Annotated in this window: 58 protein-coding genes (2 of these 58 cut by a window edge); 33 read left to right on the top strand and 25 right to left on the bottom strand. The window is 67.2% G+C overall.

What is annotated here, in order from left to right; genetic code table 11:
• The 10 genes from R9B84_RS00495 to R9B84_RS00450 all read right to left on the bottom strand — a co-directional run.
• On the bottom strand, positions 1–1304 hold the 5' portion of the coding sequence (locus tag R9B84_RS00495) for an ABC transporter permease subunit (RefSeq protein ID WP_423758851.1). It extends 481 nt beyond the left edge of the window; 1304 of the gene's 1785 nt are visible here — the first part of the coding sequence; its start codon is at positions 1302–1304; its stop codon lies off the left edge, out of view.
• A 4-nt stretch (positions 1305–1308) separates the two neighbouring features.
• Positions 1309–2364 (bottom strand): branched-chain amino acid ABC transporter permease, encoded by a 1056-nt coding sequence (locus R9B84_RS00490; protein WP_423758850.1) that lies wholly within the window; start codon positions 2362–2364, stop codon positions 1309–1311.
• A gap of 200 nt (positions 2365–2564) precedes the next feature.
• Positions 2565–3722, bottom strand: coding sequence for an ABC transporter substrate-binding protein (locus R9B84_RS00485; RefSeq protein WP_423758849.1), 1158 nt, complete (start codon positions 3720–3722; stop codon positions 2565–2567).
• Between the two features lie 76 nt (positions 3723–3798).
• Positions 3799–4350 (bottom strand): hypothetical protein, encoded by a 552-nt coding sequence (locus R9B84_RS00480; protein WP_423758848.1) that lies wholly within the window; start codon positions 4348–4350, stop codon positions 3799–3801.
• A 498-nt stretch (positions 4351–4848) separates the two neighbouring features.
• A complete protein-coding gene (locus R9B84_RS00475; RefSeq protein ID WP_423758847.1) occupies positions 4849–5823 on the bottom strand; it encodes a branched-chain amino acid ABC transporter permease in 975 nt (324 codons plus the stop codon).
• Entirely contained in the window at positions 5823–6707 is an 885-nt protein-coding gene (locus R9B84_RS00470) for a branched-chain amino acid ABC transporter permease (protein ID WP_423758846.1), read from the bottom strand. The genes R9B84_RS00475 and R9B84_RS00470 overlap by 1 nt, the downstream gene beginning before the upstream one ends.
• A 128-nt stretch (positions 6708–6835) precedes the next feature.
• Positions 6836–8035: an ABC transporter substrate-binding protein gene (locus tag R9B84_RS00465; RefSeq protein WP_423758845.1), complete on the bottom strand. Its 1200-nt coding sequence runs from the start codon at positions 8033–8035 to the stop codon at positions 6836–6838.
• Positions 8036–8111: 76 nt separating this feature from the next.
• On the bottom strand, positions 8112–8867 hold the full coding sequence (locus tag R9B84_RS00460) for an ABC transporter ATP-binding protein (RefSeq protein ID WP_047899444.1): 756 nt from the start codon (positions 8865–8867) through the stop codon (positions 8112–8114).
• On the bottom strand, positions 8864–9643 hold the full coding sequence (locus R9B84_RS00455; RefSeq protein ID WP_006477266.1) for an ABC transporter ATP-binding protein: 780 nt from the start codon (positions 9641–9643) through the stop codon (positions 8864–8866). Before R9B84_RS00455 ends, R9B84_RS00460 begins: the two co-directional genes overlap by 4 nt.
• 449 nt (positions 9644–10092) lie before the next feature.
• Positions 10093–11778 carry a GMC family oxidoreductase gene (locus R9B84_RS00450; protein WP_423758844.1) on the bottom strand — a complete coding sequence of 562 codons (1686 nt, stop codon included), beginning with the start codon at positions 11776–11778 and terminating at the stop codon, positions 10093–10095.
• Between the two features lie 559 nt (positions 11779–12337).
• Here R9B84_RS00450 and R9B84_RS00445 point away from each other — a divergent pair.
• The gene (locus R9B84_RS00445; protein ID WP_423758843.1) at positions 12338–13237 is read left to right on the top strand and encodes a LysR family transcriptional regulator; all 900 of its coding nucleotides are present in this window, start codon (positions 12338–12340) and stop codon (positions 13235–13237) included.
• A 168-nt stretch (positions 13238–13405) separates the two neighbouring features.
• A complete protein-coding gene (locus R9B84_RS00440; protein WP_047899441.1) occupies positions 13406–13939 on the top strand; it encodes a class IV adenylate cyclase in 534 nt (177 codons plus the stop codon).
• Positions 13940–14024: 85 nt separating this feature from the next.
• Here the strand turns inward: R9B84_RS00440 and R9B84_RS00435 are convergent, their stop codons facing one another.
• On the bottom strand, positions 14025–14510 hold the full coding sequence (locus tag R9B84_RS00435) for an Lrp/AsnC family transcriptional regulator (RefSeq protein WP_006408082.1): 486 nt from the start codon (positions 14508–14510) through the stop codon (positions 14025–14027).
• Positions 14511–14616: 106 nt separating this feature from the next.
• On the opposite strand from R9B84_RS00435, the gene phhA reads away from it, so the two are divergent.
• Together phhA and R9B84_RS00425 are read left to right on the top strand one after the other, a co-directional pair.
• On the top strand, positions 14617–15543 hold the full coding sequence (gene phhA, locus R9B84_RS00430; protein ID WP_423758842.1) for a phenylalanine 4-monooxygenase: 927 nt from the start codon (positions 14617–14619) through the stop codon (positions 15541–15543).
• Positions 15544–15726: 183 nt separating this feature from the next.
• Positions 15727–16035 carry a 4a-hydroxytetrahydrobiopterin dehydratase gene (locus tag R9B84_RS00425; protein WP_423759936.1) on the top strand — a complete coding sequence of 103 codons (309 nt, stop codon included), beginning with the start codon at positions 15727–15729 and terminating at the stop codon, positions 16033–16035.
• A 92-nt stretch (positions 16036–16127) separates the two neighbouring features.
• On the opposite strand, the gene R9B84_RS00420 is transcribed toward R9B84_RS00425, so the two are convergent.
• Positions 16128–16358 carry a DUF3717 domain-containing protein gene (locus R9B84_RS00420; protein WP_034183818.1) on the bottom strand — a complete coding sequence of 77 codons (231 nt, stop codon included), beginning with the start codon at positions 16356–16358 and terminating at the stop codon, positions 16128–16130.
• 122 nt (positions 16359–16480) lie between these two features.
• On the opposite strand from R9B84_RS00420, the gene R9B84_RS00415 reads away from it, so the two are divergent.
• On the top strand, positions 16481–17173 hold the full coding sequence (locus R9B84_RS00415) for a response regulator (protein ID WP_006401494.1): 693 nt from the start codon (positions 16481–16483) through the stop codon (positions 17171–17173).
• A 115-nt stretch (positions 17174–17288) separates the two neighbouring features.
• A complete protein-coding gene (locus R9B84_RS00410; RefSeq protein ID WP_423758841.1) occupies positions 17289–18773 on the top strand; it encodes a sensor histidine kinase in 1485 nt (494 codons plus the stop codon).
• 174 nt (positions 18774–18947) lie between these two features.
• Here R9B84_RS00410 and R9B84_RS00405 read toward each other — a convergent pair whose 3' ends face one another.
• From R9B84_RS00405 to mnmC, 7 genes are all read right to left on the bottom strand, one after another.
• Positions 18948–19478, bottom strand: coding sequence for an SET domain-containing protein (locus R9B84_RS00405; RefSeq protein ID WP_342308313.1), 531 nt, complete (start codon positions 19476–19478; stop codon positions 18948–18950).
• Between the two features lie 178 nt (positions 19479–19656).
• Positions 19657–20769 carry an NADH:flavin oxidoreductase/NADH oxidase gene (locus R9B84_RS00400; protein WP_423758840.1) on the bottom strand — a complete coding sequence of 371 codons (1113 nt, stop codon included), beginning with the start codon at positions 20767–20769 and terminating at the stop codon, positions 19657–19659.
• A 213-nt stretch (positions 20770–20982) separates the two neighbouring features.
• Positions 20983–21693 carry a glutamine amidotransferase gene (locus R9B84_RS00395; RefSeq protein WP_423758839.1) on the bottom strand — a complete coding sequence of 237 codons (711 nt, stop codon included), beginning with the start codon at positions 21691–21693 and terminating at the stop codon, positions 20983–20985.
• 28 nt (positions 21694–21721) lie between these two features.
• Positions 21722–22360 carry a MarR family winged helix-turn-helix transcriptional regulator gene (locus tag R9B84_RS00390; protein ID WP_423758838.1) on the bottom strand — a complete coding sequence of 213 codons (639 nt, stop codon included), beginning with the start codon at positions 22358–22360 and terminating at the stop codon, positions 21722–21724.
• A gap of 507 nt (positions 22361–22867) precedes the next feature.
• Complete coding sequence (locus R9B84_RS00385; protein WP_423758837.1) at positions 22868–23983, bottom strand: YbdK family carboxylate-amine ligase; 1116 nt, start codon at positions 23981–23983, stop codon at positions 22868–22870.
• Between the two features lie 14 nt (positions 23984–23997).
• Positions 23998–25212 carry a cation:proton antiporter gene (locus R9B84_RS00380; RefSeq protein WP_423758836.1) on the bottom strand — a complete coding sequence of 405 codons (1215 nt, stop codon included), beginning with the start codon at positions 25210–25212 and terminating at the stop codon, positions 23998–24000.
• A gap of 673 nt (positions 25213–25885) precedes the next feature.
• A complete protein-coding gene (mnmC, locus tag R9B84_RS00375; RefSeq protein WP_423758835.1) occupies positions 25886–27838 on the bottom strand; it encodes a bifunctional tRNA (5-methylaminomethyl-2-thiouridine)(34)-methyltransferase MnmD/FAD-dependent 5-carboxymethylaminomethyl-2-thiouridine(34) oxidoreductase MnmC in 1953 nt (650 codons plus the stop codon).
• A 388-nt stretch (positions 27839–28226) separates the two neighbouring features.
• Between mnmC and R9B84_RS00370 the strand changes: the two genes are divergently transcribed.
• Positions 28227–28505 (top strand): HU family DNA-binding protein, encoded by a 279-nt coding sequence (locus tag R9B84_RS00370; RefSeq protein ID WP_006401505.1) that lies wholly within the window; start codon positions 28227–28229, stop codon positions 28503–28505.
• A 129-nt stretch (positions 28506–28634) separates the two neighbouring features.
• Here R9B84_RS00370 and R9B84_RS00365 read toward each other — a convergent pair whose 3' ends face one another.
• Both R9B84_RS00365 and R9B84_RS00360 read right to left on the bottom strand, forming a co-directional pair.
• On the bottom strand, positions 28635–29948 hold the full coding sequence (locus R9B84_RS00365) for a GTP-binding protein (RefSeq protein WP_423759935.1): 1314 nt from the start codon (positions 29946–29948) through the stop codon (positions 28635–28637).
• Positions 29949–30094: 146 nt separating this feature from the next.
• The gene (locus R9B84_RS00360) at positions 30095–30544 is read right to left on the bottom strand and encodes a lytic transglycosylase domain-containing protein (protein WP_423759934.1); all 450 of its coding nucleotides are present in this window, start codon (positions 30542–30544) and stop codon (positions 30095–30097) included.
• Between the two features lie 366 nt (positions 30545–30910).
• Here R9B84_RS00360 and gspD point away from each other — a divergent pair, with 366 nt between their 5' ends.
• Genes gspD through gspF form a run of 3 tightly spaced genes read left to right on the top strand, consistent with a single transcriptional unit; the run spans position 30911 to position 35974 of the window.
• Positions 30911–33256, top strand: a complete 2346-nt coding sequence (gene gspD / locus R9B84_RS00355) for a type II secretion system secretin GspD (RefSeq protein ID WP_423758834.1) — start codon at positions 30911–30913, stop codon at positions 33254–33256.
• The gene (gspE, locus tag R9B84_RS00350) at positions 33253–34752 is read left to right on the top strand and encodes a type II secretion system ATPase GspE (protein ID WP_423758833.1); all 1500 of its coding nucleotides are present in this window, start codon (positions 33253–33255) and stop codon (positions 34750–34752) included. The genes gspD and gspE overlap by 4 nt, the downstream gene beginning before the upstream one ends.
• Positions 34753–34756: 4 nt before the next feature.
• Positions 34757–35974 (top strand): type II secretion system inner membrane protein GspF, encoded by a 1218-nt coding sequence (gene gspF / locus R9B84_RS00345; RefSeq protein WP_034183807.1) that lies wholly within the window; start codon positions 34757–34759, stop codon positions 35972–35974.
• Between the two features lie 31 nt (positions 35975–36005).
• On the opposite strand, the gene R9B84_RS00340 is transcribed toward gspF, so the two are convergent.
• Complete coding sequence (locus R9B84_RS00340; protein WP_423758832.1) at positions 36006–36416, bottom strand: hypothetical protein; 411 nt, start codon at positions 36414–36416, stop codon at positions 36006–36008.
• Positions 36417–36591: 175 nt separating this feature from the next.
• Between R9B84_RS00340 and gspG the strand changes: the two genes are divergently transcribed.
• From gspG to gspN, 8 genes are all read left to right on the top strand, one after another.
• Positions 36592–37044: a type II secretion system major pseudopilin GspG gene (gene gspG, locus R9B84_RS00335; protein WP_006759194.1), complete on the top strand. Its 453-nt coding sequence runs from the start codon at positions 36592–36594 to the stop codon at positions 37042–37044.
• 39 nt (positions 37045–37083) lie between these two features.
• A complete protein-coding gene (locus R9B84_RS00330) occupies positions 37084–37653 on the top strand; it encodes a GspH/FimT family pseudopilin (protein ID WP_423758831.1) in 570 nt (189 codons plus the stop codon).
• Positions 37654–37784: 131 nt separating this feature from the next.
• Positions 37785–38138: a type II secretion system minor pseudopilin GspI gene (gene gspI / locus R9B84_RS00325; protein WP_423758830.1), complete on the top strand. Its 354-nt coding sequence runs from the start codon at positions 37785–37787 to the stop codon at positions 38136–38138.
• Between the two features lie 7 nt (positions 38139–38145).
• The gene (locus R9B84_RS00320) at positions 38146–38805 is read left to right on the top strand and encodes a PulJ/GspJ family protein (RefSeq protein WP_047899425.1); all 660 of its coding nucleotides are present in this window, start codon (positions 38146–38148) and stop codon (positions 38803–38805) included.
• A gap of 2 nt (positions 38806–38807) precedes the next feature.
• Complete coding sequence (gene gspK / locus R9B84_RS00315; protein WP_423758829.1) at positions 38808–39938, top strand: type II secretion system minor pseudopilin GspK; 1131 nt, start codon at positions 38808–38810, stop codon at positions 39936–39938.
• 26 nt (positions 39939–39964) lie between these two features.
• The gene (gene gspL / locus R9B84_RS00310; protein WP_423758828.1) at positions 39965–41344 is read left to right on the top strand and encodes a type II secretion system protein GspL; all 1380 of its coding nucleotides are present in this window, start codon (positions 39965–39967) and stop codon (positions 41342–41344) included.
• Positions 41341–41847 (top strand): type II secretion system protein GspM, encoded by a 507-nt coding sequence (gene gspM / locus R9B84_RS00305; protein ID WP_423758827.1) that lies wholly within the window; start codon positions 41341–41343, stop codon positions 41845–41847. Before gspL ends, gspM begins: the two co-directional genes overlap by 4 nt.
• Before the next feature lie 31 nt (positions 41848–41878).
• Entirely contained in the window at positions 41879–42667 is a 789-nt protein-coding gene (gspN, locus tag R9B84_RS00300) for a type II secretion system protein N (RefSeq protein ID WP_423758826.1), read from the top strand.
• Positions 42668–42691: 24 nt separating this feature from the next.
• Here the strand turns inward: gspN and R9B84_RS00295 are convergent, their stop codons facing one another.
• Together R9B84_RS00295 and R9B84_RS00290 are read right to left on the bottom strand one after the other, a co-directional pair.
• Entirely contained in the window at positions 42692–44239 is a 1548-nt protein-coding gene (locus tag R9B84_RS00295; RefSeq protein WP_423758825.1) for an efflux transporter outer membrane subunit, read from the bottom strand.
• Between the two features lie 269 nt (positions 44240–44508).
• On the bottom strand, positions 44509–44793 hold the full coding sequence (locus tag R9B84_RS00290; protein ID WP_423758824.1) for a multidrug ABC transporter ATPase: 285 nt from the start codon (positions 44791–44793) through the stop codon (positions 44509–44511).
• 174 nt (positions 44794–44967) lie between these two features.
• Here R9B84_RS00290 and R9B84_RS00285 point away from each other — a divergent pair, with 174 nt between their 5' ends.
• From R9B84_RS00285 to R9B84_RS00270, 4 genes are all read left to right on the top strand, one after another.
• Positions 44968–45456, top strand: a complete 489-nt coding sequence (locus tag R9B84_RS00285; protein ID WP_423758823.1) for a MarR family winged helix-turn-helix transcriptional regulator — start codon at positions 44968–44970, stop codon at positions 45454–45456.
• Between the two features lie 177 nt (positions 45457–45633).
• Entirely contained in the window at positions 45634–47193 is a 1560-nt protein-coding gene (locus tag R9B84_RS00280; RefSeq protein WP_423758822.1) for a DHA2 family efflux MFS transporter permease subunit, read from the top strand.
• A 114-nt stretch (positions 47194–47307) separates the two neighbouring features.
• Positions 47308–47556 carry a type II toxin-antitoxin system Phd/YefM family antitoxin gene (locus tag R9B84_RS00275; RefSeq protein WP_423759933.1) on the top strand — a complete coding sequence of 83 codons (249 nt, stop codon included), beginning with the start codon at positions 47308–47310 and terminating at the stop codon, positions 47554–47556.
• A complete protein-coding gene (locus R9B84_RS00270; protein ID WP_423758821.1) occupies positions 47553–47939 on the top strand; it encodes a type II toxin-antitoxin system VapC family toxin in 387 nt (128 codons plus the stop codon). The genes R9B84_RS00275 and R9B84_RS00270 overlap by 4 nt, the downstream gene beginning before the upstream one ends.
• 19 nt (positions 47940–47958) lie before the next feature.
• Here the strand turns inward: R9B84_RS00270 and R9B84_RS00265 are convergent, their stop codons facing one another.
• The gene (locus R9B84_RS00265; protein ID WP_423758820.1) at positions 47959–48885 is read right to left on the bottom strand and encodes a LysR substrate-binding domain-containing protein; all 927 of its coding nucleotides are present in this window, start codon (positions 48883–48885) and stop codon (positions 47959–47961) included.
• 139 nt (positions 48886–49024) lie between these two features.
• On the opposite strand from R9B84_RS00265, the gene R9B84_RS00260 reads away from it, so the two are divergent.
• From R9B84_RS00260 to R9B84_RS00210, 11 genes are all read left to right on the top strand, one after another.
• Positions 49025–49501 carry a CidA/LrgA family protein gene (locus tag R9B84_RS00260; protein WP_423758819.1) on the top strand — a complete coding sequence of 159 codons (477 nt, stop codon included), beginning with the start codon at positions 49025–49027 and terminating at the stop codon, positions 49499–49501.
• A gap of 13 nt (positions 49502–49514) precedes the next feature.
• A complete protein-coding gene (locus R9B84_RS00255) occupies positions 49515–50237 on the top strand; it encodes an LrgB family protein (protein WP_423758818.1) in 723 nt (240 codons plus the stop codon).
• Between the two features lie 182 nt (positions 50238–50419).
• Complete coding sequence (fliL, locus tag R9B84_RS00250) at positions 50420–50956, top strand: flagellar basal body-associated protein FliL (protein WP_423758817.1); 537 nt, start codon at positions 50420–50422, stop codon at positions 50954–50956.
• A 22-nt stretch (positions 50957–50978) separates the two neighbouring features.
• Positions 50979–51977: a flagellar motor switch protein FliM gene (fliM, locus tag R9B84_RS00245; RefSeq protein WP_423758816.1), complete on the top strand. Its 999-nt coding sequence runs from the start codon at positions 50979–50981 to the stop codon at positions 51975–51977.
• Positions 51970–52461, top strand: coding sequence for a flagellar motor switch protein FliN (gene fliN / locus R9B84_RS00240; RefSeq protein ID WP_423758815.1), 492 nt, complete (start codon positions 51970–51972; stop codon positions 52459–52461). Before fliM ends, fliN begins: the two co-directional genes overlap by 8 nt.
• On the top strand, positions 52458–53030 hold the full coding sequence (gene fliO, locus R9B84_RS00235; protein ID WP_423758814.1) for a flagellar biosynthetic protein FliO: 573 nt from the start codon (positions 52458–52460) through the stop codon (positions 53028–53030). The genes fliN and fliO overlap by 4 nt, the downstream gene beginning before the upstream one ends.
• Positions 53031–53066: 36 nt before the next feature.
• On the top strand, positions 53067–53828 hold the full coding sequence (gene fliP / locus R9B84_RS00230; RefSeq protein ID WP_423758813.1) for a flagellar type III secretion system pore protein FliP: 762 nt from the start codon (positions 53067–53069) through the stop codon (positions 53826–53828).
• 19 nt (positions 53829–53847) lie between these two features.
• Positions 53848–54120 (top strand): flagellar biosynthesis protein FliQ, encoded by a 273-nt coding sequence (gene fliQ / locus R9B84_RS00225; protein ID WP_006491272.1) that lies wholly within the window; start codon positions 53848–53850, stop codon positions 54118–54120.
• Positions 54121–54143: 23 nt separating this feature from the next.
• Complete coding sequence (gene fliR, locus R9B84_RS00220) at positions 54144–54926, top strand: flagellar biosynthetic protein FliR (protein ID WP_423758812.1); 783 nt, start codon at positions 54144–54146, stop codon at positions 54924–54926.
• Between the two features lie 161 nt (positions 54927–55087).
• A complete protein-coding gene (locus R9B84_RS00215; RefSeq protein ID WP_047899407.1) occupies positions 55088–56092 on the top strand; it encodes an ABC transporter substrate-binding protein in 1005 nt (334 codons plus the stop codon).
• A gap of 114 nt (positions 56093–56206) precedes the next feature.
• Positions 56207–56459, top strand: partial view of an ABC transporter ATP-binding protein gene (locus tag R9B84_RS00210; protein WP_423758811.1) — the start only. The gene runs 545 nt beyond the window's last position; the window shows 253 of its 798 coding nt (coding positions 1–253); it begins with the start codon at positions 56207–56209; the stop codon falls past the right edge of the window.

Genomic DNA, 56459 nt, shown 5'->3' with positions numbered 1-56459 from the left:
GCCGGCAGCATCTTGACGTGCTGGAACGTGCGGCCGATGCCGCGACGGACGATCTGGCGCGACGTGAGCCCGTCGATGCGCTCGCCGCGGAACGTGATCGTGCCGCCCGTCGGCTTCAGCACGCCCGTCACCAGGTTGAACGTGGTCGACTTGCCGGCACCGTTCGGACCGATCAGCCCGATGATCTGCCCCGCTTTCACGTCGAAGCTGACGTCGTTGACGGCCACGAGCCCGCCGAACTGTTTGCGTGCGTTGTCGACCGCGAGCAGCGGTTCGCCGGCCGCAGGCTTCGCGCGCTGCGGCAACGGCTCGGCCTGCTCGGGCACATGTGCGCGCGGCCCGCGCGGGAACAGCCTCGCGACGAACGGCCACACGCCCTGGCGCGCGTACTGCAGCAGCAGCACCATCAGCACGCCGAACACGATGATCTCGAAGTTGCCTTCCGAGCCGAGCAGCTTCGGCAGCAGCGTCTGCAGGTAGTCCTGCAGCACCGTGAGGATCGCTGCGCCGAGCACCGCGCCCCACACGTGCGACACGCCACCGACCACCGCCATGAACAGAAATTCGATCCCGTGATTCAGGCCGAACGGGGTCGGGTTCACCGCGCGCTGCAGGTGCGCGTACAGGAAGCCCGACACGGCCGCGAGCACGGCCGCGTAGACGAAGATCACGACGCGCATCCACGCGGTGTTCACGCCCATCGCCTCGGCCATCACGCCGCCGCCGCGCAGCGCACGGATCGCGCGGCCCGGCCGGCTGTTCAGCAGGTTCTGCACCGACACGATCGCGGCCAGCACGACGGCCCAGATCAGGAAATACAGGCTGCGGCCGCTGTCGAGTGCGATGCCGAACAGGTTCAGCGCCGGAATCCCGTTGATCCCGTCGTACTTGCCGAGCAGTTCGAGGTTGCCGAACAGGTAGAACAGCGCGAGGCCCCACGCGATCGTGCCAAGCGGCAGGAAGTGCCCGGACAGCCGCATCGTGACCGCGCCGAGCACGAGCGCGACGAGCGCCGTCAGCACGACGCCGACGATCAGCGCGAGCCACGGCGACACGCCGTACCGCGTCGTCAGGAACGCGGTCGCATACGCGCCGATGCCGACGAATGCGGCCTGCCCGAAGCTCGTCATCCCGCCGACGCCCGTCAGCAGCACGAGCCCGATCGCGACGATCGCATAGAGGCCGATGTAGTTCAGCAGCGTGATCCAGTACTCCGGCACCTGCAGCGCGCCGGGCAGTACCGGCAGCGCGAACAGCACCACGAGAAACACCCAGAAGGTCTTGTTGCGTAGCACCGTCTTCATCGCGTCACTCCTCTTCCTCTTCCGCGTGCGGTGTCACGAAGCTCCGCCACAGCAGCACCGGAATGATCAGCGTGAACACGATCACCTCCTTGTATGCGCTCGCCCAGAACGACGAATACGATTCGAGCACGCCGACGAGCAGCGAGCCGGCGGCCGCGAGCGGATAGCTGACGAGCCCGCCGATGATCGCGCCGACGAAGCCCTTCAGCCCGATCAGGAAGCCCGAGTCGTAGTAGATCGTCGTCAGCGGGCCGACGAGGATCCCAGACAGCACGCCGAGGCCCGCCGCGAACGTGAACGCGAGCCGCCCTGCTTCGGTCGTGCCGATGCCGACGAGCTGCGCGCCGAGCCGGTTCACCGACGTCGCGCGCAGCGCCTTGCCGGCGATCGTGCGGCCGAAGTACACGTAGAGCGCGCCGATCAGCACGAGCGCGGTGACGACGACCAGGATGCTCTGCACCGACACCGTCATGCTGCCGATCGACAGCGACGCATCCGAGAATCCGTTGGTGCGCGAGCCCTCCGCGCCGAACATCACGAGCCCGAGGCCGACCATCGCGAAATGGACGGCGACCGACACGATCAGCAACAGCAGCGTCGTGCCTTCGGCGATCGGCTGATACACGAGCCGATAGACGAACGGCCCCATCGGCACGACGATCGCGAGCGTCAGCGCGAGCTGCGCGAGCATCGGCATCGGCTGCGCGGCAAAACTGCGCGTGATCGCGAACACCGCGAGCGGCAACAGGATGTAGCGGCTGCCGAGCGTCGCGAGCGTGCGGCCGAGCTGATGGCGCCGTTCGCGATGCCGGATCAGGCCGCCGACTTCGAGCAGGAAGCACGCGACGCCCATCACGAACAGCAGCCAGCAGGTGGCGGGGAATTTCTGCGCCTGCAACGCCGCAAGCGTCAGCGCACCGTAGGCGACGAATTCGCCCTGTGGAATGAAGATCACCCGCGTGACGGAAAACACCAGCACGAGCGCCAGCGACAGCAATGCATAAATGGCGCCGGTCGTGATGCCGTCTTGCGCGAGGATCGCCGCAATCGAGAGATCCATACGTGTCTTGTATCGAGAATGCTGCGGAGAAACGGCGACGGGAACGGCCGGGGCGCACGGACGGCAAGATCAGAGCGTCAGGCGCCACGCGGCGGGCCCCGGTGGTTCCATGCGGCACGGGCGCGGCCCGTCAGGCCCGGCGCCCTGCCGACGGCGGGCACGGCGCCGTTCGCGCCGCGCACGCCGGTTTCACATGATGCTTACTCGGCCTGCAGCTTCCACTTGCCGTCGACGATCTGCACCATCACGCGCGCACGCGTATCGAAGCCGTTGTGATCGGTCGACGTCATGTTGATCACGCCGTGCGACACGGGCAGATCCTTCACGCTTTCGAGCGACGCGCGCAGCGCTTCGCGGAACGCCTCGGTGCCCGGCTGGCCCTTCTTCAGCGCGTCCGGAATCGCGCGCTGCAGCAGCAGCCCCGCATCCCATGCATGTCCGCCGAACGTCGCCAGCGAGCCCGCGCCGTAGGCCTTCTCGTACGCGGCCTTGTAGCCGAGCGCCGCCTTCTTCACCGGGTTCGAATCCGGGAGCTGGTCGGTCACGAGCACCGGGCCGGCCGGCAGGATCTCGCCCTCGCAATCCTTGCCGCACACGCGCAGGAAGTCGTTGTTCGCGACGCCGTGCGTCTGGTACACCTTGCCCTTGTAGCCGCGCTCCTTCAGCGTCTTGGCCGGCAGCGCCGCCGGCGTGCCGGAGCCGGCGATCAGCACTGCGTCGGGATTCGAGCCCAACAGCTTGAGCACCTGCCCCATCACCGACGCGTCGGTGCGGTTGAAGCGCTCGTTCGACACGAGCTTCAGGCCGTTCTTCTCGGCCGCCGCGCTGAACGTCTTGTACCAGCTGTCGCCGTACGCATCGGCGAAGCCGATGAAGCCGACCGTCTTCACGCCGTGCTTCGCCATGTAGCCGGCGATCGCGTCGGCCATCAGCTGGTCGTTCTGCGGCACCTTGAACATCCACGCGCGCTTCGCGTCCATCGGCGCGATGATCTGCGCGCTCGCCGCGAGCGAGATCGTCGGCGTCTTGCCCTGCGACACGGGGTCGAGCATCGCGAGCGAGTTCGGCGTGACGGACGAGCCGATGATCGCGTCGACGTGATCTTCGTCGATCAGCTTGCGCACGTTCTGCACCGCGCGGCTCGTGTCGGATGCATCGTCGAGCACGATGTACTGCACGCTCTTGCCCGCCATTTCCTTCGGCAGCAAGGCGATCGTGTTCTTTTCCGGAATCCCGAGCGACGCAGCCGGCCCGGTGGCCGACAGCGTCACGCCGATCTTCACCTGCGCCGACGCTGTGGCCGCCGCGCACACGAGGCCCGCGGCAAGCACGGCCTCCATCCATCGATTCATCTTCATTTACGTTGTCTCCAAACGCTGCTCGAAAAATCCGCGGGTGCTCGGGCGGCTCCCGTTTCCCAAACAAGTTAATAATTTAACTATCTCGTCTTGCCGCGCCTACGCTCGTTTTCCCGTGAAACGCCGCCGCCGCGGCAGAATCCCGACGGCGCGGCGCATGCGCATACGCATGCACGTGCATCGCGGCCGACACGTTGGTTCGACCGCCACGATGCGCAGCAGCAATGTCGTCAGGATGAAGAAGGCGAAGAAATGCGGGATCGTGCGGGCAATCGATGCGTGCGCAACGATCGCCGGAAGGTGTGCCGGCCTGGCTCGGCCCGGCCACGCGCGCCGGCGGCGAAAGATCGGAAAAGCGGCGGTTCATGCGGAGACGGGTGCGAGCGCAACGACCGGTGAAGGCGCCATGCCGGCAACCCGTGCCGCAACGCGCGTACCGGCCGCAGGACGGCTCGGGAAGGCCGGGAAGTACCGATGCGCACCCAATGACGAACGAGCGGCGCCAGCCGCCCTTCCTGCCCCGATCCATCGTGCTGCGCTGCTCATCCAACCGTGCTCCCTCTTCTGCATTCTGCTTGTAGGAGAACTGCCGACCGATTTTCCCGACCGCGCGGTCGGCGAAAGCCAAGTGTAACGGACGCATTTCGCGCACGCCAACCGGGTAAGCCCGGACGGCCTGCGCGTGACAACGCGCCGTCAGCGACCGGATTGCGGGAAAAGGAAAAACGGGGGACGCGGCGAAGCGCGGAAGAAGCGCGGTGCGAATGCAAGCGCGGAATACGGCAATTGCGCAGGCCGATGCACCATCGGTGAATATCCGTGCACGCAAATGAAAAAGCGCTGTTGGATTCCGTCCAACAGCGCTTTTGGGGTCCGGGCACTTTGTGCCTCGATTGTCTCCTCGTTCTCCACCTGCAAATTCGTTTCGCGGTGCATCAGAACTGAAACGAATCTTAAAGAGGCTTAAGCACCACGGCAACTTAGCATTTACCCCTATGGTGCATCGCCGCACGGAAATGGGGCACCAGTCTGCCGCGCGGCACCGGCTTGAGCCCGCTGCGACGCCCCTCCGGAGTGCGCCGGATGGTGCTTCGCATCAACCTGCCGCGACGCGCGCGGCACGCGCTCAGGATGCCCTGAGCGGCTTGATCCGCGCGACCATCTCGCCGACGATGCCGCGCCGGAACGCGAGCACGCACGCGATGAAGATCAGCCCGGTGACGATCGTCGCCGATTCGCCGAGCGAATGGAACCACGCGACGCCCGTCGTCGACGCGAGCCATTCGCCGATGTCGCCGAGCCGGTCTTCCAGCGCGACGATCAGCGCCGCGCCCAGCAGCGGCCCGAACAGCGTGCCCATCCCGCCGACGAGCGTCATCAGCACGACGAGGCCCGACATCGTCCAGTGCGCATCGGAGAGCGTCTCGAAGCCGAGCACGAGCACCTTCAGCGAGCCGGCAAGCCCCGCGAGCCCGGCCGACAGGATGAACGCGAGCAGCTTGAAGCGGTCGGTGTCGTAGCCGAGCGAGATCGCGCGCGCCTCGTTCTCCTTGATCGCGACGAGCACCTGGCCGAACGGCGAATGGACGACCCGCACGATGAACGCGCACGCGGCGACGACCACCGCCAGCACGACGTAGTACAGCGCGACGTCGTTCGACAGGTCGAGCAGCCCGAACAGGTGGCCGCGCGGCACGCCCTGCAGGCCGTCCTCGCCGTGCGTGAACGGCGCCTGCAGATAGATGAAGTAGACCATCTGCGCGAACGCGAGCGTGATCATCGCGAAGTAGATGCCCTGCCGGCGGATCGCGAACAGCCCGACGACGAGCCCGAGCAGCGTCGCGGCGACGGTGCCGACGAGCACGCCGAGCTCCGGCGTGAAACCGAGCGTCTGGATCGAATAGCCGGTCGCATAACCGGCGGTCGCGAGGAACATCGCATGGCCGAACGACAGCAGCCCCGTATAGCCGATCAGCAGGTTGAACGCGGCCGCGAACAGCGCGAACGTGAGCACCTTCATCACGAACACCGGATACGCGCCGATGAACGGCGCGGCGAGCAGTGCGGCGAGCAGCACGCCGTAGAGCACTTTTCTCTGCATCATTTTTCCTTGCCGAAGAGGCCCGCCGGGCGGAACAGCAGCACGATCGCCATGATTACGAACACGACGGTGGCCGACGCTTCGGGATAGAACACGCGCGTGAAGCCCTCGATCACGCCGAGCAGCAGGCCCGTGACGATCGAGCCGAGGATCGAGCCCATCCCGCCGATCACGACCACCGCGAACACGGTGATGATCATCGGCTGGCCCATCAGCGGCGACACCTGGATCACCGGCGCGGCCAGCACGCCCGCGAACGCGGCGAGCGCGACGCCGAAGCCGTAGGTGAGCGTGATCATCATCGGCACGTTCACGCCGAACGCCTCGACGAGCTTCGGGTTCTCGGTGCCCGCACGCAGATACGCGCCCAGGCGCGTCTTCTCGATCACGAACCACGTCGCGAGGCACACCGCGAGCGACGCGACGACGACCCACGCACGGTAGTTCGGCAGGAACATGAAGCCGAGGTTGGTCGCGCCGGAAAGCTGCGACGGCACGTCGTACGGCTGGCCGGACGATCCGTAGATCGACCGGAACACGCCTTCGACGACCAGCGTGAGGCCGAACGTGAGCAGCAGCCCGTACAGGTGATCGAGCTTGTACAGCCAGCGCAGCATCGAGCGCTCGACCGCGATCCCGAACGCGCCGACGATCAGCGGTGCCAGCACGAGCATCGCCCAGTACGGCAGCCCGAAGTACGACAGGCCCATCCACGCGAGCATCGCGCCCAGCATGAACAGCGCGCCGTGCGCGAAGTTGATCACGTTGAGCAGCCCGAAGATCACCGCGAGCCCGAGGCTCAGGATCGCGTAGAACGAGCCGTTGACGAGCCCGAGCAGCAACTGGCTCAGCATCGCCGGCAACGGAATGCCAAAGATTTCCATCGACTTAGCCGTCAGAATGAGTTTCGTTGCGCGCGCAACCTTTCTGCATTGCGCACGCGGGCGGTGCAGCGGGCACATCGCTGCAGCCGCCACCGTGCGGCGCGCCCGCGCGCGCCGCTACGCCGCGCTTACTTCCACATCGCGCAGCGCGTCTCCTGCTTGGTCCCGAACGCCTGTTCGCCCGGAATCGTCGCGAGCACCTTGTAGTAGTCCCAAGGCTCCTTCGATTCCGACGGCTTCTTCACTTCCATCAGGTACATGTCGTGGATCATGCTGCCGTCCGTGCGGATATAGCCCTTCGCGTAGAAGTCGTTGATCCTGATCTTCTTCAGCTCGGCCATCACCTTGTCGGAGTCGGTCGTGCCGGCCGCCTGGACGGCCTTCAGGTAGGTCGTCACCGACGAGTAGTCGGCCGCCTGCAGGCTCGACGGCATCTTCTTCATCTTGCCGAAGTAGCGCTGCGCCCACTGGCGCGATACCGCATCGCGGTTCCAGTACCAGCTGTCGGTCAGCACGAGGCCCTGCGTCGTCTCGAGGCCGAGGCTGTGCACGTCGTTGATGAACATCAGCAGCCCGGCGAGCTTCATCGTCTTCGTGATGCCGAATTCCTTCGCGGCCTTGATCGCGTTGATCGTGTCGCCGCCCGCGTTCGCGAGGCCGAGGATCTGCGCCTTCGACGATTGCGCCTGCAGCAGGAACGACGAGAAATCCGACGCGGACAGCGGATGCCGCACCGCACCCAGCACCTGTCCGCCGCTCGCCTTCACGACGTCCGACGTATTCTTCTCGAGCGCCTTGCCGAACGCGTAGTCGGCGGTCAGGAAGAACCACGTCTTGCCGCCCTGCTTCACCACCGCCGAGCCGGTGCCTTTCGCGAGCGCCATCGTGTCGTACGCATAGTGCACCGTGTACGGCGTGCACTCCTCGTTCGTCAGCGTGTCCGCGCCCGCACCGATGTTGATGTAGACCTTCTTCTTCTCCGCGGCGAGCTTGGCCATCGCCAGCGCCGTCCCCGAATTCGTGCCGCCGACGAGCAGGTCGAGCCCGCCGCGGTCGATCCATTCGCGCGCCTTCGACGCGGCAATGTCCGCCTTGTTCTGGTGATCCGCGTACACGACCTCGATCGGCTTGCCGAGCACCTTGCCGCCGAAGTCGGCGACCGCCATGCGGATCGCCTCGAGGCCGCCCTGGCCGTCGATGTCCGCGTAAAGCCCCGACATGTCGGTGACAAAACCGATCTTCACGGTATCCGCGGCATGCGCGGCGCCGGCAGTGAACGCGGCGGTCGCGAGCGCGAGACAGGCGTGTGCAAGGGTCTTCATTTTCATTGACGTCTCCTGTTGTTCTGATGCGTTGTGGTTGTTCGAGGCCGCCACGGCTAGCGGCAAAGGAAACGGGGCGGCGTCATACCCCGAGCAGGTCGTGCAGGGTCGGCATCTTGCTTTCCAGTTCGGCCGCGCGGAAATGCTCGACGATGCGGCCGTGCTCCATCACGTAGAAGCGGTCGGCAAGCGGCGCGGCAAAGCGGAAATTCTGTTCGACCATCACGATCGTGTAGCCGCGCGCCTTCAGCGCAACGATCATCCGCGCGAGCGTCTGCACGATCACCGGTGCGAGGCCTTCGGAAATCTCGTCGAGCAGCAGCAGGTTCGCGCCGGTGCGCAGGATCCGCGCGACCGCGAGCATCTGCTGCTCGCCGCCGGACAGCCGCGTGCCCTGGCTCTGCCGGCGCGACGCGAGGTTCGGGAACATCGCGTAGATCTCGTCGAGCGACATCGCGTGCTCGCGCGGCCCGATCGGCGGCGGCAGCATCAGGTTCTCCTCGCACGACAGGCTCGAGAAGATCCCGCGTTCCTCCGGGCAGTAGCCGATGCCGAAATGCGCGATGCGGTGCGTCGCGAGGCCGATCGTCTCGTTGCCCGCGACCTTGATCGACCCGTTGCGGCGCCCCGTGAGGCCCATGATCGCGCGCAGCGTCGTCGTGCGGCCCGCGCCGTTGCGGCCGAGCAGCGTGACGACCTCGCCGCGATGCACCGTCAGGTCGACACCGTGCAATATGTGGGATTCCCCGTACCAGGCCTCCAGGCCCGTGATCTCCAGCGCGGGCGTACCGCTCTCGACGCCGCTCAATTCGCGTTCCTCCCGTTCGCTGTGCTTCATGCGTGCGCCCCCGCGAGCGCCGCATCGGCACTGCCCATGTAGGCCTCGATCACGAGCGGATTCTTCGACACTTCCGCATACGAGCCTTCGGCCAGCACCTCGCCGCGTTGCAGGACGGTGATCGTGTCGGAGATGCCCGCGATCACGTTCATGTTGTGCTCGACCATCAGGATCGTGCGACCGCTCGCGACCTTCTTGATCAGCGCGGTCACGCGGTCGACGTCCTCGTGGCCCATCCCCTGCGTGGGCTCGTCGAGCAGCATCAGTTCGGGTTCCATCGCGAGCGTCGTCGCGATCTCGAGCGCACGCTTGCGGCCGTAGGCCAGCTCGACGGTCGGCACGTGCGCGAAATCGGTGAGGCCGACCTGCGTGAGGAGATCCATCGCGCGGTCGTCGAGCCGCTTCAGCGTGCGTTCGCTGCGCCAGAAATGGAATTCGGTGCCGAGCGCGCGCTGCAGGCCGATGCGCACATTCTGCAGCGCGGTCAGGTGCGGGAACACGGCCGAGATCTGGAACGAACGGATGATGCCGCGCCGTGCCACCTGCGCGGGCCGCTCGTCGGTGATGTCGATCCCGTTGAAGACGATCTGGCCGGCCGTCGGTGTCAGGAACTTGGTGAGGAGGTTGAAGCAGGTGGTCTTGCCCGCGCCGTTCGGCCCGATCAGCGCATGAATCGCGCCGCGACGCACACGCAGGTTGACGCCGTTCACGGCGGTGAAACCCCTGAATTCTTTCGTCAGTCCGCGTGTTTCCAGAATCGTGTCGCCGAGAATCATGTTCCCTTCCGTACGAAGTCAGGCGAAGCACCGGGAAGCGAGGTGCAAGCGACCGCGAACAGGTCAGCGGATCAGCCGGCTGCCCCCGGGCGCCGTGGTACGCCTCGAGGGTGGTCTCCCGCGCCGACGCGTATGCACATTGCGCAACATTGTCGCGCCGTTGGTGCAGTGCAATCATCGGGATTTGCACTTATAGGGCTGGCCGCGATGCCGAATGCGGTTTGCACGGTTTTTCACCACGCTTTTTTGACACGTGCATCATCGACAGTCGACCGTGCGCAACGCACGGCACGCGTGCAATTGAAAAAACCGCGCGACTGCGCGGCTTGCATGGATCTTGCCGTCCGAACCGCCTCAACCGGCACAGCCACTGCAACAGCAGCTTGTTTCGCATATCGAATCAGCGGGCGCCAGTATGACGGCCCGCTGTCGCGCGTGTCAGTGTTCCGTCACGCGGCCGTCACCGTGACCTCCGTTCGCACCGGCGTCGCGTCGCGCGCCGCGCGGCGATCGGCACGGATCATGTCGCTCGCGCGCTCGGCAATCATCAGCGTCGGCGAATTGGTGTTGCCCGACGTAATGAACGGCATCACCGATGCATCGATGATCCGCAATCCGGCGATGCCGCGCACGCGCAGGCGGCTGTCGACCACCGCGCGCTCGTCATCGGCACGCCCCATCCGGCAGGTGCCGACCGGATGGAAGATCGTCGTGCCGACGGCGCCGGCCGCGTCGATCAGTTCTGCCTCGGTCCGATACTGCACGCCCGGCAGGATTTCCTCGGGACGATAGCGCGCAAGCGCCGGCGCGGACGCGATCCGGCGCGTGAGGCGCAGCGCATTCGCGGCGACATGGCGATCCTGGTCGGTCGACAGATAGTTCGGCGCGATCGCGGGCGCGATGGCCGGATCGGCGCTCGTGACATGCACGCTGCCGCGCGACGTCGGCCGCAGATGGCAGACGGACGCCGTGAACGCGTTGAAGCTGTGCAGCGGCTCGCCGAAGCGTTCGAGCGACAGCGGCTGCACGTGGTATTCGAGATCGGGGCGCGTGAGCGCGGGATCGTCTGGATCGGATTTCGCGAATGCGCCGAGCTGCGACGGCGCCATCGACATCGGCCCGCGCTGCAGCAACGCATATTCCGCGCCGATCATCAGCTTGCCCCACCAGTGCGCGGACAGCGTGTTGAGCGTACGCACGCCTTCGACGCGAAACGCCATCCGCAATTGCAGGTGGTCCTGCAGGTTTTCGCCGACGCCCGGCAGATCCTGCACGACGTCGATGCCGAGCGCCTGCAGCCGCCGGCCGCAGCCGACGCCCGACAGTTCGAGCAGTTGCGGCGAATTCACGGCGCCGGACGTCAGCAGCACTTCCGCACGTGCGCGCGCGACATAATCGGTGCCGCCGCCGTGATACTCGACGCCGACCGCGCGCCGCCCTTCGAAGACCACGCGCTGCGCCTGCGCGCCGGTGATCACGGTCAGGTTCGGGCGCGCCATCGCGGGCCGCAGGAACGCCTTCGACGTATTCCAGCGTATGCCGCGCTTCTGGTTCACCTCGAAATAGCCGACCCCGGAATTGTCGCCGCGGTTGAAATCGTCGGTCGCCGGGATGCCCGTCTGCTGCGCGGCCTGCGCGAACGATTCGAGGATCTCCCAGCGCAGCCGCTGCTTCTCGACGCGCCAGTAGCCGCCCGCGCCGTGCGCGTCGCTCGCGCCCGCATGGTGATCCTCGCTGCGCTTGAAGATCGGCAGCACGCTGTCCCACGACCAGCCCGCGTCGCCGGTTTCCTGCGCCCAGCTGTCGTAATCCTCGCGCTGGCCGCGCATGTAGATCATGCCGTTGATCGACGAGCAGCCGCCGAGCACGCGGCCGCGCGGATACGCCAGCGCGCGGCCGTTGAGCGCCGCTTCGGGCTGCGTCTTGTACAGCCAGTCGGTGCGCGGGTTGCCGATGCAATACAGATAGCCGACCGGGATATGGATCCAGTGATAGTCGTCCTTGCCGCCCGCTTCGAGCAGCAGCACGCGGATGTCGGGATCCTCGGTCAGGCGATTCGCGAGCACGCAGCCCGCGGTGCCCGCGCCGACGATTACGTAGTCGAATTCGCCTTCGAGCGTGCGTTGTGTATTCACGGCTTGTCTCCCGTCGACCCGCGTTAGCGCTTTAGCGCTTACGCGGGTCCCATGGCGTGGCTGGATGGAGTTAGCGCTTCAGCGCTTACTCCATCCCCACGGCGGTCGGCCCGCGTTGGCGCTTTAGCGCTTACGCGGGTCCCATGGCGTGGCTGGATGGAGTTGGCGCTTCAGCGCTTATTTCCCCCACGGCGGTCGACCAACGTTAGCGCTTTAGCGCTTACGGTGGCCGCATGCAAAGCTGTCGACCCAAGTTAGCGCTTCAGCGCTTACGCTGGCCCCATGCTTCGCGGTCGACCAGCGTTGGCGCTCCAGCCCTTACGCTGATCCCAAGCAAAGCTTGTTGTTCTACGCCGCGCGCTGCGATGCCGCGCGTCATTTCAAGCATAGTCGTCGCGGGCCGCGCTTTCGGCAGCGCCCGCCTGCCCTGCCGTATTCCCGGCCCGGTGCCGGCCAAAACCCGCCGGGCGACGCGACCGATGAAGCGTACTCCCGCTGCCGGCCGCCGATCCAATGAGTTATGCTGAACTGCGTTATAAGCAGCGCTCATATCACGACGATGGATCTCACCCTGCTCCGCGCGTTCGCGACGGTCGCGCGCGAAGGCAACCTGACGCGCGCCGCCGCGCAACTGCACCTGACACAGCCGGCCGTCAGCCTGCAGATCAAGCATCTGCAGGAAACGCTCGGCGTCGCGCTGTTCACGCGCACGTCGCGCGGGCTCGCGCTCACGCGCGACGGCCAGACGCTGCTGCCGCATGCGGAACGCGCGCTCGCCGCGGCCTCCGACGTGCAGCGCGCCGCGGCTGCGCTGCGGCACGAGGTGCGCGGCCGGCTGCGGATCGGCACGATCCTCGATCCGGGCTTCCTGCGGCTCGGCGGCTTCCTGCGCGCGCTGGTCGAAACCCATCCGCAGATCGAGACGGCGCTGCGGCACGGGATGTCGGGCTGGGTGATCGAACAGGTGCGCGCGCAGGCGCTCGACGTCGGCTACTACATCGGCCGGCCCGGCGAGGACGATCCGCTCGACGGCGCGCTGTTCCACACGGTCACGCTCACGCATTTCCAGTACCGCGTGCTCGCGCCGGCCGGCTGGAAGGAGCGCGTGCAGCGCGCGCACGACTGGCGCGCGCTCGCCGCGCTGCCGTGGATCTGGACGCCGCCTGCGTCCGCGCATCACCGGCTGCTGTCGCGGCGCTTCGCGCAAGCCGGTGCGCAGCCCGTCAAGGTTGCCGAGGTCGACCAGGAGCAATCGATGCTCGACCTCGTCAAATCGGGCATCGGGTTGACGCTCGCGCGCGACTCGACTGCGCTGGCCGAAGCGCACGCGCATGCGCTGACAATTGTCGAGCGCGTGACAGTGCCGACCGAACTAACGTTCGTGACGCTCGCCGAGCGGCGCGAAGAACCGGCGATCGCGGCCGCGTTGCGACTGATCGAAGCCCAGTGGGCGATATGAGCGGTGCTGATGACAGCGCTGCCGCCACGCGCCGCACGCCGGGCGCCGGCGTCGCACGCAACACGCGGCATCTCGCCACGCCTCCCGCCCGCCGTCACGCCACCATCCCCGCCTTTTTGCTAGATTGTGCGTTCGCACACCGCGAGACCCCTCTTGAAGGAGACCCGCATGGCCCGCAACATCGAGATCAAAGCCCGCGCCCGCGAATTCGACCAGCTGCGCGAACGCGCGGCGACGCTCGCGACCGAAGCGCCGCTGTTCTACCGCCAGCAGGATTTCTTCTATGACGTGCCGCGCGGCCGGCTGAAGCTGCGCCGCTTCGAAGACGGCACGCCGGCCGAACTGATCTTCTACCAGCGCGACGACCGCGACGGCCCGAAGGCGTCGTACTACACGCGCAGCCCCGTGACGAATCCCGACGCGATGCACGCGCTGCTCGCGACCGCGCTGACCACGCGCGGGATCGTGACGAAGGAACGGCACGTGTACCTCGCCGGCCGCACGCGCATCCATCTCGACCGCGTCGACGGCCTCGGCGATTTCATCGAACTGGAAGTCGTGCTCGGGCCCGACGACGACGAAGCCGGCGGCGAAGCCGAAGCGCACGACGTGTTCACGAAGCTCGGCGTATCGCAGGACGATCTCGTCGCGGTCGCATACGTCGACCTGCTGAACGCCGATACGCAGCACGAAGCAGTCTGATCCGGCCCCGCCGGCGGCGGTACGGCACGCGCCGCCTGGGGCCGGTTCCCGCTAATAACGGGCTTGCGCTGGCCCTGCCGCCGCGTCACGCGGCGCCGGGCGCCAGGTGCGCGAGCGGCAGCGCGCCGTTGCGCTTGAAGGTCGTCAGCACGATGTTCGAGCGCACGCTGTCGACGCCCGGCACGCGCATCAGCTTCTTCATCACGAACTGCGACAGCGCGTTCAGGTCGGGCGCGACGATCCGCAGCAGGTAGTCGGCATCGCCCACCACCGCATGGCATTCGAGCACTTCGGGCAGCACGTCGATCTGCTGCTGGAACTGCTCGATGATCGAATCGCCGTGGTGCTTGAGCTTCAGGCTCGTGAACGCGGTGACGCCGAGCCCGAGCTTTTCGGGCCGCAGCATCACGCGATAGCCTTCGATCACGCCGGCCGCCTCGAGCCGCTGCAACCGCCGGCCGATCTGCGACGGCGACAGCGGCACCTCCTCGCCGAGCTGCTGATGCGTCGCGCGTCCGAAGCGCTGCAGCACGTCCAGCAGCGCGAGATCGAAGTGATCGAGTTCCAGCATGAGCATTCTCCGCATTGATTCGTGATTTGATGCGAGATTATCGCATCAACAGGCAAATCAACGCCAACTTTGCGCCCATTCCGCGCGCAGGCCGCTCTACACTTGCATGGTTCCCAACCACAGCGTGCAGAGCCTGATCATGTCCACCGTCGTCACCGCGAAACTGCAGGAGCAGTTCGACGCGGGCCTCGAAACCCGCGCAGATTTCACCATCGACCAGCCGCTCGAACGCTATGGCCAGGTCGACCATGCGGTGTGGAAGCAGCTCTATGCGCGCCAGTCGGCGCTGCTGCGCGGGCGCGCCTGCGACGCGTTCGTCGCGGGGCTCGGCAAGATCGACCTGCCCGCCGACCGCGTGCCGTCGTTCGCCGACGTGAATCGCCAGTTGAAGCCCGCGACGGGCTGGGAGATCGTCGCGGTGCCGGGCCTCGTGCCCGATCGCGTGTTCTTCGAGCATCTCGCGAACCGGCGTTTTCCGGTCACCTGGTGGATGCGCCGCCCCGACCAGCTCGACTACCTGCAGGAACCCGACTGCTTCCACGACCTGTTCGGCCATGTGCCGCTGCTGATCGACCCGGTGTTCGCCGACTACATGCAGGCGTACGGCCGCACCGCGCTCGCGGTCGCCGACGACGAAGCGGCGCTGGCGCGGCTCGCTCGCCTCTACTGGTATACAGTCGAATTCGGGCTGATCCGTGACCCGCGCGGCACGAACGGGCTGTCGATCTACGGCGCCGGGATCGTGTCGAGCAAGGGCGAAAGCCTGTACAGCCTCGAAAGCGCGGCGCCGAACCGGCTCGGCTTCGATCTCGAACGCGTGATGCGCACGAAGTACCGGATCGACACGTTCCAGAAGACCTACTTCGTGATCGACGATTTCGCGCAGTTGTTCGCGCTCGCCGACGTCGACGGCCGCGCGCTGGCCGACCGGCTCGCGGCGCTGGCCGAATTCGCGGCCGGCGCGGTGCTCGATACCGATCGCGTGCTGCATCGCGGCACGGGCGAAGGCTGGCCCGACGACGCCGACGCGTGACGCGCCAACATGCGCCGGATGGCCGGCCGCCCGTTGCCCGACCCCGGATGGCCGTCCCCGGATGCCCGTCCCCGGATGCCCGTCCCCGGATGGCCGTCCCACAACTATGAAACAATGACCGGTGCCGGCTTCGTCGCGCGGCGCAGCCGCGCGCGGGCGCCGTTACCGAACGAGAGGTGCAAGATGATCCACAAGCTCACATCAGAAGAACGCAAGACCCGGCTCGAAGGCCTGCCGCTCTGGACAGCCATGCCGGGCCGCGACGCGATCCAGCGCAGCCTGCGCTTCGCCGATTTCAATGAAGCCTTCGGTTTCATGACGCGCGTCGCGATCAAGGCGCAGGAAATGAACCACCATCCGGAATGGTTCAACGTGTACAGCCGCGTCGACGTCACGCTGTCGACCCACGACGCCGACGGCCTGACCGAACGCGACATCGAACTCGCGCTGTTCATCGACCGCGCCGGCGCACACGCGAAACCTGCCGCCTGAGACCTTCCTCTACCGCCGCGCATCTTTCGATGCGCGGCGCGTCAACTTTTCATTTCGATGAACGTTTTCTAGGATGTAGTCAGCGAAAGCCTTCAGCTTTCCAAGCCATCCTTAAGGCGCACGTAAGTCTCGTAGGCTTTCCGTGCCTTGGGGTCCAAACCTTCCAGTTGCAGCGCGCTTTCGCGCTGTACAATCAGCAGCGCATACGGCTTGGAGAGCGCGCTGGCCTCTTCGCAGAGTTTGAGTTCGTCGCCGCTCGACGGCGAGCGGGCGCGCCAGAAATTGATCGCGGCTTCAAGGTCGTTGATCGAAATATCGGACATGATTGGATTTAATCGTTCGCTGGCCGCCATGCTTGATGTCACGCGATGCGGCGCCCCTGTGGAAACGGCTTCGTGCTGTCCGCGTGCCTGAACCGCCAACCCATTGTACTTGAGCGAACTTCATGCGACTCCTTCTGATCGAAGACGACCGCCCCATCGCACGCGGAATCCAGAGCAGCCTCGAGCAGGCTGGCTTCACCGTCGACATGGTGCATGACGGCATTTTTGCCGAACAGGCGCTGGCACAAAACCGCCACGAACTCGTGATCCTCGACCTCGGCCTCCCGGGCATCGACGGGATGACGCTGCTCACGCGTTTCCGCCAGACCAACCGCCACACGCCCGTCATCGTGCTGACCGCACGCGACGAGCTGAACGACCGGATCCAGGGCCTGAACTCGGGCGCCGACGACTACATGCTCAAGCCGTTCGAGCCGGCCGAGCTCGAAGCGCGCATCCGCGCGGTGATGCGCCGCAGCGGCCCGCACAGCGACATGCCGCGTCCGGAAGTGTCGCTCGGCGGCGTCCGCCTGTCGGGCGTCGACCGCCGCATCTTCAACGACGACAAGCCGCTCGAACTGTCGCCGCGCGAGTTCGCGGTGCTCGAGATGCTGCTGCTGCGTCACGGCCGCGTCGTCAGCAAGGCCCAGTTGCAGGACCACCTCACGCACTTCGGCGGCGATCTCGGCGACACCGCGATCGAAGTCTATGTGCACCGCGTGCGCAAGAAACTCGAGCAGTGCCGTGTCGAAATCGTCACGGTGCGCGGTTTCGGCTACCTGCTGCAGGAAATCCGCCAGACGGCGAGCGTCTGAGCGGCGCCCGCCGGCCGGCCGCGTGCCGCCGGCGGATGCGCCCTGCTCCGCGTCGCCGCCCGGCGCACGACCGCGCCGCTCCCCGTGAGCGGCGCTTATCCATTTGCCCGTCGAAATGTCTCCTGATCCGGCTGTGACCACCAGCCTGCGCCGCTCGCTACTCCGGCGCCTCGCCGCACCGCTGTCGATGCTCGCGCTGATGAGCGGCCTGATTGCCTACTGGCTCGCGTGGCAATACACGCAGCACGTGATCGACCGCTCGCTCGCCGATCTCGCGACCGCCATCTCGAAACAGATCCAGATCGCCGGCCCCGACGCGCCGTTCACGGTGCCGCCGCTCGCGCAGGCGATGTTCTCCGATCCCGCGGAAGCGCTGATCTACCGGATCAGCGACGGCGAACAGGAACTCGCCGGCGATCCGAAGCTGCCGCTGCAGGGCATCAACGTACGCCGCATGCATTACGCGTACGTGTTCGAGGCCGAGTACGACAACCGCGCGGTGCGCGTCGCGCAGGTGCGCGTCGACGACGTCGAAGGCGGCAAGCCGATGGTCGTCGAGGTCGCGCAGCCGGTGCGGCACCGCTACCGGATCGCGGCCGAATTCCTCGTCGCGATCATGATGCCGCTGCTGTTGCTGCTCCTCGCGGGCTGGGGCATCGTGTGGCGCGTCGTGAACCAGCAGCTCGGCCCGCTCACGCATCTCGCCGATTCGCTGAACCGGCAGACCCACACGTCGCTGGAACCGGTCGACGAAACCGAGGTGCCACTGGAGATCCGGCCGCTGACGAGTGCGATGAACGCGCTGCTCGGCCGCCTGAAGACCGCGCTCGACGCGCAGCGCAAGTTCATCGCCGATGCCGCGCACCAGTTGCGCACGCCGCTCACGGCCGTGAAGCTGCATGCGGAGCAGGCTGCCGTCGCGCGCGACCCGCACCAGACCTTCGCCGCGGTGCGCGAGCTGCGCGCGGCCGCCGACCGCGCGGTGCGGCTGTCGAACCAGTTGCTGTCGCTCGCGCGTGCGGAACCGGGCGAACAGGCCGCGCGGTTCGTCGACGTCGACCTCGCGGCCATGGCGTTCGAGACGGGTGCCGAATGGGTGCCGCGCGCGCTCGCGTCGCATGTCGACCTCGGCTTCCAGCGCAGCGACGACCCCGGCGACGACGAGAAGCTGATCGTGCGCGGCAACCCCGTGCTGCTGCGCGAGGTGATCGCGAACCTGCTCGACAATGCGCTGAAATACGTGCCGCTCGCGCGGCCGAACGGTGCGCGAATCACGGTGAACGTCGCGCGCAGCGCGCTCGAAGACGGCCTGCCGGCCGCCGAGATCGTCGTCGAGGACAACGGCCCGGGCGTGCCCGCGAACCAGCAGGCCGACTTGTTCAAGCGCTTCTTCCGCGGCGACGCGCAAAGCGGCAACGGTGTCGAAACGGGCGCCGGGCTCGGCCTGGCGATCGTGCACGACATCATCGCGATGCATGGCGGTACGGTGTCGTACGAGGATGCGCCGGAAGGCGGTTCACGCTTCGTGGTGCGGGTGCCGCTCGCCCAGCGCACGGAGAAGCCGGCCAGCGAAACGCCGGCCGCCGCGTCGGCGCATTGAGCGATTCCCCTGGCGATTCGCGTCGGGCGACCGTTGACCGGGCCACCCGACGGATAAGGAAACGGGAAGGACTGCCGCACAACGCGGCAGCCGTCAGCGGAAGCAGGAGCGGCAGCGGAAGCAGGAGCAGGAGCGGCAGCGGCAGCGGCAGCGCACGATGCGCCGCCGCCTGCATCACTTCCGGTTTTTCTTGTCCTTCGCCCCGGACTCGGACTTGCCGTCCTTCTTGTCCTTCTTCTTTTTCTTCTTCTCGCCGTCATCCGACGTCGCGAGCAGCGTGCCGCGGCACGAAGCCGCGCCGCAATGGCACGCGTATTCGCGCTTGAGCTTCTTCGTCAGCTTCGCGTCGATCACGAGGCCGTAGTCGTAGAACAGCTCCTCTTCCGGCCCGATGTCGCGCAGCGCGTGGATGAACACGCGGCCTTTGACTTCCTCGGCTTCGCAATTCGGCGCGCACGAATGGTTGATCCAGCGCGCGCTGTTGCCGTCGATCTTGCCGTCGATCACGCCGCCTTCGTCCAGTGCGAAGTAAAACGTATGGTTCGGCTCGCTCGGATCGTGCGGATGGCGACGCAGCGCTTCCTTCCACGAAATTCGCTCGCCCTTGTATTCCACTACGCGTTCGCCGGCCTTGATCGGCTCCACCGCGAACACGCCCTTGCCGTGTACTCCCGAGCGGCGTACCGCGATCCTGCGTGAACTCATCGAACGAATCCTTGTGAAGACGAATGAATGGAAGACAGCCGCGATCGCGGCCCGGCGCGCGCCAAACGAAAACGCGGCACCGGTTGGTGCCGCGTCGGGGCATGCGGCGAATCACCCGCATCCTACACGTTCGATATTGCTTCGTTCAACATCGCGCGCAATATTGCGCGCTCGACGCTCAACGCTGGCCGAATGCGATGTCGCCGAACAACGCCTTGTGCTCGCGCGGCTGCGAGCGCCAGTACTGCGGCGGCGCCGTCACCTGCGCACCGAGCTCGGCCGCCGCGTGCCACGGCCAGCGCGGGTCGTACAGCATCGCGCGCGCCATCGCGACGAAATCGGCATCGTCGGCCTCGATGAGCCGGTTCGCATGCGCGGGATCGTTGATCAGGCCGACCGCCACCGTCGGCATGCCGACCGCGCGCTTCACGGCCTGCGCGAACGGCACCTGGTAACCGGGCGACAGCGGAATCTTCTGCAGCGGCGACACGCCGCCGGACGACACGTCGATCCAGTCGCAGCCACGGCGCTTCAGTTCGTGCGCGAATGCGATCGTGTCGTCGAGCTCCCAGCCGCCTTCGACCCAGTCGGTCGCGGACACGCGCACGCCGACCGGCCGGTCTTCCGGAAACGCCGCTCGCACGATCTCGAAGATCTCGAGCGGAAAACGCATCCGGTTTTCGCGCGAGCCGCCGTATTCGTCGGTGCGGCGGTTCGCGAGCGGCGACAGGAACTGGTGCAGCAGGTAGCCGTGCGCCGCGTGCACTTCGATCGCGTCGATGCCAAGCCGCGCGGCACGCTTCGCAGCGGCCGCGAACGCTTCGCGGATCCGGTTCAGGCCCGCGGCATCGAGCGCGAGCGGCGGCGTCTCGCCTTCCTTGTGCGGCACGGCAGACGGCCCATGCGGCAGCCAGCCGCCGTCGGCGACGGACACGAGCTGGCCGCCGTTCCACGGCACCTCGCTCGATGCCTTGCGTCCCGCATGCGACAACTGCATCGCGACGCGGATCGGCGAATGCTTGCGGATCGCGGCCAGCACGGGCTTCAGCGCAGCTTCGGTCACGTCGTCCCAGAGGCCGAGGTCAGCATGCGTGATGCGCCCGTCGGGTTCCACGGCGGTCGCCTCGATGCAGAGCAGGCCCGCGCCCGACAGCGCGAGATGGCCGAGGTGAATCATGTGCCAGTCGGTCGCTTCACCGCGTTCGGCCGAGTACTGGCACATCGGCGAGATCACGATCCGGTTCGGAAGGGTCACGCCGCGCAGCGTGAACGGGGAAAATAGCGCAGTCATGGAGGCCGCTCGCCTGGAAAGGGAAAGAGCGGACGAGCGTAGCACGCAGGCTTGAAGCGCGCAGATAACGCGATCGGCAGTAAGGAGATGGTCAGGTGCGGCCGGCAGCAGGTTGCCGGCGCGGCGGTAAACGCGTCGCATGCAGCGATGCGCCGGCCTGCAACGGATGCCGGCCGGGCCAAGGATTCGCGGCGAGCGGCGCCGCCCGCGGCGTCAGAGCCCGACGCCGTCGAGCCACTCCGCGAACATGCGCCGTGCGGCCGCTTCGAGCGCGGGGCCGTGCTGCGCGGTATCGTCACGCAACTGGCGCGCGTCGACGCCGGGCGTCGCTGCGATTTCGCCGGCGTTCCCGATCAGCCACGGTTCGAAGCGGTCGGTGCGGATTTCCGGATGGCATTGCAGCGCCAGCACGTGCTGCCCCCATGCGAATGCCTGGTGGCGGCACGCCGGCGTCGACGCGAGATGGATCGCGCCGCCCGGCAGGTCGAACGTATCGCCGTGCCAGTGCAGCATCGACGTCGCCGCGCCATCGAGATGGCGCAACGCCGACGCGCGGCCGGCATCGGTGAGCGTCAACGGCGCCCAGCCGAGTTCGTGCTGCGCGGCCGGATAGACGCGCGCGCCGAGCGCACGGGCGATGAACTGCGCGCCGAGGCAGATGCCGACGATCGGCAGCCCCGCGTCGATGCGCTGGCGCACGAGCGCCGCAAGCGGCGCGATCGTCGGATACTGCGCATCGTCGTACACGCTGAGCGGCCCGCCGAGCACGACCAACAGCGACGGCTCGAGCACATTGAGCACCTCGACCCGCGACGACCCGACATCGACGTAGCGCACCCGCCGGCCCCGTTCGCCGAGCACCTGCTCGAAGCTCCCGAGATCCTCGAAATGCACGTGGCGGATCGCCACGACTTCAGCGTTCATCATCGGCCTCCCGGTCGATCGACGGACGTCAGCCTGCGAAAATCTTCCAGGTCTTCTTCTGCGTGGCCGCGTCGGCTTCTTCCTGCACCGAGCAGTCGAGACGCAGGTCGCTGTCGGACATCGAGATATCGAGCGCCGCGCAGTAATGCACGGTCTTCTTCGACAGCTTGCCCGGCCGGAAGTGGGCGCACGTCACGCACATGCGCTGCGGCGGCGTCGCACCGGCCACCTGCAGCTCGCGCAGCGTCTTCAACAGTGCGCGATACAGTGCGCCCTGCTCGTCCGCGCCGAGCTTGCCGACCGCTTTCGTCAGGAATTCAGGCCATTGCAGCGCCTTCTTCGCGGCCGTACGGCCACGCGCCGACAGGCGCACGGCCAGTGCACGGCCGTCGTCCAGCGCGCGGCGCTTCTCGACGAGCCCCTTCGTCTCGAGCGTGCTGACCGCATCGCTCGTGGTCGCCGCGGTGAGCTGCGTCTCGCGCGCAATCTCGCCGAGCCGCATCGGGCCCTTGCGCTGCAGCAGCAGCACGAGGATCTCGCCCTGCGTCGGCGTGAGGCCCGCGCCTTCCGCCCAATCCCATGCCTGGCTTCGCATGGCCGTACTCAACCGCAGCAGGCTGTGGGTGACACGTCCCGAAGCCTGGTTCCCGTAAACGCCTTCGCTCATAGTCTTTTCGCTTTGCCGCCGCCCGGATTGCCGAGCGGCCGTAGTGTGGAGATCGAATGTCCATCTCAAAACAGACGCGCTCTTCCGAGTGCGTCAGCACGGCCGTCGCGAGGCACACGCGGCGGTCGCATTCGCGGCGACCGGTGAGACACGCGTCGTTCCGGTGTCCGCAAAGCCGACATTCTAAGCGAGAGCGGAAAATCGCACAGCTAAGTTATCCCCTGCATTCTGTGGAAAATCGCTGGATAACTGAAATTTTTCGTTGTGCCTGCAATGCCGCACGCCCGCGGAACGGGGCGCACCAGCATTTTCCGGTTCGGATCGGCCATCGGGCGAACGGCAATGATCCACCGGGTTATCCCACCCGCAGACCGTTGACTTTGCAGCGGAATATCGGGTTATCCACAGATTTTAAGGACGACTGGCAACGATTTCGGCCCGATACGGCGCCCACCGTCGTTCAGCGAATCGCGACGCGGTCGAGCCTGTTATCTGCAAAACATTTTTTCATTCACGCCAACGTAAGCACTGCTGCCTGACCGTCTCGTTCAGCGATTTTTCCTGTTTGAAAACGGTTCTCAACCACGATGCGTCGTTCACGCGCGCCTTGGCAAGCGCGCCGATCTCGTCGAGCGCCGCGCGCGAACCGAGCGCGGCCGCATGCGGCGCGATCTTGTCGAGCGTGTCGAGGATGTCCTCGGCGATCGTGCGGCGCTCACCCGTCTGAGGATTCACGCAGGTGCCCTCGAGCCCGAAGCGGCACGCTTCGAAACGGTTGAACGTGTAGACGAGGTAGTCGTCCTCCGACAGCTTCAGCGGCCGGTCGGTCAGCAGGTAGCGCGCGAGCGTCTGGATGTAGCAGGCGATCGCCGCCGCGCGGTCGACCGACAGCGGCGTATCCATCACGCGCACCTCGATCGTCCCGTAGCCGGGCTTCGGGCGGATGTCCCAGTAGAAGTCCTTCATCGAGTTGACCACGCCCGTGTTCACCATCTTCATGAAGTACTCCTCGAAGCTGTCCCAGGTCAGCACGAACGGCGCGCGGCCCGACAGCGGGAACGCGAACACCGAATTCAGGCGTGCCGAATGGAAGCCCGTATCGACGTTCTGCACGAACGGCGACGATGCGGACAGCGCGATGAAGTGCGGAATGAAGCGCGACATCGAATGCAGCAGGAACAGCGCGCTGTCGGGATCGGGACAGCCGATATGCACGTGCTGGCCGAACACGGTGAACTGTTTGGCCAGGTAACCGTACAGCTCGGAGATGTACTGGAAGCGCGGCGCATCGTAGATCTGCCGGTCGCTCCATTGCTGGAACGCGTGCGTGCCGCCGCCGGCGAGCCCGACGTTGAGTTGGTCGGCCGCCTTCACGAGCACGTCGCGGATCGCATGCAGCTCGCCGACCGCCTGCTCGTGCGAATGGCAGATGCCGGTCGACAGCTCGATCATGCTCTCGGTGATTTCCGGCGTGATGTTGCCCGGAAAGGTCTCGCCCTGGATCAGGCGCATCAGGTCGGATGCAGCCTTGGTCAGGTCGTAGTTATGCGTGTTGACGACCTGGATCTCCAGTTCGACGCCGAACGTGAACGGTTCGGAATTGACGAAGGTTTCGAGTGCCATGGCAGGTTCCGGAATCAGTTGCTGTCGCTGCGTTCGCCGACCGCCGACAGGCAGCGGTAGACGACGAACGGGCTGACGAGCTGCAGGACCACGATCGTGCACATCACGATCGCACGGAGGTGCGGGTCGAAATTCGGATAGAGCTGGTAGGTATCGTCGACGAGCAGGTACGACAGCGCGGACATCGGCGTCAGCGCGATGCCGAGCGCGACGCCCTGCTTCATCCCGATGCCGCTCGGCTTCGCGAACGCGACGACGCCGGCCAGCTTCGCGACGAGCCGCGTGACGATCAGCACGATCGCGAGCAGCCCGCCGAGCGCGAGGTCGCCCCACGTGAACGACGTGAGCGTCAGCACGAACAGGACCACCGTCAGCAGCCAGCCGGCCGTGCCGAAGTGCTCGGGCCACAGCTGCGGACGCGCTTCGAGGTTCTTCACAATGATGCCCGCGAGCAGCAGCGTGAGCAGCGTCGAGAGCTTCAGCGCCTGGGCCACCGCAATCGCGAGCATCACGAGCCCGAACAGCGCGACGAACGAATGCTCGTCGCGCATCGTCGACGTCATGTGACGGAACAGGAAATTGCACGAACGCGCGACGAGATACGCGACGATGAACGACCCGGCGATCAGGTAGAGCGGCTGCAGGATCGTCGCGAAAACGTTGCCGTACGCTTCCTGGTGGAGCCAGCTCGTCACGAGCTTGGTCAGCACGATCGCATACACGCTGTTGAGCGCGGTCAGCGTGATGAGGCGCTGCGACACCTGCCCTTCCGCGCGCAGTTCGGTCTTGAGCTGGATCACCATCGACGGCGACGTCGCGATCGCGATCGCAGACAGCACCAGCGCGACCATTCCCGATACGCCGAGCGCGAGCATCACGAACAGCACGAGCACGAACGTCAGCGTGGCCTCCGCGAGGCTCGACGCGATGAGCCACGGATTGCGCCGGATCCAGCGCAGGTCGAGGCGGCTGCCGAGCTCGAACAGCAGCAGGCCGAGCGCGACGTCGATCAGCAGCCGCGACGTTTCGTCGGTGCTTGCGTCGATCACGCCGAATCCGAACGAACCGGCGACGAGACCGATCACCGCATAGCCGGTGATGCGCGGCAGGCGCCATGCGCGATAGCACAGTTCGCCACACAGGCCGGCCGCGAACAGCGCGAGCCCGGCCCAGAACACGGCATCCGGCGCGAGCGGCCAGTTGGGCAGGAATGAGAACGCCGACTTCATCGTGGTGACTTCTCCTTTGGAAGCAACCGCCAGCGACGCGGGGTCAAGCGTCAGAAATGGATGCGCGCCGGCTGGGTATCGCCCCGAATGTGATTGTTGTGGTCGACGACGGCGGGACATGGGGTCCGCCTGCTCCGCCATCCGGCGGAAAGTCGCACAGGTTGCCGATCTGGATTGTCGGCCTGGTGTGTGAACGGACTGCGCAGTCTCGAAGATTCAGATTCGAAATCGAGCCGACCGTTCCATTGAAGCACGTCCGGCGCCTGGCCGAACGAACGCGAAGGAAACCGATTGTGCCACAGCTTTTTCGGTCTGGAACCCATTGAATTCGACTCGCGGCGCTGTGCGGCACCGCAGGTCTTTGGTTTCAAAGGTTTACTTGTATATATACGTAGTAGAAGTTAACAAAGGACGCACAGTTCTGTGGATAACTTCGGTTTACGCTGACAGATCAACGGGTTGGCGAAACCATAACCCGTTGCACAGGCTGTTCGTGCACAGAGGTTTGAGATGAGCAACTTTTGGGGTGTCTCACAGCTGTGCCGAGTTGCCCAGTTTACGTCCACTGTGATTACACACGAAGTGCGTGCGGATTCCGCGCGGTTATCCACAGCACCGGGTGGATAACCTTGCGCGGGGAAATCGGGAAACTGTGAGCGATCGGTGCGGCCGGTCAGCCGGCGGAGCCGACGCGGCGCGCGCGCAGTGCGCGGATCAGGAAGCGTGCGGGATCGACGGCTTCGGCGAGTTCGCGCTCGAGCGGCCACGGCTCGCCTTCGAGTTGCGATGCGATCAGTTCGGCGCCGAGCGCGGCCCACACGAGGCCGCGCGAGCCAAAGCCGAATGCGCCGTAGAGGCCGGGCATGCGCGGCAGGTCGCGCGCCTTTGCACCGCTCAGCGCGCGGGCGTTCGCGACGGCCTGTGCTTCGTCCGCGAGCGGGCCGATCAGCGGTAGACGATCGCCGACGACCCAGCGGAATGCAACGCGGCCGCGCAGCGTGGCGGGGTCCGGCACGTCGCCGATCAGGCCCGGCAGCAGGTGCCGCACGCGGTCGAGGTTTTCGACGTGGCCGGCCGTGCGCATCGCGGGATCGACGTCGTCGGGTTCGAACGTTGCACCGATCAGCAGCGTGCCGTCGTCGAGCGGCACCGCGTAACCGTCGCCGATCGTCGGGCACGGCAGCGGTGCCGTACTGCCCGGCGGCAGCAGCGTGAGCTGGCCGCGCACCGGTTGCAGCACGACATGCTGCAGGCCCGCGAGACGCACGGCGTCGCCCGCGTTCGCAAGCACGACGACGGGCGCTTCGGCGAGCGTGCCGCCTGCCGCATCGAGCGCATGCCATGCGTCGCCCCGCCGCTCCAGCCGCGCGACGCCGGTGGACGCGAGCAAGCGCACGCGTTCGCCGGCTGCCGCGCATTGCGCCGCGCACAGCCCGGCCGGCCAGACGGCGCCGCCGTGCGGAAACAGCAGGCCGCCATGCGCGACCGGCAGGTTCAGATGTGCGCGCGCGGCCTCGGGATCGAGCAGTGACACATAGTCGGACGGCGCGCCGAACGCATCGAATGCGTCGCGCATCCGCGCGAAGTCGTCGGCCGATTCGGCGAGATGGATCATCCCGTGCGTGCTGCGCGCGAACGCATGACCCGTGCGTTCGAGTGCGCGCCAGCGCGCGATCGCGTGCAGGAAGCCGCCGCGCGTGAGCCGGCTTGCGACGTTGTCGTCGCGTGTCATCAGCGGATGGAATACCCCGGCCGGATTGCCCGACGCTTCGCTTGCGATCCGTTCGTGCCGCTCGATCAGCGTGACGTCCCAGCCGCGCGCGGCCAGGCGCTCGACGACCGCGCAGCCGGCCAGGCCCGCGCCGATCACGATCGCACGGCGCGCCGCAACGGGCAGTGCGCGCGGCGGCTCGTGCCGGCGCGCGCGCCAGCGCGGCGCATATTCGCCGACGAGCCAATCGTCGACTTCGCGATACGTGAAACCCGATTCGCCGAGTGCGTGTTTCACGGCAGCGGAATTCGCATGCGTCGCAAACGTTGCGCGTTCGCCAGCGATTTTCGCGAGCGCACGGACCACGTCGGTCGAGCGCAGATCCGCGTCGTTCGACGACGTGAAGCTATCGAGATAGAACGCATCGGCGCGCGCGACGAGCTTCGTCAACATGTCGATCGCGTCTCCGAACGCGAGCGTGAGCACCACACGCCCTTCGTCGAATTCGAGCCGGTGCAGGCCCGGAACGAGCATCGGCCACGCGTCGACCAGTGCATCCACGTCGGCCGATATGGTTGTGTTGGCAACTATATGCAAGATCGCACGGCGCAGGTCGTCGCGCGAGAACGGATGCGGCTCGACCGCGACGAAATGCAGCCGCTCGCAGCGCGCGGGATCGTCGCGCCACGCGGCCCATGTCGCGAGGAAGCGGCTGCCCGTGTCGAATCTCGTCGCGACGATCGTGAACGTGCGGCGGCCCTGCCAGCGCGCCGGCAGCTCGTTGCCGGAGACGAACACGCGATGCGCGTGTGCAAGCGCGCCTGATGCGACGCGATGGAGGTCGCCGTACTCGGGCGAAACGAGCGTGCCGTCGTCGCGAAGCGCGAGCGTGGCGGGAACAAGTCGGTCGGGCATGCGAAACAAAAAACGTGGCAGCCAAGCCTGGCAAGGGATTGCGCGGGGCCGTCCGAGCGGCCGTTGGAAAATGCCAACGGCGCGGCGCACGGGCGGACCGCGCTGCGTATCCTGTCCGGTCGGCGCTGGTCAAAAAACAGGCAATCGATGATTCATTCGGCGAAACACCGATGAAAATCTTTGAAACCCTTGTCGTTATTGGGTTTGCGCTGCGCTATCATAGCAACGCCGTACCGCGGGGTGGCCGCCGGCAAGCCGGTGGGCGCGTCGCGCGGGCCAGGATTCGGCGCTGTGCCGTCGGAGTCTGACTCTCGACGGCACGGTTCGCGCACGTATAATCGGCGCGTTCGCGCTGTTCGTGTCAACCTAACCTGATAAAGGAACCTTAATGAACAAACAGGAACTGATCGACGCCGTCGCCGCCCAAACGGGCGCCAGCAAGGCTCAAACCGGCGAAACGCTGGACACGCTGCTCGAAGTCATCAAGAAGGCCGTGTCGAAGGGTGATGCGGTTCAGCTGATCGGCTTCGGCAGCTTCGGTTCGGGCAAGCGCGCAGCACGTACGGGCCGCAACCCGAAGACCGGCGAAACCATCAAGATCCCGGCAGCCAAGACGGTCAAGTTCACGGCTGGCAAGGCGTTCAAGGACGCCGTCAACAAGCGTTAAACCAGCGCCTGTTCCAGGAAAAACCCGCCTCTCGGCGGGTTTTTTGTTGGGCGCGCGCGGCATTTTCGCCACAGTCCGCGCCGCTCTTGCAAGATTTAACGGTTGTTCTTACAAGCCGTTACCGAGCCGTCAGGCATGCACGATTTGCGTGTCGCCGTGATCGTCGTCGTCGTGCGAATCGACATCCCACGCCGGGAACGGATCGTCGAATGCGCTCCATCCCGCTGCGCCGACGGCGAATTCCGCATCGGTCAGCAGGCATGCGTCGAGTTTCTCGCGCCATGCATCGGCGTCGAGCGCGATGCCGATCAGCACGAGTTCCTGCCGGCGATCGCCGACCGTGCGATCGTCGAGATCGCCGTGCCATTCGGCGCGGATTTCAGCGAGCAGCTCGTCGTCGTCCGGCCATTCCGCGCGATCCTGCGCGGCCCACCAGAGACCCGCCGGACCATGCCGGCATACGCCGCCTGCCTGCGACAGCGAGCCCGCGATGTCGTTGCGCGTCGCGAGCCAGAAGAAGCCCTTGCTGCGCAGCACGCCCTGCCACTCCTGGTGCAGCAGCGCCCAGAGTCGTGCCGGATGAAACGGCCGTCGCGCACGGTAAACAAAATTGCCGATCCCGAATTCGTCGGCTTCGCCGTGCACGTGCGCATGATGTTCGTCATGGCAGTCGGGGTCGTCGCAATGCGTGTGATCGTGATCGAGCGACGCGAGCCAGCCCGGCGCATTCGCGGCCTCGTCGAAATCGAAGCGGCCCGTGTTCAGCACTTCGTCGAGCGGCACGTGGCCGAACGTCGACACGACCTGGTGCGCGCGCGGATTGAGCCGCGCGAGGATGTGCTGCAGGCGCGCGAGTTCGTCGGCGCCGACGAGGTCGGCCTTGTTGATCACCAGCACGTCGCAGAATTCGATCTGCTCGATCAGCAGTTCGACGAGCGTGCGGTCGTCTTCTTCCGACGCGGCGATGCCGCGCGTCGCGAGTGCGTCGTCGGAACCGTAGTCGCGCAGGAAGTTGTACGCGTCGACCACGGTCACGAGCGTGTCGAGCCGGGCGATTTTCGACAGCGACTCACCGTCGTCGTCGACGAACGTGAAGGTTTCGGCGATCGGCATCGGCTCCGCGATACCGGTCGATTCGATCATGATCGCGTCGAAGCGGCCTTCGGACGCGAGGTTGCGAATCTCGACGAGCAGGTCGTCGCGCAGCGTGCAGCAGATGCAGCCGTTCGACATTTCGACGAGGCGTTCCTCGACTTGCGACAGCGCCTGCGCGTCGCGCACGAGCGACGCGTCGATGTTGACCGCCGCGAGATCGTTGACGATCACGGCGACTTTCAGGCCCGCGCGGTTCGCGAGGATGTGATTGAGCAGCGTGGTCTTGCCGGCGCCGAGGAAGCCGGACAGCACGGTGACGGGCAACGGCTGGTTCATTGCGGTACACACCAACGGAAAAGATGAAAAAGCGGCCGCGGCGCCCTTCCGGGGCGCGATCGGCCCGCGGACGGGCGAACCTGCGGCGTGAGCCCGCATTGTGCATCAAACGCGCGCCGGCCGGCCGGCACCGCGTCAGGCTGCGATGCGACGCGGCGTCATGGCGCGGGCGGCAGCAGCTTCCACTGCGTCAGGATGCCGGCGATCTGACGCGCGTACTTGTCGCGCAGCGACGGCGTTTCGGAATGATAGGCGCCGACGGCCTGCCACGTGTTGCCGTAGCGGTTCATCTTCTGTTTCAGATGCCACGCGGCGATATAGACGTTCTTGCACGGTTCCATCAGCGTGCCGCGGTCGATCCCGTAGCGCGACAGCGTCGTCAGGTGGATCGAATTGATCTGCATCAGGCCGTAGTCGATCGAGCCGTTCGTGTTCTTGTTCAGCGCGCCGGGCCGGTTGCGCGATTCCTGCCACGCGATCGCGCGCAGGATCAGCGGATTGACCTGCTGATATTTAGCGGCCTCGTCGAAACAATCCGCGCGTGCGTTTGCGCTGGCGAACCACACGCCTGCGGCAATCAACGCGATCGAAGCGAACCGTCTGTTCATGGTGCGAAAACGAAAAGGAATTGCGCAATGGTCGGGAAAACCCGTGCCTGTTATTCGTGCGACGAGAAACACGTCGCCTTTATCATACCGACAGCCCGTCAGGTTGCGACATGCGGAAATACGACAGCCGGGTTATACCGCATTTCCGTGTCGGTTCATCGCGAAACGGGGACGATGGCCGGCATGCCGATATAGCACCGAATCTTACATATTGCATACGACTCGCCGGATACATGTCGTATGTGAGACAGTCTTCGGATCAATGTGATATTTCGGACATGAAAAACTGCTAATGTCGCCTCTTTCGGACTTGGATCCCAGCACTACCGCCGGAAGTGGCCTGAGCCGGCATAGACCCATTCATCCATGACAAGAAATCGCTTCGTTATGCGGCGCATTGCCACGACCCTCGTCGTCGCCGGCATCATCGTCTCGCAGGCCGCCTACGCTCAGGTCACGCTCAACTTCGTGAATGCGGATATCGACCAGGTCGCGAAAGCGATTGGCGCCGCAACCGGCAAGACCATCATCGTCGACCCCCGTGTGAAGGGGCAGCTCAACCTCGTTGCCGAACGTCCGGTGCCGGAAGACCAGGCGCTGAAGACGCTGCAGTCGGCGCTGCGCATGCAGGGCTTCGCGCTCGTGCAGGATCACGGCGTGCTGAAGGTCGTGCCCGAGGCCGACGCAAAGCTGCAGGGCGTGCCGACCTATGTCGGCAATGCGCCGCAGGCGCGCGGCGACCAGGTGATCACGCAGGTGTTCGAGCTGCACAATGAATCGGCGAACAACCTGCTGCCCGTGCTGCGGCCGCTGATCTCGCCGAACAACACGGTGACGGCCTACCCGGCGAACAACACGATCGTCGTGACCGACTACGCGGACAACGTGCGCCGCATCGCGCAAATCATCTCGGGCGTCGACAGCGCCGCGGGCGCGCAGGTGCAGGTCGTTCCGCTGCGCAACGCGAACGCAATCGACCTCGCCGCGCAACTGCAGAAAATGCTCGACCCGGGCGCGATCGGCAACAGCGACGCAACGCTGAAGGTGTCGGCCACGGCCGACCCGCGCACCAACTCGCTGATGCTGCGTGCGTCGAGCGCCTCGCGCCTCGCGGCCGCAAAGCGCCTCGTGCAGCAGCTCGACGCGCCGAGCGCGGTGCCCGGCAACATGCACGTCGTGCCGCTGCGCAACGCCGATGCGGTGAAGCTCGCGAAGACGCTGCGCGGGATGCTCGGCAAGAGCGGTAGCGACAGCGGCTCGTCGGCGTCGTCCAACGACGCGAACAGCTTCAACCAGAGCGGCGGCTCGTCGTCGAGCGGCAACTTCTCGACCGGCACGTCCGGCACCCCGCCGCTGCCGTCGGGCGGCCTCGGCGGTTCGTCGTCGTCGTCGTCGGGGTATGGCGGCTCGTCGGGCAGCGGCGGCGGTCTCGGCAGCGCCGGCCTGCTCGGCGGCGACAAGGACAAGGGCGACGACAACCAGCCGGGCGGGATGATCCAGGCCGATGCGGCGACCAACTCGCTGATCATCACCGCGTCCGATCCGGTCTACCGGAACCTTCGCTCGGTGATCGACCAGCTCGACGCGCGGCGTGCGCAGGTCTATATCGAAGCGCTGATCGTCGAGCTGAACTCGACGTCGCAGGGCAACCTCGGCATCCAGTGGCAGGTGGCGAGCGGCCAGTTTCTCGGCGGCACGAACCTGAACCCCGGGCTGGGCCTGGGCAACAGCATCATCAACCTGACGGCCGGCGGTGTGGCCAACGCCGCCGGCGGGATCACCGGCGGCGGGCTTGCCTCCAATCTCGGGCAGCTGTCCCAAGGGCTCAACATCGGCTGGCTGCACAACATGTTCGGCGTGCAGGGGCTCGGCGCACTGCTGCAGTATTTCGCGGGCGTGAGCGACGCGAACGTGCTGTCGACGCCGAACCTGATCACGCTCGACAACGAGGAAGCGAAGATCGTCGTCGGCCAGAACGTGCCGATCGCGACCGGTTCGTATTCGAACCTGACGAGCGGCACGACGAGCAATGCGTTCAATACCTACGACCGGCGCGACGTCGGCCTGACGCTGCACGTGAAGCCGCAGATCACCGACGGCGGGATCCTGAAGCTGCAGCTCTATACCGAGGATTCGGCGGTCGTCGCCGGCACCACGAGCGCGCAGACCGGCCCGACCTTCACGAAGCGCTCGATCCAGTCGACGATCCTGGCCGACAACGGCGAGATCATCGTGCTCGGCGGCTTGATGCAGGACAACTACCAGGTAACGAACAGCAAGGTGCCGCTGCTCGGCGACATTCCGTGGATCGGCCAGCTGTTCCGTTCGGAATCGAAGGTGCGCGCGAAAACCAACCTGATGGTATTCCTGCGTCCGGTGATCATCTCCGATCGCAGTACCGCGCAGGAAGTCACGGCCAACCGGTACGACTACATCCAGGGCGTGACGGGTGCGTACAAGTCGGACAACAACGTGATTCGCGACAAGGACGACCCGATCGTCCCGCCGATGCCGCTCGGCCCGAGCCAGGGTGGCACACCGGCCGGGAACCTGTTCGATCTCGACAAGATGCGCCGCCAGCAGGTGCAGCGTCAGGTCGTGCCGGTTCCGGCCCAGCCGCTGCCGGAGCGGACGCCCGCGCAGCCGCAGAGCGTGCCGCAGCAGGCGGTGCCGCAACAGCCGCTGACCGCCACGCCGGGAGCATCGCAGTGACCGACGTGCTCGCGTCTTCCGCCCACGACGGCGCGCCGGGCGAACGGCAGCCGCCGTCGCCGCTCGCCGCGCGCCTGTTGCCGTACGGCTTCGCGAAGAGCGGCCAGGTGCTGATCGCGCATCAGCTCGACGACACGCTCGAGGTGTGGATCAGCGAACGCACGAGCGACGCCGCGCTCGCGGAGATCGCGCGCAACTTCGGCTCGATTTCCGTGCACCGCGTGCCGGCCGACGAGCTCGCGCAGGCGATCAACCAGGCGTACGCGCGCCAGGACGGCAGCGCCGCGCAGGTGGTCGGCGAGGTCGAAGGCGAAGTCGACCTGTCGCGGCTGATGCAGGACATCCCCGAAGTCGAGGATCTGCTCGAATCGGAAGACGACGCGCCGATCATCCGGATGATCAATGCGCTGCTCACGCAAGCGGCGCGCGAACAGGCGTCGGACATTCACATCGAGCCGTTCGAGAATGCGTCCGTCGTGCGTTTTCGCGTCGACGGTACGCTGCGCGACGTCGTGCGCCCGAAGAAGGCGCTGCACGGCGCGCTGATCTCGCGGATCAAGATCATGGCGCAGCTCGACATCGCGGAGAAACGCCTGCCGCAGGACGGCCGCATCACGCTGCGCGTCGGCGGCCGGCCGGTCGACGTGCGTGTGTCGACGTTGCCGACCGGGCACGGCGAGCGCGCGGTGCTGCGTCTGCTCGAAAAGGATGCGAAGCGCCTGAACCTCGAAGCGCTCGGGATGGGCCGCGACACGCTCGTCCAGTTCGACAAGCTGATCGCGCGACCGCACGGCATCGTGCTCGTCACGGGCCCGACGGGCTCGGGCAAGACGACGACGCTGTATGCGTCGATGTCGCGGCTCGAAACCGCGACGACCAACATCATGACCGTCGAGGACCCGATCGAATACGACCTTGGCGGCATCGGCCAGACGCAGGTGAACGAGCGGATCGGGATGACCTTTGCCCGTGCGCTGCGCTCGATCCTGCGCCAGGATCCGGACGTGATCATGATCGGCGAAATCCGCGACCTCGAAACCGCGCAGATCGCGGTGCAGGCGTCGCTGACGGGCCACCTCGTGCTCGCGACGCTGCACACGAACGATGCGGCATCGGCCGTCACGCGCCTGACCGACATGGGCGTGGAGCCGTACCTGCTCGCGTCGTCGCTGCTCGGCGTGCTCGCGCAGCGCCTGGTGCGGCAGCTCTGCCCCGTCTGCAAGGAAGAGCGGCAAGAGGACGGCCGTACCGTGTGGCATCCGGTCGGCTGCGACAAGTGCGGGCATTCGGGGTACGCGGGCCGGCGCGGCGTATACGAGCTGCTGCTGGTCGACGACTCGATCCGCTCGCTGATCCATCGCAACGCTGCCGATGCCGAGATTCTGGCCACCGGCCGCGCGGAAGGGATGCGCACGCTGCGCGACGACGCCGAGCGCTGGCTGGCGGCCGGCGCGACGTCGCTCGAGGAAGTGCTGCGCGTGACGGGAGGCGCATAGCGCGATGCCGGCATTCCGTTTCGAAGCGATCGACGCGGCGGGACACGCGCAGAAAGGCGTCATCGATGCCGACAGCGCGCGTGCCGCACGCGGCCAGTTGCGCACGCAGGGGCTCACGCCGCTCGTCGTCGAGCCGGCCGCCAGCGCGACGCGCGGCGCGCGTACGCAGCGGCTCGCGTTCGGCCGCAAGCTGTCGCAGCGCGAACAGGCGATCCTCACGCGCCAGCTCGCGAGCCTGCTGATCGCGGGGCTGCCGCTCGACGAGGCGCTCGGCGTGCTGACCGAGCAGGCCGAGCGCGACTACATCCGCGAACTGATGGCCGCGATCCGCGCCGAGGTGCTCGGCGGCCATTCGCTCGCGAATGCGCTGGGTCAGCATCCGCGCGATTTTCCGGAAATCTACCGCGCGCTCGTCGCGGCGGGCGAGCACACGGGCAAGCTCGGCATCGTGCTGTCGCGCCTGGCGGACTACATCGAGCAGAGCAACGCGCTGAAGCAGAAGATCCTGCTGGCCTTCACGTATCCGGGGATCGTCACGCTGATCGCGTTCGGCATCGTCACGTTCCTGCTGAGCTACGTGGTGCCGCAGGTCGTCAACGTGTTTGCGAGTACGAAACAGCAGTTGCCGATCCTCACGGTCGTGATGATGGCGCTGTCGGAATTCGTGCGGCACTGGTGGTGGGCGATCCTGATCGCGGTCGCGCTGATCGTGTGGTTCGTGAAGGCGACGCTGTCGCGCGACGGGCCGCGGCTCGCGTTCGACCGCTGGGTGCTGACCGCGCCGCTCGCGGGCAAGCTCGTGCGCGGCTACAACACGGTGCGCTTCGCGAGCACGCTCGGCATCCTCACCGCGGCCGGCGTGCCGATCCTGCGCGCATTGCAGGCGGCCGGCGAGACGCTGTCGAACCGCGCGATGCGCGCGAACATCGACGACGCGATCGTGCGCGTGCGCGAAGGCTCCGCGCTGTCGCGCGCGCTGAACAACGTGAAGACGTTTCCGCCGGTGCTCGTGCACCTGATCCGTTCCGGCGAAGCGACGGGCGACGTGACGACGATGCTGGATCGCGCGGCCGAAGGCGAAGCGCGCGAGCTCGAACGCCGCACGATGTTCCTGACGAGCCTGCTCGAGCCGCTGCTGATCCTGGCGATGGGCGGCATCGTGCTCGTGATCGTGCTGGCCGTGATGCTGCCGATCATCGAGCTGAACAACATGGTGCAGTGACGGCCTGACCGGTTGGTGAGGCCGTCGCCGTTCAGCGCATGTAGATCGCGGGGGACGGCGTGTTCGCCGGGAGCTGGATTTCGGCGCGGGCGCCGTTGCGGTCGACGACGATCGAGCGGGCGCGGACTTCGGCGAGCTTCGCGCCGGGCGTGACGTCCGCGCCGAGCGACACGGCGCGCGGCGGTTCGCCGCCAATGCCGACGATCGCGGCGGCGCCACGATCGAGCGCGAGGATGCCGAACAGGTGGATGTCCTGCACGGGATTCTTGTCGAGCTGACCGCCGAAGAGCGCCGCGGCGTCCTCGGTGCGGATCGGCAGCCGCGCGGCGGCGGCGGGCAGCGGCGCTTCGCGGGCCGACAGCGTGACGACCCAGTAGGTGGCCGTCGCGCACAAACCCGCGAAGAGGGCTAGGGAAAGGATCCGGATCGAGAGCGCGTTCATGCGCGCTATTGTACGGATGTATATGAAATTTGCGTTGGGTGAAAGCCCTCGGCGATGCGCGCCTTACAATGCGTGCTCCGCGCCCGCGGGTCCGGAAGGTTTCCGTCAGGTCATCGTCCGGTGTGCCGGGTGCGTCACTCAATCGACGACATTTTTTGGAAAGAGGTAGTCAGTCATGCAAACGTGGATCACTCGCCGCAACGCGGCCGTGCGTCGTCAGCGCGGTTTCACGCTGATCGAAATCATGGTGGTGGTCGCGATCCTCGGGATCCTGGCGGCGCTGATCGTGCCGAAGATCATGAGCCGCCCGGACGAGGCGCGCCGCATCGCCGCGAAGCAGGACATCGGCACGATCATGCAGGCGCTCAAGCTGTACCGTCTCGACAACGGTCGTTATCCGAGCCAGGAGCAGGGCCTGAACGCGCTGATCCAGAAGCCGTCCACCGATCCGATCCCGAACAACTGGAAGGACGGCGGTTACCTCGAGCGCCTGCCGAACGATCCGTGGGGTAACGGGTACAAGTACCTGAACCCGGGCGTGCACGGCGAGATCGACGTATTCAGCTACGGTGCCGACGGCAAGGAAGGCGGCGAGAGCAACGACTCCGACATCGGTTCGTGGCAATAAGCCGGCGCTGATCGTCCCGACGCCTCGTTCCCGCTCTTCATGCTCGCCATTCGCACGACTTCCCGCTGCGGCCGCGATTGCCGTGCGCATCGCGGCGCGGCGCCGTCCGTATCGGCGCGCGCCGATGGCGGGCCGCTGAAGCACCGCGTGCGGCACGCCCGTGCACGCGGCTTCACGCTGCTCGAAATGCTGGTCGTGCTCGTGATTGCAGGGCTGCTCGTGTCGCTCGCGTCGCTGTCGCTGACGCGCAATCCGCGCACTGACCTGCGCGAGGAAGCGCAGCGCATCGCGCTGCTGTTCGAGACGGCCGGCGATGAAGCACAGGTGCGCGCGCGCCCGATCGCGTGGCAGCCGACCGCGCACGGTTTCCGTTTCGACGTGAGCTCGCCCGACGGCTGGCGCACGCTGCGCGACGACCTGCTGCGCCCGCGCGACTGGGACGGCGGCGTCACGGGCGCCGACATCGACTACCCGGGTTCCGACACGCGCGTGAACCGCGTCGTGTTCGGCACCGAGAGCATCGACACGCCGGTGCGCGTGACGCTGCATTCGGCCGTCGGCAGCGCGACGATCGTCGGCACCGGCAATGGCCGCTACGAGGTGCAATGACGATGCGTCGTCGCCTGCCCTTCCCCGTTTCTTCGTCGCAGCCCACTCCCCCGACGGGGTTTCCTGCGGGGCGTGGCGGTTCCTGCGCAAACCGGGCTGCATCCGGTTTCCCCGGGGCGCGCGGCTTCACGATGATCGAGGTGCTGGTCGCGCTCGCGATCATCGCGGTCGCGCTCGCCGCGTCGATCCGCGCGGTCGGCACGATGGCGACCAATGCATCCGAACTCCATCGCCGGCTGCTGGCCGGCTGGAGCGCCGACAACGCGCTTGCGCAGTTGCGCCTCACGCATGCGTGGCCGCAGATCGGCGACCAGAGTTTCGACTGTTCGCAAGGCAACGTGCAGCTCGTCTGCACACAGAGCGTGAGCGCCACGCCGAATCCCGTGTTCCGGCGCGTCCGGGTTTCGGTGAGCATGCCCGGGCGCTCCGGCGTGCTCGCGCAGATGGTGACGGTGGTCGCGAATGAAACCAGCCGTCCGCTCTGACGCGCCGATGCGACGCCCGCACGCGCGCCCCGCCCGGGGCTTCACGCTGATCGAGCTGATGATCGCGATCGCGATCCTCGCGGTGGTCGCCATCCTCGCGTGGCGCGGGCTCGACCAGATCATGCGCGGCCGCGACAAGGTCGCGTCCGCGATGGAAGACGAGCGCGTCTTCGCGCAGATGTTCGACCAGATGCGCATCGACGCGCGGCTTGCCGCGACCGACGACGAGGCCGGCCAGCCGGCGATCGGCGTCGCCGGCAATACGCTGCAGATCGTTCGCGAATTCGACGTGCCGGGCGCCGCGCCGCGGCTGCAGGTGGTCCGCTATCGGATCGCCGGCGGGCGCGTGGTGCGCTATGCATCGGCGCCGATCGACGACGCGAACCGGCTGCAACGCGTGCTGAAGGACAGCAGCGTCGAAGGCTGGAGCTGGGTCGCGCTGATGGGCGGTGTCGGCGCGATCGACGCGAAGCTGTACGTGCCGCGCGTGGGCTGGACCACCAACCTGCAGACGGCCGACGAAGCGCTCGCGCAGAACAACGATGCGCTCAAGGTGCCGCAGCTCGGCAACGCGCCGCCGCAGCGCGCGGTGACGGGGCTCCAGGTCAGCATCGGCGCGACGTCGCTGCGCGTGCCGGTCACGCGCGTGTTCCTCGTCGGGGAATGACGATGCGCGTGCGCCCTTACCGTCCGCTTTCCCCCCACCACGCTGCAGCACGCGCGCATGCACGCGGCCGCCAGCGCGGTGCCGCGATCATCACCGCGCTGCTCGTCGTCGCGCTGTCGGCGATCCTCGTCTCGGGGATGCTGTGGCGCCAGCAGGTGCAGATCCGCCGCATCGAAAACCAGCGCGTGATCGCGCAGGCGCAGTGGGTCGCGCGCGGCGCGCTCGACTGGACGCGGATGATCCTGCGCTCCGAAGGCGACACGGCGCCCGGCATCACCTATCTCGGCGGAATCTGGGGCGTGCCGATCGCGAAGACGAAGCTGTCGGACTTCCTCGGCCGGATCGGCGCGCCCAACGACAACGGCGGCGAAGACACCTATATCTCCGGCTCGATCGAGGACGCGCAGGCGAAGTTCAACCTGCGTAACCTCGTGGCGTCGCCGGCGCCCGGCGTGCTGCAGCTGAACGTCACGCAGCTGCAGGCGTTCCAGCGCCTGCTGACGACGCTCGGCTACGACGGCGCGTTCGCGAAGCGCATCGCGCTGCAGGTGCGCGCGGGCCTCATGCATTCGGCGACGCGCTTCCAGATGCCGACGCTGCCGGGCGGTGGCGGCACGGCGCCGGCCACCGCGCCGGTGACCACCGACCAGCAGGGCGGCAGCGGCTTCACCGACGATCCCGGCATGTCCGGTGGCGACCGCGGGCCCGCGCCGTTGATGATGACGGGCGTCGACAGCCTGCTCGACGTCGACGGCGTGACGCCCGAGATGGTCGCGCGGCTGCGCCCGTTCGTCACCGTGCTGCCGACCACGACGCCGGTGAACATGAACACCGCGCCGGCCGAAGTGATCGCGGCGCTGATGCCGGGGATGAGCGTGTCGTCCGCTCAGGCGCTCGTGTCGCGCCGCGAGACCGTGTTTTTCCGCAACGTCGGCGACGTGCAGCTCGCACTGCGCGGTGCCGGCGCACCGAACGTGACGATCGACTCGAACCTCGTCGACGTCAATTCGAGCTATTTCATCGTGCACGGCCGGATCCAGCACGATCGCGCGGAGGTCGATCGCACCTCGCTCGTGTATCGTGATCCGACCACGCATTCGACGCGGGTCGTGCGTATCCGCGACCAGCTATAACGACGCCATTCGGGAGAGGAGCTCTTGTGAGCACGTTGATTGTTTCTTTGCCGCCGCGCGAGCCTGCCGTGCCGTTGCAGGAATGGCAGTGGCCCGAGCTGCCGTTCATGCTTGTCGACAAGGCCGGCCAGGTGCAGCGCGCGGGCCGCGCCGCGCTCGCGCTGCTGCCGCGCGCGAATGCGACGGTGCTGATCGTCGCCGCGCGCGACGTGCTGCTGCTGGCCGCGAAGGTGCCGCCGCTCAAGGGGCCGAAGCTGCGCCAGGCGCTGCCCAACATCGTCGAGGATCAGTTGATCCAGGATCCGCTCGGCTGCCACATCGCGCTCGATCCGGCCGCGCTGCCCGACGGGCGCCGCGTGCTGGCCGTCGTCGATCGCGCATGGTTCCGCGTGATCTGCGACGCGTTCGCGGCGGCCGGCCACCGGCACCTGAGCGCGGTGCCCGCGACCCGCTGCCTGCCGGCGCCGCGTGCGTCGGCCGAAACGGCATCGGCCGCGCCGGCCGACGGTGAAGCGGACAACGCTGCCGATGCCGCGCTTGTCGCGGACGCCGTCGAGCCGTCCGCCCGTCCGGCAACGGTCGCCGCGGTGCTCGGGCTCGCGACGGCGGTCGAACCGGTGCTCGTCGAAGCCGGCGCACAGCCGGTCGCGGCCGGTGCGCCGCGTCTCGAACTCGCGGTCGCACGCGGCGCGCTCGGCGAAGGTTTCGCGGCGCCCGCGTCGCGCGCAGCCGGTACGCTGGCCGCGCTCGCGGGCGGCGGCGACGTCGAACTGTACGAACTCGGCGAGCCGGGCGCGGAGCCGCGGCTCGCGTCGGTCAGCCGCACCGATGGCCCGCTGCTGCCGGGCGCCGCGCCGCTGTCGTTCGACACCTTCGCGCGGCGCGCGCTGACCGAGCGTTTCGATCTGTGCCAGTTCGAATTCGAGTCGCAGCCGTGGCGCTTCGACCGCGCGACGGTGAAGCGCCTGCGCGTGCCGCTCGCACTCGTCGCGGCGACGCTCGGCGTCGCGGTGATCGGGATGAACCTGCATTGGTGGAAGCTGTCGCGCGAACGCGATGCGCTGTCCGCGCAGATCACCGAGACGCTGCTGTCCGCATTCCCGAAGACGACGACGGTGCTCGATCCGCCCGCGCAGATGCAGCGCCAGCTCGACCAGTTGCGCCTGGCGGCCGGCGAGCTGTCGCCGAACGATTTCCTCGCGCTGTCGAGCGGGCTGACGCGCTCGATGGGGGCGCTGCCGCTGAACGGCATCGCGTCGCTCGACTATCACGACCGGCGGCTCGACGTCGGCTTCAAGCCGGAGGTCAAGGTCGATCCCGATTTCACGCAGCGCCTCGCGCGCAACGGACTGTCCGGCGAAGTCGACAGCAACACGGGTAAATGGACCATCCGGAGCCGCTCATGAAGATGGAACAACTGAACCAGACGCTGACCCAGTTCTGGGGTGAGCGCTCGCAGCGCGAGAAGATGCTGCTCGGCTGGGGCGGCACCGTGCTGGCAGTCGCGATCGCGTATTCGGTGCTGTGGTCGCCCGCGCAGGAAGGCCGCGCACGGATCCAGCGCGCGCTGCCGACGATGCGACGCGAACTCGCGCAGATGACTGCGCAGGCGAACGAGGCGAAGTCGCTGGCGGCTGCCGCGCAGGGCGTCGCGCCGACCGGCCTGGCGCTGAAGGACGCGCTGACCGCGTCGCTGTCCGATCACGGGCTGCAGGGCGCGCAGGTGCAGATTGTCGGCAACGGCGTGCAGGTCCAGATGAAGAACGTGTCGTTTCCGGCGTGGACGCAGTGGCTCGACGATGCGCGCCGGCAGTTCAAGGTGCAGGTCGGCGAGGCGCATGCGACCGCGTTGAAGGAAGATGGCCAGGTCGACCTGACGGCCGTGATGCAACCGTCGACGCAGAAATGACGCAGTGGATGACGCAAGTGGCGGTCGGCCGATGAGGCCGTGGACGAAGCGGCTCGCCACCGCATTGCCGTGGGTACTGGCGGGCGGACTGGCGACGGCGGTGACGCTCGTCGCGCTCGCGCCGGCCGCGTGGATCGCGCCGCAGTTCGCGCGCGCGACCGGCGGGCACGTGAATCTCGTCGATCCGGACGGATCGCTGTGGCATGGCTCGGGCACGCTGATGCTCGCGCCGGGCGCCGACCAGAGCGCGGCGACGCTGCTGCCGGGCCGGGTCGAATGGACCACGCGCTTCTGGCCGCTGCTGACCGGGCGCGTGCAGATGCGCATGCGCCAGACCGAGGCGATGCCCGATGCCGTCACGCTCGATGCGACGTGGCGCGGCGCGGTGCTGTCGGCGGGCACGATGGCCGTGCCCGCGTCGCTGCTCGCGGGGCTCGGCACGCCGTTCAACACGCTGGACCTGCAGGGCGACGTGCGGGTCGGCTGGACCGACTGGCGCCTGTTCGGCAACAACGCGTTCGGCCAGTTGACGGTGACGATCGACTCGATGAGTTCGCGCGTATCGCGCGTGAAGCCGCTCGGTTCGTACCGCGCGGTGTTGCAGGCGAAGGGGGCGGGCGCCGATCTCGACCTGTCGACGACGCAGGGTCCGCTGTTCCTCGACGGGCACGGCAACTTCGGCGCCGGCCAGGGATCGTTCCGCGGCAGCGCGCATGCGGCGCCCGAGCAGCAGGCGAACCTCGCGGGGCTGCTGAACCTGCTCGGCCACCCGATCGGGAACAACGAGGTGTCGCTGATCTTCGGCGACGCGCAGCGCTGACGCGCGCGTCGCCCTCTTCTCTTCTTACTTCTGCGCGAGCGGCGCGGTTGCCGCAGGCGCGGCCGCACCTGACGCCGGCACCGGCGCGGGCGCAGCCATGTCGCCGGTCTCGCGCGCCATGTTCGACGCATCCCAGCCGCCGCCGAGTGCCTTCACGAGCCCGACCGACGACGCCATCCGTTGCCCGGCGATCGTCGTGAGCTTCTGCTGCGCGGTGAACGCGGTGGTCTGCGCGGTCAGCACGTTCAGGTACGCGACCGTGCCGGCCTTGTACTGGTTCGTGACGATCGCGAGCGCGTGCTCGGCGCTGTCGACGGCTTGCCGCTGCACGTCGATTTCCTGCGCGAGGATGCGCTGCGACGCGAGGTTGTCCTCGACGTCCTGGAACGCGGTGAGTACCGCGAGGCGATAGGCGGCGACGTCCTGGTCGTAGGTCGCGCGCGCGGCATCGGTCTGCGCGGCGCGCAGCCCCGCGTCGAACAGCGTGGCCGCAAGCTGCGGGCCGACCGTCCAGAAACGCGCCGGCAGCGTGAACAGCTGCGACCACACCGAACTCTGGAAACCGCCGGTGGCCGACAGCGTGAGCGTCGGGAAGAACGCGGCAATCGCGACGCCGATCTGCTCGTTCGCGGATGCCGCGCGGCGCTCGGCGGCCGCGATGTCGGGCCGGCGCTCGAGCAGCGCGGACGGCACGTCGACCGGCGTGATCGGTGGCTCGGCCGCGAGCGGGTTCGGCGGCAGCGAGAAGGTCGACGCCGGTTCGCCGATCAGCGTCGCGATCGCGTGCTCGAACTGCGCGCGCGCGACGCCGTTGTCGATCGACGCCGCCTGCGCGCTCTGCAGTTGCGTCTGCGCCTGGATCACGTCCGCGCGTGCGGCGACGCCCTGCGCGTACTGGTTCTGCGTGAGTTTCAGCGACTGCGCGTACGACTTCACGGTGTCGTCGAGCAGCTTCTGCAGCGCATCGGACGTGCGCAGCTGGAAATAGGTTTGCGCGAGCAGCGCCTGCTGCGACAGCCGCGCGTTCGCGAGATCGGCCGCGGCGGCCGCTTCGCCGGCGCGCTGTGCGCTGACGGTGCGGCTCACCTTGCCCCACAGGTCGGGCTCCCAGCTTGCGTCGAGGCCGACGCTGTAGCTGTTGCCGATCGATCCGGACGAGCCGCTGCCGAAACTCGACGACGAACTCGACGTGCGCGGCGTACGGGCGCGCGAGCCCGACGCGGTCAGCCCGACGGTCGGGAAATACGCGGCGCGCGCCTCGGTGACGAGCGCGCGCGCCTGCCGGTACGCGGCCGCCGATTGCGCGATGGTCTGGTTCGACGCATTGAGCTTGCCGATCAGCGCATCGAGCTGCGGATCGTTGTAGACCGCCCACCACGGGCCGCGGTCGGCACGGTCGGCAGGCTGCGCGACCTTCCAGCCGGCCGGCGCTTCCTTGAAGGCGGCGGGGATCGACGTGTCGGGCCGGTGATAGTCGGGCCCGACGGCGCAGCCGGCGAGCAGCACGGCCGTCGCAACGGCGACGGCGGCGCTCAGCGGGCGAAGGGCGCGCGGGAGGGGGGCGTACGGCATCGTGGTTTTCCTGTCTGGGCGCGACGGCCGGCGAGCGGCGTCGCGCGATGCGGTCGTTGTGCCGCTGGCGGACAAATGGTAACTGACGGCGGAGAAGCTGCGCAGACCTAAGGGTACGGTGCGCGGCGGCCGGAATGTGTTACCGGCGCGACCGGCCGGTTTACCGGCCATTACGGATCGCTTGCGGCGAGACAGGCGCGCGACGGCGGCCGCGGGAGACGCGGCCGGCGATCAGTCCGGACAGTCAGGAGGACGGGAGCAGCGCGGCGTCAGTGGCAGCGCACGGGCACCGGGACGGGTTCGGCGGCGGGCCGCCATGACGACGGCTCCGTCGCGACCGGCTGGCTCGTGCGGCCTGCGCCGCCCTTCGCGTTGCGCTGCCGGCGATGATCGAACCAAGCGAACCCGAGCGCCGCGAGCGAGCCGCCCGGCACGACCAGCATCGTCACGTACAGCGCGATCTTCCAGCCGCGGTGCGGCCCGGAAAACACATGATGAGCGGTATCGGTCAGGTTGCGGCGCAGCGCGCCGGCGGCATTTTTCAGGAACAGCATCGCGAACATCCTCGGGTGCCCGGCAGCGCGGGCGAATCGGTCAGAACATCGTCTCCGGCAGTGCAACATGCACGTCGTAACTGGTTGCCTCAAATAATATTGACTAAGCAATCATTTTTCAAGATACTGGGCGCGTTTTAACCTGAAACGCACTATTGCTGCGCGCGCAGTCGTATGACCGGCGACCTCTACGATCCCGAGAACATCGCGCTGGAAACGAGCCTCGGCTATTACCTGTCGAAGGCGAAGCAGGCGCTCGTCGAGCGGATGGACCGCGCGCTCGAGCCGCTCGACCTCACCGCGCAGCAGATCGGCGTGATCCTGCTGCTGTCGCGAGGTTATGCGCGCACGCCGTTCGAGCTGTCTCGCAAGATGTCGTACGACAGCGGTTCGATGACGCGCATGCTCGACCGGCTCGAACGCAAGGGGCTGGTCGCGCGCTCGCGCAGCGAGCAGGACCGCCGGATGATCGAGCTGACGCTGACCGAACGCGGCGCCGACGCGGCCCGCGCGCTGCCGTCGCTGATCGCGACCGCGCTCAACGCGCAGCTCGACGGTTTCTCGGCCGACGAACTCGCGACGCTCACCGGCCTGCTGCAGCGCTTCATCGCCAACGGGCCCGGCACGGCCGGTTGCCCGAAGCCCGACGAACCCGACTGCTGATGTGCGCGGAGGCCTCATGTCTAGGTTAAGCGTTCGTTTATTTCTCTGTCTGGGCAGAAGATGACAGTGCACGCGCTCCGTTTCTTTCCTGATCCGTTCCACCCGGCCGGGCCGCGCGGCGTCGCGCACCCGTGCGTTGTGCCGGCGCGTCGCGCGCGCCGCGTCTAGGAGATTCCGATGTCCGCCACTACGGCATCCGCCGCCCCTGCCGCCGCACCCGCGCCGCTGACCGGCGGCGCGCTCGCGCTGCTCACCGTCGGGCTCGCGCTCGGCACCTTCATGGAAGTGCTCGACACGTCGATCGCGAACGTCGCGGTGCCGACCATCTCGGGCAGCCTCGGCGTCGCGACGAGCGAAGGCACGTGGGTGATCTCGTCGTACTCGGTCGCGTCCGCCATTGCGGTGCCGCTGACCGGCTGGCTCGCGCGGCGGGTTGGCGAGGTGCGGCTGTTCACGCTGTCGGTGCTCGCGTTCACGATCGCGTCGGCGCTGTGCGGCTTCGCCACCAACTTCGAGACGCTGATCGCGTTCCGGCTGCTGCAGGGCCTCGTGTCGGGGCCGATGGTGCCGCTGTCGCAGACGATCCTGATGCGCAGCTACCCGCCCGCGAAGCGCGGGCTCGCGCTCGGGTTATGGGCGATGACGGTGATCGTCGCGCCGATCTTCGGCCCGCTGCTGGGCGGCTGGATCAGCGACAACTACACGTGGCCGTGGATCTTCTACATCAACCTGCCGATCGGCATCTTTTCGGCGGCCTGCGCGTACTTCCTGCTGCGCGGCCGCGAGACGAAGACGTCGAAGCAGCGGATCGACGCGGTCGGCCTCGCGCTGCTCGTGATTGGCGTGTCGTGCCTGCAGATGGTGCTCGACCTCGGCAAGGACCGTGACTGGTTCAACTCGTCGTTCATCGTCGCGCTCGCGCTGATCGCGGTCGTGTCGCTTGCGTTCATGCTCGTGTGGGAGGCGACCGAGAAGGAGCCGGTGGTCGACCTGTCGCTGTTCAAGGATCGCAACTTCGCGCTCGGTGCGATGATCATCTCGTTCGGCTTCATGGCGTTCTTCGGCTCGGTCGTGATCTTCCCGCTGTGGCTGCAGACGGTGATGGGCTACACGGCCGGCAAGGCCGGCCTCGCGACCGCGCCGGTCGGGCTGCTCGCGCTCGTGCTGTCGCCGCTGATCGGCCGCAACATGCACCGGCTGGACCTGCGGATGGTCGCGAGCTTCGCATTCATCGTGTTCGCGGGCGTGTCGCTGTGGAACGCGACGTTTACGCTCGACGTGCCGTTCAACCATGTGATCCTGCCGCGGCTCGTGCAGGGGATCGGCGTCGCGTGCTTCTTCGTGCCGATGACGACCATCACGCTGTCGAGCATCTCCGACGAGCGGCTCGCGAGCGCATCCGGGCTGTCGAACTTCCTGCGCACGCTGTCGGGCGCGATCGGCACCGCGGCCAGCTCGACGTTCTGGGAAAACGACGCGATCTACCACCATGCGCGGCTCTCGGAATCGGTCAGCGTCTACGCGCAGAACACGACCGACTACCAGGGCGCGCTCGCGCAGCTCGGCATCGTCGGGCAGACAGCCAATGCGCAGCTCAACCAGCTCGTCACGCAGCAGGGCTTCATGATGGCGACCAACGACTTCTTCCACCTGTCGGCGGTGATGTTCATCGCGCTCGCGGCGCTCGTGTGGATCACGAAGCCGAGGAAGGGCGCGGGGCCGGCGATGGGGCATTGATGGCGACATGGCGCAGCGGGGCGTGTCCTAGGTCTTCCGGCTGATTGCGCAGATCTCTCCTCCCAATTAAACTAAGTCAAATTGGTCATTAAACTTAGTTCAATTGGGGATGCCATGCAGACCTACAACATGCACGACGCGAAGACGAATCTGTCGCGTCTGATCGACGAAGCCGTCCATGCCGGCGAACCGTTCGTGATCGCAAAAGCCGGCAAGCCGCTTGTCAAGGTAGTGCCGATCGATACGCGGGAACCGGCTCCGCCGAGCCGGATCGGTTTCATGAAGGGACAGATTCGCGTTCCGGACGATTTCGACTCGATGGGCGGGGACGCCATCCGGAAACTGTTCGAGGGCGACGCGTGAAGTTGTTGCTCGATACCCATTTGATCCTTTGGGCCGCCGCCGACGCGGCGGAACTGCCGAGCCGCGCCCGTGCGCTCATCGAAGATTCCGCCCATACGCTGCTCTTCAGCGTGGCGAGTCTTTGGGAGATCGTCATCAAGCGTGGGCTGGACCGCGACGATTTCCAGGTCGATCCGCATGTACTTCGCCGCAGTCTGCTCGACGCCGGCTATGTGGAACTTCCGATCACGAGCGCACACGTCCTCGCCGTCGAGCAGCTACCACCGGTGCACCGCGACCCGTTCGATCGCTTGCTGATCGCGCAGGCGATTTCCGAGGGCGTCACCCTGCTCACGCACGATCACACCGTTGCCCGGTATTCGGGCTCTGTCCAGCACGTCTGATCATCCCCACGTCCGGCCGTCACTCCCTCGCCCGCAACCCGCCGAACGCCAGATCGTCGACGGGCGCGCCCGGCAGTGTCGCCCGTGCCACTTCCAGCCACGCGCGCGCCGCGTGCGACAGATACCCCTTCTTCAGCCAGCCCAGCGCGATCGCCCACGTGATCTCCGGCTCGACGATCGGCCGGCACGTGAACTGCCCGACGTCGAGCCGCCTGCAGTACGGCTCGGGCAGCAGCGCGATGCCGACCCCCGCATGCACGAGCGCGGCCATGAAATCCCAGTGGCCGCTGCGGCTCACGATCGACGGCGTGAAGCCGACCTGCCGGCACGCATCGAGCACCGCGTCGTGCAGCGCGAGGCTTTCCGCATAGAACACGAACGACTCTCGCGCGAGATCCGCGAGCGGCACGGCCGCATGATCCTCCCAGCGCGACTCGCGCGGCGCGACGAGCCACAGCGGCGCGCGCACCATCGGCAGTCGCTCGAACACGGCCGGGTCGACCGGCTCCAGCAGCCCGCCCAGCTCCAGCTCGCCCGACATCAGCGCCGCCTCGATCATCCGTGCGCCCTGCTCGAACAGCTTCAGCTCGATGTTCGGATAACGCTGCTTGTACGCGGCGATGATCGGCGTGAACAGCGAGCCGCCGAGCGGCGGAACCCCGATTGTCAACTCGCCGCGCCCGAGCGTGCCGAGATCGTTCAGCTCCGACTGCAGCTGCGCCTGCGCGGCAAGCACGTCCTGGCCGCGCTGGAACACGATCCGCCCCGCGTCGGTCAGCACCATCTGCCGGCCGTCGCGCAGCAGCAGCGGCGAACCGATCTCGTCCTCGAGCGCCTTCACCATCTTGCTGATGGTCGGCTGGGTCACGAACAGCTTGTCGGCCGCCGCGGTGAAGCTCTGCTGGCGGACCACCTCGACGAAGTACCGCAGCGCGCGCAATTCCATCGATCACTCCCCAGGTTGGTGCAGCGAACACAAGTGAATTCCTAATTGGAATGATAAGGATAGAGACAAGTCATTTTATTTATGGTTAGGGGAAACCCTATACTCGCACCATCGACGAAATATCCGTATGGAGCCCGCCATGACCAAGCCGACCGCCACCGCCGCCGCCCGCCCTGCCGCTTCGGGCAGCATGACGCGCACGGGCCGGATCGTGCTGCAGGCCGCCGCGCTCGGCGCGCTGTGGATGGCCGTCGACTGGGCCGTGCGGACGATCGGGCTGCCGATTCCGTCCGGCGTGGTTGGTCTCGCGGTGCTCCTCGTGCTGCTGTTCTCGGGCCGTGTCGCGCCTGCGTGGGTCAAGGACGGCGCGAACTGGCTGCTGTCCGACATGCTGCTGTTCTTCGTGCCGGCCGCCGTCGCGGCCGTCCAGTACGGCGGGCTGTTCCGCGAGGACGGCTGGCGCATCGCGCTGGTCATGCTCGCGGGCACCGCGTTCGTGATGGTCGCGGTGGCCGTCGCGGTCGACCTCGCCGCGAAGCTCGAACGCCGGCTCGCCGCTCAGCGTGTGTTCGCCGAACGCCGCCGCGCGCGCCTGAGCGCCGCGGCCGCCCACTGAGCCGGAGCCGCGCATGCCTGCCTTGCTGTCGAACCTGCCCGCCGACCGGGTGAACACTGCGATCTCGTTCGGCTGCTTCGTGCTGACGGTCGTGCTGTATTTCGTGTCGAAGCGGCTCTACGCGTACAGGAAGACGCTGCTGTTCTCGCCGCTCGTGTTCGTGCCGGGCGTGCTGGTGCTGCTCGTCCTGCTGACCGGCATCCCGTATTCGGTCTACTTCCGCGACACGCGCTGGCTGATGTGGCTGCTCGGCCCGGCGACGATCGCGTTCGCGGTGCCGATCTATGACTATCGCGACCTGATCCGCCGGCACTGGCTGTCGCTGTCGGTCGGCGTCGCGGTCGGGATCGGCGCGGGCGTGTGCGGGTCGCTGCTGCTCGCGAAGCTGCTGCACCTGTCGCCCGAGCTGCAGCGCTCGCTGATGACGCGCTCGGTGTCGACGCCGTTCGCGCTCGCCGTGTCGGACAAGATCCACGCGCCGAAGGACCTCACGGCCCTGTTCGTGATCGCGACCGGCATCTGCGGGATGCTGCTCGGCGAGATCGTGCTCGCGCTCGTGCCGATGCGCACGCGGCTCGCACGCGGCGCGCTGTTCGGCGCGGCCGCCCACGGCGTGGGCACCGCGAAGGCGCGCGAGATCGGCAGCGAGGAAGGCGTCGTGTCGAGCCTGACGATGATGATCGCCGGCGTCGCGATGGTGCTGATCGCGCCGCTGCTGACGCTGCTGCCGATCTGACGGCCCGCGCCGGGCGGCCGACGCCCGCCGGGCATGCCGGGCCGCCCCGGCCGCGCCCGGAATGACCGTCCTCCGCCTCTACTGCCACCCTGCGGCGAGCCGACGCCCGGCCGACAATCGGCTGAGATAGCCGCAAATCCCCCCTCTTTTCCGCCCATCGGGCTCGGCCCGGATGCCGAACAATGCATGCTACGAGACATCACGCACGCATTCACATGGCCTCCACGACCGCAAACCCGACCGCCGACAAGCCGGCTTCGTCCGGCAAGTTCAAGCGCATCGCGCTCATCGCCGTCATCGCGCTGGGCGCGGCCGCCGCCGCTGCCGGCGGCATGTACGTGTTCCTGAGCAAGGAAGGCGTTGGCCATGCGAGCGCGCCTGCCGAGCCGGCGCCGCTTGCTGCGCCGGTGTTCTTCCCGCTCGACCCGCTCACCGTGAACCTGCAGTCGGAGGACGGCGCGCAGCATTACCTGCGCGTCGGCCTGTCGCTGAAGCTCACCGACCCGAAGGCGCAGGAGCAACTGACCGCGCGGATGCCGGAGATCCGCAGCCGGATCCTGCTCGCGCTGTCGAACAAGCATCCCGAGGATCTCGCGACGCCGGACGGCAAACGTTCGCTCTCGAAGGAACTGCGGGAACTGATCGAGCAGCCGACGCAGCCGGGCAACCAGCGCGCGAAGGTCGACGACGTGTTGTTTACCGAATTCGTCGTCCAGTAACGCGGCCGCGAAAGGAGCGCGCATGGGCCACCAGGAGTTCATGTCCCAGGAGGAGGTCGATGCCCTCCTCAAGGGCGTCACGGGCGAAACCGATGCAGTCGACGAGCAGCGCGACACATCGGGCGTCCGCCCCTACAACATCGCGACGCAGGAGCGGATCGTCCGCGGCCGGATGCCCGGCCTCGAGATCATCAACGACCGCTTCGCGCGGCTGCTGCGGATCGGCATCTTCAACTTCATGCGGCGCACGGCAGAAATCTCCGTGAGCCAGGTGAAGGTGCAGAAGTACAGCGAATTCACCCGCAACCTGCCGATCCCGACGAACCTGAACCTCGTGCACGTGAAGCCGCTGCGCGGCACGTCGCTGTTCGTGTTCGACCCGAACCTCGTGTTCTTCGTCGTCGACAACCTGTTCGGCGGCGACGGGCGCTTCCACACGCGCGTCGAGGGCCGCGATTTCACGGCCACCGAGCAGCGCATCATCGGCAAGCTGCTGAACCTCGTGTTCGAGCACTACACGACCGCATGGAAGAGCGTGCGGCCGCTGCAGTTCGAATTCGTGCGCTCGGAGATGCACACGCAGTTCGCGAACGTCGCGACGCCGAACGAGATCGTGATCGTCACGCAGTTCTCGATCGAGTTCGGGCCGACGGGCGGCACGCTGCACATCTGCATGCCGTACTCGATGGTCGAGCCGATCCGCGACGTGCTCGCGTCGCCGATCCAGGGCGAGGCGCTCGAAGTCGACCGCCGCTGGGTGCGCGTGCTGTCGCAGCAGGTGCAGTCGGCCGAGGTCGAGCTGAGCGCGAATCTCGCCGAGATTCCGTCGACGTTCGAGAAGATCCTGAACCTGCGCGCGGGCGACGTGCTGCCGCTCGAGATCGACGACACGATCACCGCGAAGGTCGACGGCGTGCCGGTGATGGAGTGCGGCTACGGAATTTTCAATGGTCAATATGCGTTGCGCGTGCAGAAGATGATCGGCGCGGGCGATTCGATGAAGGAAGGTGGATATGAGTGAGCTGAACCAGACGCCCGAGGACGACGTGCAGGCGATCGCCGATGCGGCCCTCGCGGCCTCGGCCGCCGCCGCGCAGGCGGCACCGGCCGCGGCGGAAGAGGATTCCGGCATGGACGACTGGGCCGCCGCGCTCGCCGAGCAGAACGATCAGCCGGTGCAGCCGGGCGCGACCGGCGCCGGCGTGTTCCAGCCGCTGTCGAAGGCCGCGGCGAACTCGACGCACAACGACATCGAGATGATCCTCGACATCCCGGTGAAGATGACCGTGGAGCTCGGCCGCACGAAGATCGCGATCCGCAACCTGCTGCAGCTCGCGCAGGGCTCGGTGGTCGAGCTGGACGGCATGGCCGGCGAGCCGATGGACGTGCTCGTGAACGGCTGCCTGATCGCGCAGGGCGAGGTCGTGGTCGTCAACGACAAGTTCGGCATCCGCCTGACCGACATCATCACGCCGGCAGAACGCATCCGGAAGCTGAACCGGTGAGCGTCGTGCAGCCCGGCCGCCGCGTGTGCAGCGCTATCGCGGCGGTGCTTGCCGTCGCGGCAACGTTCGCCTGCGCACCGGCCGGTGCCGCCGACATGAACGCGGTGAACCACGCCGGTTCGATCGCGTCGAGCGTGACGGTCGGCTCGGCCGCGCCGTCGCTCGGCATCGGCGCGGTGCTGCAGACGCTCGTCGGGCTCGCGGTCGTGATCGGTCTCGTGTTCGCTTGCGCGTGGCTCGCGCGCCGCTTCGGCTTCCAGCCCGCGCGGCGCGGTGGCCCGCTGAAGATCGTGTCGAGCGTCGGGCTCGGCGCGAAGGAAAGCGCGACGATCGTCGAGATCGGCGACACCTGGCTCGTGCTCGGCGTCGCGCCGGGCAACGTGCGGCTGCTGCATACGCTGCCGGCCGGCCCGGCGGCGGCCACCGCCACCGCGGCATCGGGTTCGGCCGACGCGCCTGCCGGCGCCGCCCCGTCCGAAGTCGGCCTGCCCGGCACGTTCGGCTCGCGGTTTCGCGACGCGCTCGCGGGCGAAGCCGCGAAGCGGCTCGGTCGCGGCAAGGACCGCTGACATGGCGCCGTGCCCTCTTTCCGTTCCCGCATTCCGATGAAACACGAATTCCTGCGTCGCGCGGCGCGCGTCGCGCCCGTGCTGATCCTCTGCGTCGCCCCCGCGCTCGCGTACGCGCAGGCGAATGGCCTGCCCGCGTTCAACGCGAGCCCGGGCCCGCATGGCGGCACCACCTATTCGCTGAGCGTGCAGACGATGCTGCTGCTCACGATGCTGTCGTTCCTGCCGGCGATGGTGCTGATGATGACGAGCTTCACGCGCATCATCATCGTGCTGTCGCTGCTGCGCCAGGCGCTCGGCACCGCGACGACGCCGCCGAACCAGGTGCTCGTCGGCCTCGCGATGTTCCTCACCTTCTTCGTAATGTCGCCGGTGCTCGACCGGGCGTACAACGACGGCTACAAGCCGTTCTCCGACGGCACGATGCCGATGGAGCAGGCCGTGCAGCGCGGCATCGCGCCGTTCAAGACCTTCATGCTGAAGCAGACCCGCGAGACCGATCTCGCACTGTTCGCGAAGATCTCGAAGGCCGCGCCGATGCAGGGCCCCGAGGACGTGCCGCTGTCGCTGCTCGTGCCCGCGTTCGTCACGAGCGAGCTGAAGACGGGTTTCCAGATCGGCTTCACGGTGTTCATCCCGTTCCTGATCATCGACATGGTCGTCGCGAGCGTGCTGATGTCGATGGGGATGATGATGGTGTCGCCGTCCACCGTGTCGCTGCCGTTCAAGCTGATGCTGTTCGTGCTGGTCGACGGCTGGCAACTGCTGATCGGCTCGCTCGCGCAGAGCTTTACGTAAGCAGCGGAGGAATCGCGCGATGACGCCCGAACAAGTGATGACCCTCGCGCACCAGGCGATGATGGTCGGCCTGCTGCTCGCCGCCCCGCTGCTGCTGGTCGCGCTCGCGGTCGGCCTGGTCGTGAGCCTGTTCCAGGCCGCGACGCAGATCAACGAGGCGACGCTGTCGTTCATCCCGAAGCTGCTCGCGGTCGCCGCGACGCTCGTGATCGCCGGCCCGTGGATGCTGACGACGATGCTCGACTACCTGCGGCAGACGCTGCTGCACGTCGCGACGCTCGGCGTCGGCTGAGCCGCGCGCACCACCCGGCGGCGATGTTCTCGGTTACCTACGCGCAACTCAACGGCTGGCTCACCGCTTTCCTGTGGCCGTTCGTGCGGATGCTCGCGCTCGTCGCGACGGCGCCCGTCGTCGGTCATGCGGCAGTGCCCGTGCGCGTCAAGATCGGCCTCGCCGCGTTCATGGCGCTGGTCGTCGCGCCGACGCTCGGCGCGATGCCGGATGTCACCGTGTTCTCCGCGCAGGGCATCTGGATCGTCGTCACGCAGTTCCTGATCGGCGTCGCGATGGGCTTCACGATGCAGCTCGTGTTCGCGGCCGTCGAGGCGGCCGGCGATTTCATCGGGTTGTCGATGGGCCTCGGTTTCGCCACTTTCTTCGATCCGCATACGAGCGGCGCGACACCCGTGCTGGGCCGCTTCCTGAATGCGGTCGCGATGCTCGCGTTCCTCGCGGTGGATGGCCACCTGCAGGTGTTCGCCGCGCTCGCCGCATCGTTCCAGTCGCTGCCGGTGTCGGCCGACCTGCTGCACGCGCCCGGCTGGCGCACGCTCGCCGCGTTCGGCGCGACCGTGTTCGAGATGGGGCTGCTGCTCGCGCTGCCGGTGGTCGCGGCGCTGCTGATCGCGAACCTCGCGCTTGGCATCCTGAACCGCGCGGCGCCGCAGATCGGCGTGTTCCAGGTCGGCTTTCCGGTGACGATGCTCGTCGGGCTGCTGCTCGTGCAGCTGATGGTGCCGAACCTCGTGCCGTTCGTGTCGCACCTGTTCGATATGGGGCTCGACGCGACGGGGCGGGTGCTGCTTGGCTGGCGCTGAAGCGCCGATCCCGTTCCCCGCCCGTTCCGGCCCCCCGTTGCTGGAAAACCCCTAAAGGAATCGCCGGCCCGCGAAAGGTAGCAGAAGGTTTCGTCTCCCTATACTCGTCGTGACGATGCAGCAAGCATCGCGCCACGAATACAACGAACGGAGACGACCCGATGCGACCCATCCTGCGCACCCTCGCCGTTGCAGCCAGCCTGAGCTGCGCGCTTGCCGCTGCCCCCGCTTTCGCCGATGACGGCGGCAAGATCACGATCATGGTCGGCGGGATCGCGAAGCTGATCTACCTGCCTGCACGCCTCACGCAGGAACTCGGCAACTTCAAGGCCGAAGGCCTCGACGTCGAGTTGCTGTCGCAGCCGGCCGGGGTCGACGCCGAGAACGAGCTGCTCGCGGGCGCCGTGCAGGGCGTCGTCGGCTTTTACGACCACACGATCGACCTGCAGAGCAAGGGCAAGGACGTCAAGGCGATCGCCGTGTTCGGCCAGGTGCCGGGCGAAGTCGAGATGGTGTCGACCAAGGCCGCGCCGACCTTCAAGTCGATGGCCGACGCGAAGGGCAAGACGCTCGGCGTGACGGGCCTCGGCTCGTCGACGAGCTTCCTCACGCAATACCTCGCACTCGCGCACGGCGTGCCGTCGACGCAGTACACGATGCTGCCGGTCGGCGCCGACGCAAGCTTCATCGCCGCGATCAAGCAGGGCCGCATCGACGCCGGGATGACGACCGAACCGACGGTGTCCGCGCTCGAGAAGATGGGCGACGCGAAGGTGCTGGTCGACCTGCGCACGCTCGACGGCACGCGCGCGGCGCTCGGCGGCACCTACCCGGCCGCGAGCCTGTATGTGCAGTCGGCGTGGGCCGATTCGCACAAGGAGCAGGCGACCAAGCTCGCGCACGCGTTCGCGAAGACGATGCAGTTCATCCACACGCACAGCGCCGAGGATATCGCCGCGAAGATGCCGGCCGACTACCAGAAGGACAAGGCGCTGTACGTGAGCGCGCTGAAGGCGTCGCTGCCGATGTTCACCGCCGACGCGAAGATGCCGGCCGACGGCCCGGCGACCGTGCTGAAGGTGCTGTCGGCGTTCAACCCGTCGGTGAAGGGCAAGCACATCGACCTGGCGCGCACCTACACGAACGATTTCGTGAACGCGAAGTAAGCAGCGGCGCCGGCGGCGGCGATCCCGCCGCCGTGCGTTCCCCGTTCCGGCCCGGTTGACCGGCCCGGCGTAGCGTCACGATGCGACGCCCTCTTCACCCGCAGGACGAATGCGATGACCCAGGCAGTCTCCCCGAGCACACCGGCGATCGAGTTTCGCAACGTGTCGTGCCGCTTCATTTCGCCGGAAGGCAAAGCCACCGTCGCACTGCGCGACTTCAGCATGAGCGTCGCACGCGGCGAGTTCATCGCGATCGTCGGGCCGACCGGCTGCGGCAAGTCGACGACGCTCAACCTGATCACCGGGCTGCTCAAGCCCGTGTCGGGCGAAGTGCGCGTGATGGGCCGCCCGGTCGACGGGATCGACC

Origin of the sequence: Burkholderia sp. NLJ2, from assembly GCF_049487195.1 — a bacterium.
GTDB classification, from domain to species: domain Bacteria; phylum Pseudomonadota; class Gammaproteobacteria; order Burkholderiales; family Burkholderiaceae; genus Burkholderia; species Burkholderia pyrrocinia.
Note: the sequence above shows the minus strand (reverse complement) of the source record. Positions and strands in the feature narration are given on the sequence as shown.

Coding starts and splice junctions, on each gene's coding strand:
- R9B84_RS00435 (WP_006408082.1), bottom strand. CDS start 14,510: ATGCTGGAACTCGATCACTTCGATCTCGCGCTGCTGGACGTGCTGCAG.
- fliL (WP_423758817.1), top strand. CDS start 50,420: ATGCATGCTACGAGACATCACGCACGCATTCACATGGCCTCCACGACC.
- R9B84_RS00445 (WP_423758843.1), top strand. CDS start 12,338: ATGGATCTCACCCTGCTCCGCGCGTTCGCGACGGTCGCGCGCGAAGGC.
- fliP (WP_423758813.1), top strand. CDS start 53,067: ATGAAACACGAATTCCTGCGTCGCGCGGCGCGCGTCGCGCCCGTGCTG.
- R9B84_RS00425 (WP_423759936.1), top strand. CDS start 15,727: ATGATCCACAAGCTCACATCAGAAGAACGCAAGACCCGGCTCGAAGGC.
- R9B84_RS00280 (WP_423758822.1), top strand. CDS start 45,634: ATGTCCGCCACTACGGCATCCGCCGCCCCTGCCGCCGCACCCGCGCCG.
- R9B84_RS00490 (WP_423758850.1), bottom strand. CDS start 2,364: ATGGATCTCTCGATTGCGGCGATCCTCGCGCAAGACGGCATCACGACC.
- R9B84_RS00370 (WP_006401505.1), top strand. CDS start 28,227: ATGAACAAACAGGAACTGATCGACGCCGTCGCCGCCCAAACGGGCGCC.
- gspD (WP_423758834.1), top strand. CDS start 30,911: ATGACAAGAAATCGCTTCGTTATGCGGCGCATTGCCACGACCCTCGTC.
- R9B84_RS00275 (WP_423759933.1), top strand. CDS start 47,308: ATGCAGACCTACAACATGCACGACGCGAAGACGAATCTGTCGCGTCTG.
- R9B84_RS00460 (WP_047899444.1), bottom strand. CDS start 8,867: ATGAAGCACAGCGAACGGGAGGAACGCGAATTGAGCGGCGTCGAGAGC.
- gspM (WP_423758827.1), top strand. CDS start 41,341: ATGAAGATGGAACAACTGAACCAGACGCTGACCCAGTTCTGGGGTGAG.
- R9B84_RS00340 (WP_423758832.1), bottom strand. CDS start 36,416: ATGAACGCGCTCTCGATCCGGATCCTTTCCCTAGCCCTCTTCGCGGGT.
- gspK (WP_423758829.1), top strand. CDS start 38,808: ATGCGCGTGCGCCCTTACCGTCCGCTTTCCCCCCACCACGCTGCAGCA.
- fliQ (WP_006491272.1), top strand. CDS start 53,848: ATGACGCCCGAACAAGTGATGACCCTCGCGCACCAGGCGATGATGGTC.
- R9B84_RS00385 (WP_423758837.1), bottom strand. CDS start 23,983: ATGGCACTCGAAACCTTCGTCAATTCCGAACCGTTCACGTTCGGCGTC.
- R9B84_RS00475 (WP_423758847.1), bottom strand. CDS start 5,823: ATGCAGAGAAAAGTGCTCTACGGCGTGCTGCTCGCCGCACTGCTCGCC.
- R9B84_RS00420 (WP_034183818.1), bottom strand. CDS start 16,358: ATGTCCGATATTTCGATCAACGACCTTGAAGCCGCGATCAATTTCTGG.
- R9B84_RS00330 (WP_423758831.1), top strand. CDS start 37,084: ATGCTCGCCATTCGCACGACTTCCCGCTGCGGCCGCGATTGCCGTGCG.
- gspF (WP_034183807.1), top strand. CDS start 34,757: ATGCCGGCATTCCGTTTCGAAGCGATCGACGCGGCGGGACACGCGCAG.
- R9B84_RS00465 (WP_423758845.1), bottom strand. CDS start 8,035: ATGAAAATGAAGACCCTTGCACACGCCTGTCTCGCGCTCGCGACCGCC.
- R9B84_RS00410 (WP_423758841.1), top strand. CDS start 17,289: ATGTCTCCTGATCCGGCTGTGACCACCAGCCTGCGCCGCTCGCTACTC.
- R9B84_RS00320 (WP_047899425.1), top strand. CDS start 38,146: ATGCGACGCCCGCACGCGCGCCCCGCCCGGGGCTTCACGCTGATCGAG.
- R9B84_RS00455 (WP_006477266.1), bottom strand. CDS start 9,643: ATGATTCTCGGCGACACGATTCTGGAAACACGCGGACTGACGAAAGAA.
- R9B84_RS00415 (WP_006401494.1), top strand. CDS start 16,481: ATGCGACTCCTTCTGATCGAAGACGACCGCCCCATCGCACGCGGAATC.
- fliR (WP_423758812.1), top strand. CDS start 54,144: ATGTTCTCGGTTACCTACGCGCAACTCAACGGCTGGCTCACCGCTTTC.
- R9B84_RS00390 (WP_423758838.1), bottom strand. CDS start 22,360: ATGAGCGAAGGCGTTTACGGGAACCAGGCTTCGGGACGTGTCACCCAC.
- R9B84_RS00405 (WP_342308313.1), bottom strand. CDS start 19,478: ATGAGTTCACGCAGGATCGCGGTACGCCGCTCGGGAGTACACGGCAAG.
- R9B84_RS00470 (WP_423758846.1), bottom strand. CDS start 6,707: ATGGAAATCTTTGGCATTCCGTTGCCGGCGATGCTGAGCCAGTTGCTG.
- fliM (WP_423758816.1), top strand. CDS start 50,979: ATGGGCCACCAGGAGTTCATGTCCCAGGAGGAGGTCGATGCCCTCCTC.
- phhA (WP_423758842.1), top strand. CDS start 14,617: ATGGTTCCCAACCACAGCGTGCAGAGCCTGATCATGTCCACCGTCGTC.
- R9B84_RS00360 (WP_423759934.1), bottom strand. CDS start 30,544: ATGAACAGACGGTTCGCTTCGATCGCGTTGATTGCCGCAGGCGTGTGG.
- R9B84_RS00400 (WP_423758840.1), bottom strand. CDS start 20,769: ATGACTGCGCTATTTTCCCCGTTCACGCTGCGCGGCGTGACCCTTCCG.
- R9B84_RS00285 (WP_423758823.1), top strand. CDS start 44,968: ATGACCGGCGACCTCTACGATCCCGAGAACATCGCGCTGGAAACGAGC.
- R9B84_RS00440 (WP_047899441.1), top strand. CDS start 13,406: ATGGCCCGCAACATCGAGATCAAAGCCCGCGCCCGCGAATTCGACCAG.
- R9B84_RS00380 (WP_423758836.1), bottom strand. CDS start 25,212: ATGAAGTCGGCGTTCTCATTCCTGCCCAACTGGCCGCTCGCGCCGGAT.
- R9B84_RS00215 (WP_047899407.1), top strand. CDS start 55,088: ATGCGACCCATCCTGCGCACCCTCGCCGTTGCAGCCAGCCTGAGCTGC.
- R9B84_RS00265 (WP_423758820.1), bottom strand. CDS start 48,885: ATGGAATTGCGCGCGCTGCGGTACTTCGTCGAGGTGGTCCGCCAGCAG.
- gspG (WP_006759194.1), top strand. CDS start 36,592: ATGCAAACGTGGATCACTCGCCGCAACGCGGCCGTGCGTCGTCAGCGC.
- R9B84_RS00485 (WP_423758849.1), bottom strand. CDS start 3,722: ATGAAGATGAATCGATGGATGGAGGCCGTGCTTGCCGCGGGCCTCGTG.
- R9B84_RS00295 (WP_423758825.1), bottom strand. CDS start 44,239: ATGCCGTACGCCCCCCTCCCGCGCGCCCTTCGCCCGCTGAGCGCCGCC.
- mnmC (WP_423758835.1), bottom strand. CDS start 27,838: ATGCCCGACCGACTTGTTCCCGCCACGCTCGCGCTTCGCGACGACGGC.
- R9B84_RS00290 (WP_423758824.1), bottom strand. CDS start 44,793: ATGCTGTTCCTGAAAAATGCCGCCGGCGCGCTGCGCCGCAACCTGACC.
- R9B84_RS00395 (WP_423758839.1), bottom strand. CDS start 21,693: ATGAACGCTGAAGTCGTGGCGATCCGCCACGTGCATTTCGAGGATCTC.
- gspI (WP_423758830.1), top strand. CDS start 37,785: ATGATCGAGGTGCTGGTCGCGCTCGCGATCATCGCGGTCGCGCTCGCC.
- R9B84_RS00260 (WP_423758819.1), top strand. CDS start 49,025: ATGACCAAGCCGACCGCCACCGCCGCCGCCCGCCCTGCCGCTTCGGGC.
- R9B84_RS00255 (WP_423758818.1), top strand. CDS start 49,515: ATGCCTGCCTTGCTGTCGAACCTGCCCGCCGACCGGGTGAACACTGCG.
- fliN (WP_423758815.1), top strand. CDS start 51,970: ATGAGTGAGCTGAACCAGACGCCCGAGGACGACGTGCAGGCGATCGCC.
- gspN (WP_423758826.1), top strand. CDS start 41,879: ATGAGGCCGTGGACGAAGCGGCTCGCCACCGCATTGCCGTGGGTACTG.